The sequence below is a fragment of the Pseudomonas farsensis genome, assembly GCF_014268805.2.
GTDB classification, from domain to species: Bacteria; Pseudomonadota; Gammaproteobacteria; order Pseudomonadales; family Pseudomonadaceae; genus Aquipseudomonas; species Aquipseudomonas farsensis.
In genome coordinates this window covers 1869672-1927342 of sequence record NZ_JABWRF020000001.1, presented here as the reverse complement: position 1 = coordinate 1927342, position 57671 = coordinate 1869672, and the positions used below count along the sequence as shown (strand labels likewise).

Below are 57671 nucleotides of genomic sequence, written 5' to 3'. Positions count from 1 at the left end.
GTTGGACTTGATCTTGCTCCAGGCGCGGGTCATCTGGCGCAGTATCCCGGGGCTAGGCATGGTCGAGATGTAGAGTTTGTCCAGCACCTCCTGTGGTGGGTAGATGGCCGGGTTGGCGACCAGCGCCGGGTCCATGTCAGCCTTGGCGTCGGGGTTGGCGTTGGCATAGCCGACGGTGGCACTGACCTTGGCGATTACCTTGGGGTCTAGCAGGTAGTTGATGAACGCCAGCGCCTGTTCGGGGTTCTTGGCGTCCTTGGGGATGGCCAGCAGGTCGAACCACAGGTTGCTGCCTTCCTTGGGGATGCTGTAGGCGACGTTGACGCCATTGCCGGCTTCCTTGGCGCGTTGCGCAGCCTGCAGCACATCGCCGGAATAGCCGAACGCTACGCACACGTCACCATTGGCCAGGTCCGAGACGTACTTGGAGGAATGGAAGTAGGTGATGTACGGGCGCAGCTCCAGCAGCCGGGCTTCGGCCTTGACGTAGTCGCCGGGCTTTTCGCTGCGAGGGTCCATGCCCAGGTAGTTGAGCACCGCCGGGAACAGCTCGTCGGGTGAGTCCATGAAGGCCACCCCGCACTGCTTGAGCTTTTTCAGGTTTTCAGGCTCCAGCAGCACCGCCCAGGAGTCGATCTTGTCGATGCCCAGCGTCGCCTTGACCTTGTCGACGTTGTAGCCGATGCCATTGGTGCCCCACAGGTACGGCACCGCGTACTGGTTGCCGGGGTCGTTCTTCTCCAGTTGCTTGAGCAACGCAGGGTCAAGGTGCTGCCAGTTAGGCAGTTTGCTGCGGTCCAGGGGCAGGAATGCGCCGGCCTTGGCCTGGCGCGCCAGGAAGTGGTTGGACGGCACTACCACGTCGTAGCCCGTGCGCCCGGCGAGCAACTTGCCTTCGAGGGTTTCGTTGGAATCGAACACGTCATAGACCACCTTGATGCCGCTGCTCGCCTGAAAGTCGGCAAGGGTGGTTTCACCGATATAGTCGGTCCAGTTGTACACGCTGACCGTAGGCTGGGCCTGGGCTGCGCCGGTAAACAGCAGGGCGAGGGTCGTGCTGATCAGGGTTTGTTTGTAACGCATGTCGACACCTTGTTGGTTGTTGTTGGAGTTCGGTGCGTGGGGCTGCTGTGCAGCCCAATCGCAGGCTTCGCCAGCTCCCACAAAGACCGCGCACAGCCACAATATCGAGGCCTGACCTGGAGTCCTGTGGGCGCTGGCGACAGCCTGCGATGGGGCCGGGCCTGTCAAACGCTCAACAGCAGGAACTCGCGCTCCCAGGAGCTGATCACCCGCTTGAAGTTCTCATGCTCGGCACGCTTGACCGCCACATAACCCTGTACGAACTGCTGCCCCAGGTACTGCTGCACCACCTCGCAGTCCTCCATGTGTTGCAGCGCATCTTCAATGGTGATGGGCAGGCGCAGGTTGCGCCGCTCGTAGGCGCGGCCTTGCACTGGCGCGCTCGGTTCGAGCCTCTCGACCATGCCGATGTATCCGCACAAAAGGCTTGCCGCGATCGCCAGGTAAGGGTTGGCGTCAGCGCCCGGCAGGCGGTTTTCGACGCGCATTGCCTCCGGGCTGGACGTCGGCACGCGCAAGCCGGCCGTGCGGTTTTCTTCACCCCATTCGACGTTTACCGGCGCCGAGGTATCGGGCAGGAAGCGGCGGAACGAATTGACGTTGGGTGCGAACATCGGCAGCAGTTTGGGGATGTACTTCTGCAAACCGCCAATGTGGTGCAGGAACAGCTCGCTCATGCTGCCGTCTTCATTGGCGAATATCGGCCTGCCGCTGGCGATGTCTACCACGCTCTGGTGCAGGTGCATGGCGCTGCCGGGCTCGTCGGTGATTGGCTTGGCCATGAACGTGGCCGTCACGTTGTGCTTGAGCGCAGCCTCGCGCAGGGTGCGTTTGAATACGGTGATCTGGTCGGCCAGGTCCAGCGCATCGCCGTGGCGGAAGTTGATCTCCATCTGCGCCGGGCCGTCTTCGTGGATCAGTGTGTCCAGGTCCAGCCCTTGCAGTTCACACCAGTCGTACACGTCCTCGAACAACGGGTCGAATTCGTTGGCGGCATCGATGGAAAACGACTGCCGCCCGCTTTCGGCACGCCCGCTGCGGCCCAGCGGCACCTGCAGGGGCAGGTCGGGGTCTTCGCAGCGTTTGGTCAGGTAGAACTCCATCTCAGGCGCCACGATGGGCTGCCAGCCTTTGTCGGCGTAAAGCTTGAGCACTTTTTTCAGGACATTGCGCGGTGACAGCGCGATGGGCTCGCCGTGCTTGTCGAATGTGTCGTGGATAACGATTGCAGTAGGCTCGATGGCCCACGGGATCTGGTACACAGCGCTGGGGTCGGGGCGGCAGATCATGTCGATATCGGCGGCATCGAGCAGGCTGTAGTAGATGTCGTCATCGACATAGTCACCGGTGACCGTCTGCAATAGCACGCTTTCTGGCAGGCGCATGCCGCGCTCATGGAGAAACTTGGCGGTCGGGGCGATCTTGCCGCGAGCGATGCCGGTCAGGTCGCTGATCACACATTCGACTTCGGTAATGCGGTGTTCTTTCAGCCAGGCGGACAGCTGATCGAAGGGGGCGTTCATACAGACCTCTTGGTTGGGTTGTTGTGGTGGGCGGCAAGCTGCGCTTTGCACGCAAGCACTTCCCACAGGTGACGCTGGCGACTATCTTGGCTGCAGCCCGCCGGGGCGATCTATCCACTTTCTTCGCCCATGAATGCACCAGAAGAGTGCACAAGGACAACGCGTGACAGCGCCAACCGCCTTGCAGGTTCAGCACTTTCATACCACCGATGTCGCTGAGCAGACCCGCGCCACGCCAAGCTGGCAGCAGCATTACCAGCAGATGTCGCCGGGCCATTTCAGTGGCCAGTTGCGCTGGTTGGGGCTGGAGGGCGTGCAGGTCTATGAAGAGCACCTCAATACCCGGGTCGAGCAATGCTTCCGCGCCCCCAGCGGCGCCTTGGCGTTCTGTTTCGACCGCAGCGAGAACAGCCTGTACCTGCTCAACGAAGACAGTCGCAATATCTGGATAACCCCGGAGAACTACCAGGAAGTGGCGGTGGTGTTCGAGCAGCCGTTTCTGGCCAGCCACCACCTGGACCTTGAGCGTTTGCGCGGGCTGTTCATGGTGGCGCTGAGCTGCCGGCAGAACGCCTTGTTCGGCAACTGGCTAAGCGCCACGCTGACCCAGCTAGGCCAGGCGGCTTGCCCGGTGCAGGGCAGGGCGCTGGGTGAGCAGTTGCTCGAGGACTGCCTGTTTATTCTCGACAATGCCGGGCACTGCTTGCACGGCGACGCCCGTGAGCGGCGTGATGAGGAGCGGGCGATCATGCACAGGGTCAGTGAGTGGGCTGCCGACTGCCCGGACGAAACCCTCAATTTGTTGCAGTTGGCCAAGGTGGCCGGGGTGTCGCTGCGCCAGTTGCAGCAGGCGTTCAAGGCCTTTACTGGCCTACCGCCAGCGCACTGGTTGCGCCTGCGCAGGCTCAACGGTGCACGCCGGGATTTATTGCGCGGCGCGCAGGCGACCGTGGCCGAGGTGGCCATGCGCTGGTCGTTCTGGCATTTGGGGCGGTTTTCAGAGAGCTATCGGCAGCTGTTTTGCGAGCTGCCGAGTGAGACCTTGAAGCGCGCACGCTAAAGGGGCTTGGCGCAGGCCACCTGATAGTTCTGCCAGTTGTCGCGTGCAGTAAACAAGGGTGTGATGGGTTCATTCGTGGGACCCTGGCCCCGTCGGTAAAACTGCGCGCTGTACTTGACCAGGTTCCTGTTGCTCCCGTGCACAAGGACCTCTCGTATGGCCACTCCTACCAAGCAAACCGCCGTCAGCACTGCAATCAGCGGCGAAGCCGTCGTTCCCTTCATTCTCACCACCCGTCCCGATGGCTATCTGCCGGACATGACCGGCTTTGATTACCAAAGTCTGGGTACCCTTGAGGGCGGCTGGCACAGCCTGTGCCCGATTCGGGCCAGCCGCGACCTGGCCCTTGGCGAGGTCATCCACGCGTTCAAGGTTCGCCCGGCTGATGGTGAAATGCTCACGTTCGAATACACCGCCGTCAAGGGCGCACTGACCGCAGACCTCTGGCCGGCCGCCTTTGCCACGTTCTTGCAGCAGAACGCTCAAGCTCAAGGGTTGAGCGCGGGTGGCTGGACAGCGGACGGGCAACTGGCCGCCAGTGGTTGCGCGGACCTTCGTCTGTGGTGCCGTAATGGCTCCCGTGCGTTCAGCAGAGCGCCATTTACTGGCAACCTCGTCCAAGCCTTGGCGTGCAACGACCAGTACACCGCCATTGAAGGGCAAACGCTCTGCTTGCAAGTCAGAGACCTGAAAACCCAGCACCTGTACGAGAACCACTTTTTTACCGCGCCGGCGAAAGAGTGGGCGCTTGCCTTGTGCAAGCAGATCAACCTCGACAGCAAACTGTTGCGGGCCGGGGAATTGGACGAAAAGACTTGCCAGGTAGCACCTGCAGCGCAGGGGAATGCGTTCTGGGTGGCGCAAGGTTCCGAGCTGTGCGTGACCCTCAACGAAGCCCAATGGTGGACGGGCCAGGACGTGGATGGGGGGCTGGCACTTGATGCCGACAAGGCGGTGCAGGTGTGGGCGTATGATGCCTTTTCCCATCGTTTGCTCGACAGTTTCAGCTGGACGCCAAGCAAGACGCAGTGCGCAGCAGGCAAGTGGCTGACCGCGTTCGGCGCAGCGCTCAATAAATCCGGCTTGGGCGGTTGGCTTCAGGTAGGCAATAAAGAGAAACCGGCAAGCAGCACTGCGGCCAGCCTGTGGCAGCGTGGCGAAGCGATTCGAGTATTCAGTTCGCTGCCGGGGCGCGACAACTGGGTGGAAGGGCCGGCGTTGGCCAGTGCCTGGAAGGCCGAAACGGATGTAGCGCTGGTGACAGTGCGTCACCCGTACAGCCGGGTATTGCTGGAGCAGGCCGTGTTCAAACCTGATCAGCTAAAGGACCAGTCTGCGTGGGAAACAGCCCTGGCCGAGTTCATCGAGAAGCAAGGTTGGCCGCAGTTGCGCGCCTGGCGCCAGGCGGCGGACGGTACTGCGGATAGCGCTGCTGAAGGGACGGGAGATTGGCGGTTGTGGTCGCCGCGCTTTGCTGGGTTGTTGGTGGAACTGGACAACCTGGGGGATGTTGCAAGTTACCAGGATTCTATGTTGGACAGTCGGCGGTTGCCTATTGACACACCGGCAAAGGCAGCCGGTAGCAGTGCGTCCAGTCTCGATAGTCGTACTAAATTCGATTTTACCCATTACGGCTCGCACGGTGCCTTGATTGTTGAGCGGTGCAAAGGTGAAACCGTCTTTGTGTTGAGCGACGCTGCGCGTGCTCGGGGTTATCGAGTACTGAACGTCCGGCGCTGCAATGATAAAAACGTTATTAGTCAATACGCTCCAGCCCATATGGGTATTCAATCCATTATTGCAAACGCGTTTGCGCTTGGGAGCGGTGGTAAATCTGCTTTTTATGTCGATTTTGATTATCCAGACCATGAGGCAGGCGGTGCCAATTTTGAGGTGGGCTACTTAGGCTACCTCGACGATAACTTCCTCTGGCCAAGGGGTACCGCTATTTCCTTCAAGGCACCGGCTGCTCCCCCTGCGTACACGCCAAACAATCACTTGTGTGAGGACTACGGCAACACCTGTGGGTCGGAAGTATTCGACACCGGGGGCGAGAGCGAGACTGGGGTTGACCCGCGCACCGGGTTGTTCCATGCCCACTACCCAATTGCCACACTGCAAGGCTTGCGCGGAAGAGGCCCGGTGTGCGATCTCACTTTGCACTATTCACCTTTGCGGGGTAATGAAGCAGGGCTGGGCGATGGTTGGGCGTGGCGTTTTGCGAGCCTGGAAATACGCGACCGTCGGCTGACGCTGGCAGACGGGGTGACCCTTACCTTTACTGATGAAGAGTGGACCCAGTTGGGTGAAGGGAAGAGCTTGCAAAAGCCCGCCTGCTTCATCAGTTGCACGCAAGATTACACCACCTTCACGCTGGACCTTCCCAGTGGACGGCGCGAGCTATTGAGCGTGCCGCAAGCGGCGGGTGGCGATACCGATGAGCCGAATGATGAGTTCCGCATGGAAATCATCCGTTTGTTAAAGGCTATAAAGAAAAAATCAACACCCGAGTTTCCAGCCAAGCCTTCGACAGCGACCCAGTGGGCGTTAGCCGTACTCTGTGCGGGGGCGTATTACGGCGCGGCGGCGATTGATTACGCCGAGGCCATGAGAAAGTGGCGTGAGAAAACGAAAGAGATTGATCAGCAAATCGCTTATTACCAGCGTCCATTCGTGCAACTACTGCCTTCTGAAATCATGTCACCGTACGGTGAAAAGCTGGAGCTGACATGGAAAAGACAGAAAGGTCAGTTTTTGTTGGAGCAAGTATGCAGTGGTAGTGAGCAACTATTCAAGGCTGTCTATGACCATGCACGGGTCAAGATGAGTATTTGGCCGGGCAGCAGCAGCGAGTGTTTTGATGTGCAGCTGTCGCTTGAGAACTATTTGCTGATGAAGCTGCAGCGGCTTGAGAAAAAACAGGTGTGCCAGCAAGTTAACTGCTCTTACGCCGTCGACCCAACGCTCGATCGTGTGCTGTATCGTTTAGAAGAGCTGGATGGGTCGGTTGAGAGGGTGGAATACCAAGCGGAAAGCGCGCCCTTTGAAGATAAGCGTCCCGCTTTGCCGCGCGTAGGCAAATATATATTGGTTGCTGCAGGTGGCGCGGAAAATCATGAGGTGTCCTATGGCTATGTTGGAAGCTATTCGGAGCCTCAAGGCGGCTATACTGTAAAAATTAGCGCCCTGAACAACAGCCGGCATACACATTATAGTGCGCGAGGAGAGGCGGTCGCCTCTGCAAGTGATAATGAGCGCTTTGTCGACCTTTATGTGAGGGACCCTAATGGTGTATCCAGGTCCGTCAAGAGTGTTAGGATTCTAAAGTCGCACCTGCTTGGTGCGCTAAGGTGGTGTGGATATTATTCGGTGGGTATGTATTTTGACAAACTAAGATTTGTTTGCATCCCCTGGCCCTCTGCTTCTTTGTATTCTCTTGCCGAGGCTGAAGAAAGTTTGGAGGGTCATCTAAGTCGCGTGTATTCTGAAGTAGGGCGGGACGCACGAACTTCCCTGGGCTCAATACATTACACCTCAGCATCGGCGTTGCTGTCTGTATATGTTGACAGGTTTAAGGGTTTTGAAAATGCTAACGGTGAGTATTCGAAATCGTCCCGCTCCAGTTCCAGTTCCAGTTTGGATTCATTTGAAGAGGCGGATTGCTTGTATATTGAGAATTTAATTTCGCTTATTGGTGAGATTTTTTATCCGCCGTTGGAAACAAAGTTTACTGATGTGTTTCGCTGGTTAAACGCGGTTGAGTATCTGCGCGACCTGAAGAACTTTACGAGCGCTTTGGAAGATGAACTCACGAATGAATACATTTCGGATCCTGTCTTGTCCGTCAGTTCTATGGTTTTTAATGCGGGCGCCCAAGTTGAGAAAATAACAGCGACCGAAGGCTCGTTTACGTATCGCTACTATTATCAGGACAAGGGCCAGAACAGCATTGCTCCAGCCTTGGGCTTGCCTGATCTCCCAGCGCTTGCCTGTGGCGAGATTCCCCCCGAGACCACGCCCCCCGTGATGGCCGAGTACCAATGCGACGCCCACGGCAATCCCTTGGGCCTTATCCTGTACGGCTACCGCACCGTCCTGCGCAACGCCCGCCAGGTGATCGAAACCGACACCATCGTCACCCTCGAAGGGGTCAAAGCCACGCTCGCCGCCGACAAGCTGGACGCCACTGCACAGTGGGCGTTCACCACCACTGCCGACGATGTGATCATGCGCATCCACCAGACCTCGACCACCGAACTCAAGGCAAAGACCCGCAACGACGATTGTGCGGTGCAGGTGTGGTCTGCCACGGATATCCAGACCACCCGGGTGGGCGGTCAGTCCATGGCACTCACCACGGTGCAGCATTTCGAGGACAACCCTACACAACCTGGCGTGCAAGTCCGTACCACATGCACCAACGAACTTGGCGAACAGGAGGTCAAGCGCGAACTGCGTTCACGCTACAGCCGTCGTTGCCTCGAAAAGGTCGTCAACAACACCAAAGAGTGCTGGACGCGCGACAGCATGAACCGCGTCCTCGAGCATGCAACCTACAAGGCCGGTTCCGAGGCAGCCTTGGCGTCGACCCAAACGGTGTACAGCGTCAAGCAGGGCTACCTGACCGCCCTTAGCACCGAGCAGGACGGCAGCCAGACCCGGCGTTGGCTCGATGGCGTGCAGCGCGTGTGGCGCTCCGAGTGGCGGCGCCGCACCGGCGACGCCTTCGTTCCGCTGGGCCTGCGCGCCTTCAAGGGCCTGGGTGAAGACGATGAGGTGCTCAGCTTGAACTGGGACTACCTGCCCGGCGGCCTGGCGCTTGCCGAGCCAGGGCAGGCGGTCGAGCTGCCAGGGCAACGCCCCTGGAGCCGCGAGCTGCAGGATGCCGAGGGCACGGTCGAGATGGGCATGGGTGCCGATACGCTGCTGCGCACCACCCAAACCGTGAAACCTCAAGCCGACGGCAGTTTCGTCCGCGAAGAGCAAGTGACGGCTACAAGTGGCGTGGCCCGGGCCGGAGTACGTCGCGAATACGACGCCAGCGGCCGCATTGTCGGGTTTACCCGCACCCTCGATGGCCAATCAAGCACCTGCCGCATGACCCGCGATGCGTTAGGTAGGGTCGTGGAAATGACCCGCCCCGACGGTTCGGTCATCAAGCGTGCTTATGAAGGGTTTAGTAGCCATGTCACCCAACTCAAGGTCGGTGACCAGGTGCTGGCGACCCAGACCCTGGGCAAGGACTCAAGCCTGAAGACGCGCAAGGTCGGCAACCGGAATTATCAGTACGACGGCGACAAGGTGACCTTGCCAGACAACAAAACAGTGATCGATACCGGCACTGAGGGCCAGTACACGGTGGCAGGGCAGTTGCTTTCCGGTCTGAGCCAGCAGGGGTCGGTCAGCACCTTGGCCTGTGAGCCCACTGACCCTGCCGAGCCAGGTTTCAAGACCGGCCGCTGGCAGCACAGCCTTAGCGCAACCCCGCTGCCGGGGCGCCAAAGCCGTGAAGAGAGTACGCCCCGGCGCACGGTCAGCACATTCGAATGGCAGTCGCTGCGCGGGGTTGCCGTGGCGGCGCAACGTGCAGACGGGCATTGCCAGCGGTTGTTCTTCGACCACCTGGGCCGGCCGCTGCGTAGCTGGCAAGACCATGAAGACCTGCTTTACCGCTACGACGACCACGGGCGCCTGACCGAGCGGCGGGTGCAGGCCAGCAAGGCCGGTGCGCAGTGGCAGATCCTCAGCGAGCACGACGTGTTCGATCAAGAGACCCGCCGCACCTTCCGCCACAGCGGGCGAACGGTGTTCGCCCAGTCGCTGGAGTGGCGCGGTGATGGAAAACTGTTGGCCAAACACAGTGAGCGCGAGGGCAAGCGCCTGCGCAGCGAGCGTTACAGCTACGACACCCTGGAGCGCCTGGCCAGTTACAAATGTGAAGCCGAGCAAGCGCTTGATTGCCCAACCGATGAGGGGGGCAAGGCCGTCAAAGAGCAGACCTACACGTGGGACGCGCTAAGCAACCTGACGCAGTGCGTGACCCAGTATCACGACGGCACCCAACGCCAGCAGGGCTTTGAACACGATGCTGCCAACCCGACGCGGCTGACCCGCGTGACCTGCAACAAGGTAGGCGTCGACCTGGCATCGGACGTCAACGGCCAATTGCTCAGCGATCACCGCAAGCAAGCGTTCAAATATCACCCCGGCGGCCGGCTGCGCGCGGTCTGCGACGAGAAGGGCAAAACGCTCGCCCGGTATGCCTATGACGGGCATCAGCGCCTGGCTGCGCAGTACGTTGCAAGCGATCAGAGCACCTGCGAGTTGCGCTATGACGGCGATGCCCTGATCGGGGAGAGCTGGTTCGACAACAGCGGCGCGATGGTGCGCCAGCGCAGTATCAGCACCGGCATCGCCGAATACGAAGGGGCGGCGGTGAACTGGTTGATCGAGGACCCGCAGGCTGGCACGGCAGGGTTGTGCGGTGAGCATGGTGTGGTGCTCACACCTTTACTGCCGTTTGGCGAGGGCACGGCCTGCGACGCCATCAGCAGCGGCTACGATGGCATGCGCCGGGACCCGGTCACTGGCAGCTATCACGCCGGCAACGGCTACCGGTGTTATGTGCCGGGGCTGCACCGCTACAGCCAACCCGACTGGCTTAGCCCGTTTGGCGAGGGGGGCTTGAATGATTACATTCATTGCCCGGACCCGATCAACCTGCATGACCCCAGCGGGGCGATGATGGTCAGCCGCTGGGGCCGGGAGCAGATGCTGGGGCAGTTGGACCAAGCGTTGCGCGATACCCAGCCAATGCCGGTGGGGGGGCGCTGGCGTGGCATGGCGCTCTCGGCGGTGCTTGCAATTGCGGGCGTGGGGATATCGATCCTGACCCTGGGAACGGGATCAGCGCTGGTATTTGCCGCCCTGACGGCGCTGAGTGCGGCATCGCTGGCCCTGGAGGTTTCCTCGGTGCTGCTGGAAGAAAGCCATCCGAAGTTATCGAAAGCGCTCGGGATCGCCTCGGCTGTTACCGGTGTGCTATCGATCGGTAGTGTCGCTGGGGTGTTCAAGCAGGGCGCGGCGATGTTGCGAATGGCGGGCAAGGCGGCGATGCGCGTCATCAACGCCGCCAAGAAAGTGATCAGCGCTGGCTGGAAACTCGCAAAAGTTGCATGGCGTAGTGGCTTCACTGCAGCGCGCAATGCCTTTACTGCCGCCTGGAAAGCCAGAAACGCAGCGCGTCAGGGAGCCAAGGCGGTGTTGAAGGCCGCTCGCGAAACTGCAGGTGCTGGGCTTGGCAGTTTGAGTACGCCTCAGGTGGGCTTTGCGGTGGAAGGGCAGAAGGTGGTGACGGTTCGCGGCTGGCAGGCACGGCTTTATGCACGTACCAGTCAATTCTCGGGTAACGTCGAATTCTGCACCCATATGTTCTCGGTGGGGGTTGCGGGTAAGATTTACCGGGACACTCTGGCGGCGTATGCGTTCGCAGGTGAAGAAGAAGCCAGTGAGCCAGAGGAGGCCAATACGCTACCTGATCTGCTTTGGTTCGAGCGAAGAATGCGCAGCGCGGCAATTGCATGAGCTAGCAGAGTTAGCAATTTGCCATGATGCACACCTTCAGGCCGGTTTTCGGAGCGAAGCTCCGGAGGCCGGCCCCGGAGCTTGGCGAAGGCATCGATCAGTTGCGATCCAGCCACACCGTCTGCGCATTGGTAAACTCACGCACGCCAAAGTGCGAGAGCTCCCGCCCAAAGCCGCTCTTCTTCACCCCGCCAAAGGCCACACGGGGGTCGGAGGCGCAGTAACCATTGATAAATACACCACCGGTATCCAGCGCTTCGGTCATGCGCTCGGCCAGCGCGTAGTCGGCGGTGTAAATGGTCGCCGCCAGGCCAAAATCGCTGTCGTTGGCCAGCTCCACGGCATGCTCGGCATCACGGGCGCTGATAATTGCCGCCACCGGGCCAAACAGCTCCTGCTTGAACGCCGTCATCTCGGGCGTGACGTTGGCAAACACGGTTGGCGCATAGAAATTGGCCACGCCATCGACCTTGTGCCCGCCCAGCAGCAGGGTAGCGCCTTCGGCCAAGGTGGCCTGGACCTGCCCATCAAGCTCGTCGCGCAGGTCGTAGCGGGCCATCGGGCCAATATAGGTGGCGTCGGCCAGCGGGTTGCCGACGGTTAGCGCACGGGTCGCCTCGACGAACTTGGCGGTAAACGCCTCGGCAATGCTTTCTTCGACGATCAGCCGCTTGGCAGCAGCGCAAACCTGGCCGGTGTTCTGGTAGCGGCCAATGACAGCGGCTTTGACGGCAGCGTCCAGGTCGGCGTCGGCCAGTACGATGAACGGGTCGGAACCACCCAGTTCGAGCACGCATTTTTTCAGCGCGGCGCCGGCTTGAGCGCCGATGGCCATGCCGGCGCGCACGCTGCCGGTCAGCGTCACTGCGGCGATGCGTGGGTCGTTGATGGCGCGGGTCACGCCTTCGGGGGTGACGTTGAGTACCTCGAACACCCCTTCAGGCAACGCGGCGCGCTTGAACAGGTCGGCCAGCAGGTAGGCGCTGCCCATCACGTTTGGTGCGTGCTTGAGCACGTAGGTATTACCGGCCAACAGGGCAGGGACGGCGCCACGCAGCACCTGCCAGAGCGGGAAGTTCCACGGCATTACCGCCAGAATCGGGCCCAGCGGGCGGTATTCGATGCGGGCTTTTTCGACCTGGGTCGGCTCGGCAGCCAGCATTGCCGGGCCGTGCTCGGCATACCACTGGCACAAACCGACGCACTTGCTGACTTCACCGCGCGCCTGGCTGATCGGCTTGCCGATTTCGCGGGCGATCATTTGCGCGAACGCTTCTGCGTCGGCCTGCAGGGCATCGGCCAGGGCATTGAGGTATTCGCTGCGCTGACCCAGCGACACCTTGCGCCACTGGCTGTAGCCAACCTTGGCGCGTTGCAGCGCCGCTTCCAGTGCGGCGTCGGTGTCGAAGGCGTAGTGGCCGATCTGCTCGCCGGTATACGGGTCGACGGAGATGGCGTGGGTCAGGCTGCTGATCTCGCTCATGGCGGGTGCTCTGTTGTTATGAATGAGTGAGCTCAGACTAGTGGTGGCGCGGCTTAATGAAAACTGAATAATAATGAGCGAAACATTCACGTTTGGAGAATGATTGTGGACCTGGTGCAACTGGAAATCTTCAAGGCGGTGGCCGAACACGGAAGCATCAGCGCGGCCGCGCAGCATATTCACCGGGTACCGTCGAACCTCACCACGCGCATCAAGCAACTGGAGGAGGACCTGGGCGTCGAGCTGTTCATCCGCGAAAAAAGCCGGCTGCGCCTGTCGCCGGCGGGGTGGAACTTTCTTGAATACACCCGGCGCATTCTTGACCTGGTGCATGAGGCGCGGCTGACCGTGGCGGGCGAAGACCCGCAGGGCACCTTTGCCCTGGGTTCGCTGGAGAGCACAGCCGCTGTGCGTATACCGGCGCTGCTGGCCGCGTATAACCAGCGCTACCCCAAGGTAGACCTGGACCTGTCCACCGGCCCGTCAGGGACCATGCTCGAAGGAGTATTGTCCGGGCGCCTGGTGGCCGCCTTCGTCGATGGCCCGGTGCTGCACCCGACCCTTGAAGGCATGCCTGTGTTCGAGGAAGAAATGACCGTGATCGCGCCGCTGCACCACCCACCGGTGACCCGCGCACGGGATGTGAATGGCGCGAATATCTACGCTTTTCGGGCCAACTGCTCTTACCGCCACCACTTTGAAAGCTGGTTTGTCCACGACCAGGCGGTACCCGGCAAAATACACGAAATGGAGTCTTACCACGGCATGCTGGCCTGCGTCAGCGCAGGCGCCGGACTTGCGATGATGCCGCGCAGCATGCTCGACAACATGCCCGGCTGCAGCACCGTCAGCGCCTGGCCGATGGCAGAAGACTTCCGCTACCTGAAAACCTGGCTGGTGTGGCGCCGCGGCACGGTATCGCGCAGTTTGAGCATGTTCATCAAGCTGCTGGAAGAACGCACGCTTCAGTCGAAATAGCCGTGCAGGGTGTAGCGGTAGCCCAGGTCTATGCTGCCCGTAGTACCGCGCCCCCAGGCCTTTGTCAGCACGAATTCGAATGCAGGTTCGTACAGGCCATCACGGACCAGCGCGCCGGCCAGCACTTCGACCTCATACCAGCCGTTATCCAGCTCGATGATTGGCCGGCCCGGCTCCTGGTAGCGCGCCATCAGGTCGCCGAGGGTCTTGTTGGTGAAATGCTGCAGGATGCGCCAGGTGAACAGCAGGAGGGCGCGGTTCTCGACCTTGAGCCGGTAGCCGTTGCGCCTGTGCTTGAGACGGCTGCCGGGCTCAAGCAGCGCCGGGGTGCGGCCGTCGAGGGTGAACAGGATGTGGTAGGGCAGGTTGTCGACACCGGCCAAGGGCAGGATTACCCCCTCAGCGACGGCCAGGTCGCCGCTGTCGCCGGTGGTGAAGGCGCGGGCCAGGTCATCGGGCAGTTCATGCTGCTGTTTGAAGCTTTCGAGTAGCTGGATATCACCGAGCAGAAAATAGTCGACCAGGTCGTTGAGCACTTCGCTGAATTCATAGCGCATGGGTTTTCCTTGTTGTGGCTGCGCTGATGGAAGCGGGCAATGTAGCCCAACGGCCGTGGCCTGTCTGCATGCGCTCAGTGGCGCTGGGCGATCTGGATAAGGTTGCCGCAGGTGTCATCGAACACCGCGATGATCTGCGTGCCGACCGTTTCCGGGCTTTGGGTGAAGTGCACCCCGGCGGCGCGCAGGCGGGTGTACTCGGCGTACACATCACGCACGCTGAACGAGGTGGCGGGGATGCCGTCTTGCTTGAGGGCGGCCTTGTAGGTTTTGGCCGCAGGGTGTACGTCAGGTTCGAGCAGTAGCTCAACGCCATGGGGGTCGTTGGGGGAGGTGAGGCTGATCCTGCGGTGCTTGCCCATGGCAATGTCATCTTTGGGTTGGAAACCCAGCACATGGTGGTAGAAGGCCTGGGCCTTGGCCTGGTCATCGACGAGAATGCGGGTTGCGACGATCTTCATCGGCTGTGCTCCATTGCGGGCTTGTTATAAGCAAAGCACATCCTCAGGGCAGCTGCGAAGCTTCCATCATTTTCTCCAGCCCGGCGTATTGCTTGTGGCCCACCGCTACCAACCCGGTGGCGTTCTGCGAGGCGACAAAACTGGCCAGTGCAGCGGGGTCTTCCAGCATTGCCTTGCGCAGCTTGGTTTTCAGCGCCGGGCACAGGCTCGCACTGAACACATAGGGGTCATAGTAGATCGGCGCCGAGCGCCACAGTACCTGCAACTGCGTGGGGGCCAGGGCGTTGCTGGCAAGGTACGCATCGGCGCGTTCGCTTGCGACGAACGCGGCGTCGACGCGGCCTTCAAGCACTGCTTGCAGCGCCTTGTCGTGGCTGCCGGCGTATACCAGCGCGGCAAAGTAGCCTTTGAGCGGTGCGCCAACCTTGCCGGCAAACTCGACACTGGGCACAAGGCTCCCCGAGGTGCTTGCCGGGTCGCTAAGCGCCACCCGCGTGCCGCGCAGGGCGCTGAGGGTGGCCGGCCCGCCTGCGCGGGTTACCAGCAGCGCCTGATAGTGGCTGCCCGCGGCGGTATAGGGGCCGGCGTTGAGGGTCAGGGTTGCGAATGGCTCGATACGCTGATCGCGGCGGTGCGCCAGAATGTACGACGCCGGGCCCAGCCGGGCGATGTCGGCGCCGCCTGAAACAATCGCATCGACCACGCTTTCGTAGGAGCTGCTCACCACCAGTTCCACCGGCACCCCGGCAGCCTTGGCCAGGCGCTCTATCAGCGGCTGGTGCTCGCGGGTCATGTCCTCGACGCTTTTGATAGGAATCACCGCAAGCCTCAGGCTGTGCGGTGTGCACTTGGCCTGCACGGCACCGACCAGCAGTTGCAGCACGGCAACGGCACACAGGGTTTTGACTACGCGCATGCGTTCACCTCGGCGCCGGTAAACGGTGGGTACTCATACAACTGCGCTTGCGACAGCGGCCGGCTGAAGTGATAACCCTGGGCGATATCGCAACCGGCCAGTTTCAGGCACACCAGTTGCTCGCGGGTTTCGACCCCCTCGGCCACCACCTCCAGGCCCAGGCGCTTGGCCAGAATGATGGTCGAGGACACGATGGGGCTATCGTCGTAGCTGTTGGACAGCGGCGCGATCAGTGCGCGGTCGATCTTCAGCCGGGACAACGGCAGTGACTGCAAGTGGGCGAAGCCTGCGTAGCCGCGGCCAAAGTCATCCAGGCTGATACCCATGCCGGCCGCCCGCAGGCGGTACAGGTGCTCGACAGCCGTCCCCTCGGGGTCGAGCACCGTGGTTTCGGTGATTTCCAGCTCCAGGCGGCTTGGCTCAAGACCGTAGCTGTCGAGTTCGGCCAGCAGGCGCTCGCTGAAGTCGGCCTGACGCAGTTGCAAGGCTGAGACATTTACCGCCAGGTGCGCCGCTTGCTTGCGGGCAGCCCAACGGGCCAGCTCTTCGCAACCCAGGCGCAACACCTCCCAGCCCAGATCGACGATAAACCCGCTGCGCTCGGCAACACCGATGAAACGGTCAGGGTAGAGCAAACCGAATTCGGGGTGTTGCCAGCGCACCAACGCCTCGTAGCCGATTACCTGCAGGGTATCGAGGCGGATCTGCGGCTGAAAATGCAACACGAACTGGCGCTCGGCCAAGGCGTTGCCGAAGGCTTGTTCCAAGGTGAACGCCTGAATGTCCGACAGGTTCAGCGAGGGGTCGAAGAACCGGTACTGGGCGCGTCCAGCCTGTTTGGCCGAATACATGGCGGCGTCGGCGCAGCGGATCAGTGTGTCGATATCCTGGCCGTCACGTGGGCAGATGCTGACGCCCACGCTTGGGCTGGTGTTGACCTCCTGGCCGTCCAGGGCATAGGTGGCCGACAGTTTCTCGACCAGCACGCGCACCCAGGCGTTGATCTGCTCTTCGCTGCGCTCGCCGGCCAGCAGCACCACGAATTCGTCGCCGCCAAAGCGCGAGGCTTCGTCACCGGGGTCGAGCATGCGCTGAATGCGCCCGGCGACCGCTTGCAGCAACAGGTCACCCACCTTGTGCCCCAACGAATCGTTGATCGATTTGAAGCGGTCCATGTCGATGAACAGAATCGCCAGCAAACGGCGCTTGCCGCGCTGCTGGGCAAGCGCCTGGGTGGCTACTTCGACGAACTGGCGGCGGTTGTGCAGCCCGCTCAAGTGGTCGGTGGCCGCGGCGTGGCTGCTACGCCGGTGCTCGTCTTCAAGGCGGCCGATCAATTGCTGGTTGACCTGCTGGGCGCGCTCAAGCTCGGCGAACGCCTCCTGGCGCTTGCGCAGCAGGCGCAGCCCCCAGGCCAGGCTGGCCAGAATCATCAAGGTCATGGCCAGGTTCTGCCACAACTGGCGGCTGGCGGCGAGCGCCCAAGGGGCAAGGATTTCTTCGTTGCGCTGGCTGACCACCACGCTGAAACCTCGCTCCGGCACCCGCCGGTAGAGGCTCTGGTAGGCGCCGGTCAGGCTGTACTGGGTAAGCTGGCCGGTGTCTTCGGCCTTGTCAGGCAGGCTTGGCACCAGGCTGTCGCCGGCAACCACCACGCCGCTGGTGTCGATGCGCAGGCGCTCGCGACCATCGTCCTGGAGCAGGCGCATCAGGCCAGTGCGGCCCAGGTCGATGTGCTGGAACAGCACCGCCAGGTAGCCGATGTCCAGTTGTACCACCAGGATGGTGTCGACCTCGCGGCCGCTGATGTCAGTCAGTGGCAGCACGAACGGCAGGCGCCAGTCGGGCAGCGCTGAGGCTGTAGTCGGCGCCGGGGTGGCAGGCATGAACGCCTTGAAACCATGCCGGGCGACGTGGGCCTGGAGCTGTTCAAGCCACGCCTGGGGCAATTGCCCGGGTTCGTCGGCATGGCTTGAGGAGAGCAGCCGGCCATTGTGGTCGTACAGGCTCATGCGCTTGAACACCGGGTCTTCAGCGAGGACCCGCGCAAGGCTCAGGTTGCCCTGGCGCAGGCGCAGCATGTCGTCCTGGGTCACGCGGCCTACTGCCTGCGCACGGTCCACCAACTGGCGCAGGTTTTCCCCGACGATGCTGGCAAGGTTCAAGTGTTCGGCGGCTTTTGCCGAGAGCGCATCCTGGCGCGAGGCGGCTTTTTGGCTGAAGTGCAGGCCCCACAGGAAGGCGAGGGTAACGACACACAGCATGAGCAGCAGCAGCGGCAACAGCCCTGCAGAAGAAAGATAACGGCGGATCACAGCTGGCTTCCCCGACCCTGGGTGAGCTTTTGAAAATACGACAGGAAGATGACAACACAATGACTACTGGCACATTGCCGGTATTTATTTGCCGATTATCCAGAACCTGTTCAGGCCAGTTGCGCGACAAAGTGTCCGCTTGACTAAGACGAATGTAACAAGCGGTGTATGTTGACTTGGGGGTCAGATTTTGTGATCGTGCGCGCCCTCAGGCTGCGGTTGCAGCCACCTGCATCAGAAAAACAAGGGCAGCGCCTGAACTGCCCACAAGGATCAACCCATGTCCAACCGTGATTTCTCCCGGCGCTCGTTCCTGCAAGGCGGGCTGGTTGCCGGTGTCGGTGTGACCTTGGCGCCACTCGGCAGCCAGGCCTTCGCCGCCCTGATGGAAAGCCGCGTTACCACGTCGGCGCAAAAGTGGATGAACAACGACGGCAAGGCGCGTTTTCGCAATGACGCCTTGTCCAAAGTCTGCGGCAGCAAGGTCTTTGCCCGTGATATTCGTGCCAAGGACATGCCCGGCTGGCCGCAGCAGCAAGGCCACGCGATGCTGCTCAAGGCTACCAAGGCCGACCGCATCTATGCCGGCTTTGACCTGGCATTGCTCGGCGACAGCCTGCAGCCGGACCGCATCGTTACCGCCGAGGACCTGAAAAAGGACGGCATCGCCTGGCCTGAGGCACACTCCCCAGACCCGCTGCTGCCGCCAGGGCAGGTGCCGATGTTCATCGGCCACCCGGTGGCGATCCTGATCTGGCACGACTTCGAGCGCTACCGTAAAGCCAAGCTCAAGCTGCAATTCAACGACCAGGCTATCCGCTACGGTGCCCAGGCGCCGCTGTACCAGCGCGACCCATACGGCAGCTTCCGCTTTGTGCGGGTTGGTGGCGCTACGCCGTTCGATGAGGATGCGTTCTCCAGCCTGAAGAACACCATGCTGTTCCCGACCATTCTGGCGCGCAAGCCGGTATGGACTGCCGAACCGAAGCAGCACGGCACCTTGACCGAGCAAGGCCTGTTCTATGCCGGGCGCATCAATGAGCAACTCAGCCAGCCGCCGGAAAACTGGCTGCTGTTCGACGAACGCTACAAGACGCCGTCCATCGAGCCCGCAGCGCTGGAGCCAGACAATGGCAACGGCTGGTTCGATGCGGCCAGCGGAACCTTGCATTTTGTCGTCGCGACCCAGTGCCCGTTCGAGGTGGCGCACGAGTGCGTGCACATGATCAAGCCGTCGCGCTTCGGCCTCAAGCACCTGAACATGCACCCCGGCTACACCGTCGGCTATGGCTCCAAGGACAACAATATCTTTGTGTTCTACGCCGCCGTAGCTGCGCTGTATGGTGCCGGCGTGCCGATTCGCCTGGCCAATGACCGCTACGAGCAGTTCCAGAGCGGCATCAAGCGCCACCCGTTCGATATCCGCTACCAACTGGCGGTGGACAAGAACGACCTGAGCTTCCAGATTTTCCGCGCCGAGATGACTGTCGATGGCGGCGGGCGCATCAACTACAGCCCTTCGGTTGCCGCTGTCGGCGCCACCGCGGCGCAGTCGATCTACTACATGCCGCAGAATGACCTGTCGGTCACCGCCTACCATTCGCGCGGTGTCGAGGCCGGCTCCATGCGGGGTTACGGCACCCTGCAGAGCATGGCGGCCACCGAAATGATGGTTGATGAAATTGCCGACCGCCTGGGTGTCGATGCCATCGAGCTGCGCCGCAAGAACGCACTCAAGTCGGGCATGAAGAACACCCAGGGCGCAGTGCCTGCCGGTGCCTTGCGCCTGCACGAAATCCTCGACAAGGCTGGCGAGCATGAATGGTGGAAAACCCGCCATGCGCGCAAGCAGGCAATGGACGCCAAAGACCCGGATAACTGGTACGGCGTCGGCTTTGCCATCACCCAGAAAGACTTCGGTACCGGCGCTGAAGCGCCCATGGCAGCGGTGGAATTCGCTGCCGACGGGCAAATCACCCTGCGCCATATCGGCACCGAGCTGGGCACGGGCATGTCCACTTCCCAAGCCTTGGTGGTCAGCGACTTCCTGGGCCGCGTCGCCGACCACGTCCAGACCGCGCAAACCGAATGGCCAGAGCTGCAACTGAGCACCAGCGCCAACCCCTACCTGATCAGCCAGGCCGAGCAGGACGCTGCGCTGCGTGACCCGCGTTGGGTTGGCAAGCTGGCGTCGCCGTCGTCCGCGACCAATTCGGCGTTCTATTTCAGCCACGCCACCCGCGAAGCCGCACGCGTGCTGTTCAATCATGGCCTGTGGCCGGCAGCCTTGGCGTTGTGGCGCCAAGGCCCGTTCGGCGGCCAGGCCAACCCATTGGTGGTGCGTCGCGAAAACGCGGTGTGGGTCAATGGCGCGCTGACCGGTAACGGCCTGGCGCCCATCCCATTTGCCGAACTTGCCCGCAAAGCCCATGAAATGGGCCTGGTGACCGGTGCCAGCGTGCACGGGTTCAACCGCTGGAGCTGGGCTGAAGCAGACTTTGTGATCGATGGTGTGCGTGACCGCCTGCCGCTCGATGCACTGGCGGTGAAGTACGGCGATGGCGCGCCAAATGCCAAGAAGGCGCAGATGAACAGCAACGGTTTCCATCTGCTGGACCGGCAGAATGCGCTGTATCCGGCGACCCAGCTCAACAATGCCATGGTGACCTACTACAGCCCAGTGGCGACCATTGTCGAAATCAAGGTCAACAAGGGCAGTGGCGAGGTGCACGTGCTCAACCACCACAGCTGGGTCGAATGCGGCCGGGTATTGGTGCCGGAGTTGGTCAAGGGCCAGCTTGAAGGCGGTATCGCCATGGGCATCGGCCATGCCTTGCTCGAAGAAATGCCGCTATACGAAGGCGGGCCGGGGGTGGGGGACTGGAACTTCAACCGCTATCGCCTGCCGATGGCCAGGCACGTGGCGGTGTGGCAACAGACGTCGGAGATCCTGCCGCCGCTGTCGCCAACCGACCCGTCCAAAGGCATCGCCGAAGTGGTGATGATCCCTGTGGTGGGCGCTATCGGCAACGCCGTAGCCCACGCCATCGGCAAGCGTGTACGCGACCTGCCGATCACTCCTGCCCGCATCAAGGAGGCCCTCAATGGCTGACCGTAAGTTGCAACTGACCCTCAACGGTCAACCCGTCGTCACCGAGGTGGTTCCTGATGACCTGGCGATGCTCGATTACCTGCACGAATACCAGAACCTTACCGGCTCGCGCCTTGGCTGCGGCCAGGGCATCTGCCATGCCTGCGTGGTGATCGTCGACAACCCCGATGGCACTTGCGAGGAAGTGCGCACCTGTATCACCGGCGCCCACTATTTCGAGGGCAAGAAGGTGCGCACCATCGAAGGCCATGCCCAGTTGGACGACGCCGGAAACCCGGTTGCGCTGAGCCCCATCCAGCAAAAGTTCGTCGAGCGCTTTGCTTTCCAGTGCAGCTACTGCGCCCCAGGCTTCGTCAATGCGGCCACGGTGCTGGTGGAAAACGCCCAGCGCAAGCCGCTGAAAAAGAGCGAGCTCGAAGGTGCCATCGAGGCCAGCCTTGGCCACCATGTGTGCCGCTGCACCGGTTACGTGCGCTATTACGAGGCCACCCGCGATGTGCTGGGCGACCTCGGTCTGGTCAAGGAGGGTTGAGCATGACGCGTGTGTTCAGCAACCTGGCCCTGGCCATTGGTGCGGTATTCGCTTTTGCGGCGCAGGCAGCGGACCAACAGGTGATCAAACGCGGTGAATACCTCGCCCGTGCCGCCGACTGCATGGCTTGCCACACCGCAGAAGGCGGCGCGCCGTATGCCGGTGGCCTGCCGATTCATTCGCCGTTCGGCACCATTTATGGCACCAACATCACCCCCGACAAGCAGCACGGCATTGGTAATTACAGCGATGATGAGTTCTTCGCGGCCCTGACCGAGGGTAAGCGCAAGGACGGCGCCAACCTGTACCCGGCCATGCCGTACACCTCGTACCACCTGATCAAGCGCGAAGACGCCGACGCGATCCACGCCTACCTGCAGAGCATCGCGCCGATCAACCGCGCAGCACCCACCACCGACCTGAGCTTCCCGTTCAACGTGCGCACCGGCCTGATGGGCTGGAACCTGCTGTACGGCAAGAGCGTGCAGGTGCAGCCGGCCGCTGGCAACAGCGAAGCCTGGCAACGCGGCCAGTACATGGTCGAGGTGCTTGGGCACTGCGGCGAGTGCCACACCCCGCGTAACCTTATCGGCGCGCTGGAGCAAGACAAGCGCCTGAGCGGCGGGGTACTCAATGGCTACCTGGCGCCAAGCCTGCTGGCCAAGGACCTCGCCGAGCGCGGCTGGACCCAGCCAGACCTTGCGACCTTCCTCAAGCACGGCATGAGCGCCCAGGGCAGCATGTTCAACGAGATGTACCCGGTGGTGCACCACAGCACCCAGCATCTAGAAGACGGCGACCTGTCGGCCATGGCCACCTACCTGCTGGGCGACCAGCCGCCGGCGGCCCGTGTGGTGCAAGCAGTGGCCCACGAAACCATGACCGCCAGTAGCCAGCGTGGACGCCAGCAGTACCTCAACGTCTGCGCCGGCTGCCATGGTGCCGACGGTGAGGGCAAGCCGCATATCGCGGTGGCCATGAAGGGCAATACTATTTTGCGCCAGGCCGACTCGCGCAACCTGGTCAAAGTGGTGCTCGACGGCATTCGCGAACAGCAGTTCACAGGCTTTGAACGTATGCAGCCGATGCCCGGTTTTGCCGGCAAGCTCGACGACCAGCAGCTGACCGACATGGTCAACTACCTGCGTGAAGCATGGGGTGGGCTGCCGGGCGACCTGAGCACTGAACAGCTGGCCCAGCTGAAGGTGGATTAACCCGTGCAGCATCTTGACCTGCAGGTGGTGCAGCGGGCGGGCCAGTGGTCGCGTGACGGCCTGCGTGTTTGGCTTTGCACCGTACTTTGCACCTATGGCTCGGCCCCCAGGGCGCCGGGTTCGTTGCTGGCGGTCAGCGAGGGTGGGCATTGGGTCGGCTCGCTTTCCGGGGGCTGCGTCGAGGAGGATTTCCTCGCTCGCGTGGCCCTCGGCGAGTTCGCAACGCCCGTTGCCGTGGTGCGATATGGCGATGGCAGCGACAGCCGCGCCAACATCCGCCTGCCCTGCGGCGGTGTTCTCGATGTGCTGGTGGAAAACCTGCCCGGTGACTGTGCCACACAGGCACACCTGGCCGAACTTGAGGCCGCGCTGCTGGGCCGGCGCCGCTTGTTGCGCGAGGTGAACCTGGTGACGGGGGCGTGGCAGTTGCGCGATGACCAAAGCCAAGGGCCACGTGTAGAGCAAGGTGCTGACAGCGTTCGACTGCGCATTGGCGCTGCCCAGCGCCTGCTGCTGGCCGGTTATTCGAGCGTGGCGCATTTCTGTGCAGAGTTCGGTAAAGGGCTGGGGTTCGAGGTAGTGCTGTGCGACCCTCGGGACGAGGTGATGGACAATGTGGTGCTGGACGGGATAGAAATCCGTCGTGAACTGCCCTCGCTGTTCATCGCCAATGGCGGCTGCCACCGCGATACCGCAGTGGTGGCACTGACCCACGACCCGAAGATCGATGACCTGGCCATGCTCGAAGCGGTAAGAACCGAAGCGTTCTATATAGGTGTAATGGGCTCGCAAGCCACCTCTGCCAAACGCCGCGAGCGGCTGCGCCGCATTGGCCGGTTGGGCGAGGCCGAGATGGCGCGTATTCATGCGCCCATCGGCCTGAACCTGGGCAGCAAGACCCCGGCGGAGATCGCCTTGGCAGTGCTTGCCGATATTCTGCGCACCCGCAGCGGCATCGCCCGCGAGGCGCTGTGACGGTCGTCGCGCTGGTACTTGCTGCCGGCCAGGGTTCGCGGTTTGGCAGTGACAAGCGCAAAGCCGTGTTGGCCGATGGCCGCAGCTTGTTGCAGCACAGTGTCGAGCGGGCGCTGGGTGTGTTCGACGAGGTGCGTGTGGTATTGCGCGCCGGGGAGTCCGCTGCCGGGCACGGCTTGCCGGCCTGTTGCCGAGTGGTGCATAGCAATGATGCCGGCTTGGGCATGGGCCATAGCCTTGCGGCGGGTGTTGCTTCGCTTGCCGACAGTGATGCGCGGGCGGTTGCCATCGTGCTGGGCGATATGCCGTGGATACTGCCGGCTACCTTGCGCGGGCTGACTGGCTTGGCCGGTGAGGCGGTTATCGTGGTTGCGCGACATCAGGGGCAGAACGGGCACCCGGTTGTGTTCGGGCGTGGGTTCTGGCCTGAGCTTGCCACGCTTGCTGGCGATGAAGGTGCGCGCTCGGTGCTGCAACGGCACCGGGCGCAGGTGGTGGTGTACGGAACTCAGGACGCCGGGGTGTTGCGGGATGTCGATACGCCTGCTGCGTTGATATAGGACTTGCCGGGGAGCCGGAGCGGTCCGAAAAGATCGCGCAGCGGCCCCAAGATCCCTGCCGCATCCAACCCCCCGTGGGCCGTATGAAATCCGTTGAATTCATAACCTGTAGCCCTCACAATGCCCGCCTATACATGGTACATACCACGGTACAAAACAAACGGAGTACACCATGGCACGTGCGGGCATCGACAGACACGCAGTCCAGCAAGCACGTGATGCATTGCTAGCCCGTGGCGATAACCCCAGCATCGACGCAGTACGTATCGAACTGGGAAATACCGGTTCGAAGTCCACGATCCATCGCTATCTGAAAGAGCTGGAACAACCGCCTGTTACCCTTGAGAACAGCACGTGCCTTAGTGCGCCTATAAGCCAGCTGGTTGCCCAGCTCGCCACCCAACTGCAGCAGGAAGGCCAGGCTCGCATCGATGTTGCAGAGGCCACTTTCAATCGCCAATGTGAACAATTGCGCAGCCAACTGGACCTCGCGCAACGCGCCTTGGCGGCTGCACATCAACAGCACCACGCCGAGGTCAGCGCATTGCAGGCCCGTCTCAGTGACAAAGACCAGCACATAAACTCGCTGGAAACACGCCGAGAGCAGGAGCAACGCCGCCAGGAAACCCAGGTCCGCCAGCTCCAGGGCCAACTGCACACCCTGCAGCAGGGCGCACTGGCTCGCCAGGAAGAGGTGACCCGCCTGCACCGTGACAATGAACGTTTGTTGGCTGAGCAGCGGCAGGCACTGGAAGCGCGAAAAGCGCTGGAGGCCCAGCTGGAACAGCGCGACGCCCAGGTGCAAGGGCTGCGAGCAATCCTGGGGCAGGCCCAAGGGGCAGGGGAGGAGTTGCGTCGGCAATGCGCCGAACGCGATGCACAAATTGCCGAGCTTCGGCGCGGCGGCAGCGTCTAGTAATCAGGCCCTGCTGCTGCAGGGCCTGATTCACCTGATTTCAACGGCTGTCTTGATCTTCGGCATTGCCGCCTGTAGCGCCTGCACCGGAGCCGGTAGCCTCACCCGTGCTATTAGAGCCGCCCGCAGCCCCGTCCGCGGCATCGGAATTGGTGCCGGTGTCGCTGCTGTCGTTGTCTTTGCCACCCGGCGTATTGACGCTGCTGCCTTCGCCTGCGGTCTTGCCTTTGGGGTGGTCACCTTTGGAATGGTCGGCCTGGGGCTGGCTGCCGGTGGTGTTCATATCGCTGGCAGCAAAGCTGCCTGCCGAGCCAAGGCCCATGGCAACGGCGAGAAACAATGCAAGGGGGCGAGTGCGAACCATGGTGAGTCTCCTGTCGGATTAACTGTCATGGTTTGGGCAGCGCTGCGGTGTGGCAGGTGCCGTCGTAGCGACGGACGGTCGCGCGGGGCCGCAGTACGGCCCCGGCGTCGGTCAGTGAGTGTCGTTGCGCGGTGTGGCGCTTGCTGCAGGTGTTTCCATCTCATCCAGCGTGGGGTGTTCCTGAGCCGCATGCATCAAGTCTTCGGTCACGCGCAGTTCGGCGCCGGTTGGCGAGAACGTTGCGCTGGCGGTAAACGCGGCGGGGTGAGCAGGGGCAGGGCGTTTGCCCCGTCGCCACATGAAGAACCCGACCATGACCAGGTTGATCGCCGCAAACGCCCAGAACAGGCCGACCTCGCCGTAGCGGGTCATCATCGGCGAAATGCCCAGCGGCGCCAGGGCAGAGCCCAATGAGTTGATCAACAGCAGGCCTTGGATCATCGGCACCAGAGCATCCGCCGGCGCACGGTCGGCGGCGCTGCTGACCGACACTGGGTACAGCGCGAACACACCACCGCCCAGCAGGAACAGCAGCACCGGCAGCGCCACGGTGTCCACCGGCAGCGCCACGATCAGCAGCGACAGCACGGTGCAGATGATGGCCAAGGTAATCAGCACGTCCTGGCGGTCCTTGCGGTCGGACCAGCGGCCTACCGGGTACTGCAGCAGCATGGCGCCGAGGATTACCCACGCCATCATGGTGCCGACTTCGCCCACGTCCAGGCCGATACGTTGCAGGTACAGCGGCAGCAGCGCGTAGATGCCGGCAATGATGATACCCGAGCCAAAGCAACCGACCAGCCCGGTCGGGGCGATGCCCAGCAACTGGCGCGGCTTGAGCGGCTCGACGTGTTCGAGCAGCGGCGATACCCGAGGCAGGATCACGATCGGCAGCACTGAAAGGGTGGCCAGCATGCCGGCCAGCATGAACGGCGCGGTGTCACCCATGGCGGTGATTTCGCCAAGCGCTGCCTGGGCGATTACCCCGGCGCCATAGAAGGCGATCATGTACAGCGCCAGCAGGCGGCCACGAATCTTGGCGTCACCGGCCAGCAGCAGCCAGCTTTCGATGACCAGGAACACGCCCACCGTGGCCCAGCCATTGATCAAGCGCAGCACCGACCACCAAGTGGTGTGGTAGAACAGGCCCTGCAGCAGGATGGTCGCGCCGATCAGGGCGGCGAAGCTGCTGTAGGCGCGGATATGGCCAATGCGCAGGATCAACCGGTCATTGAACAGCGCCCCAAGGGTCAGGCCGATAAAGTACGCCGACGAGACCACGCCGATGGTGGTGGCCGATTCACCGGCAGCCCCCAGGCGCAGCGTAGTGAGCGAAGACAGAAAGCCATTACCCAAGGCAATGATGAACAGGCCGAGCAGGGGTGCCAGCGCCATCGCCAGCAAACGCGGAGACATACGTACCTCAAGGTTGGAAAAGCACAATTGCGCCTTTTCGGGGTGCACAGGCTGTGCGATGTTGCCGGGGCAGGGTGCAACCTTGGCAAGGGTCAACCGCTGGGCCTGTTGCGAAAGAGGCCGGGCGGGGGCGGTTGAGCCTGCAGCACATGCGCGATGTGGCGAGAGGCACGGACGCTGTCTTTGCGAAAAGGTGGCCACCGCAGAGGGCGACGGGCGAAAAGGATCCGCGATTCTACGGGGTATGGAAGTTTTGCCAAGGGGCAGTTGAGTGCGGCGAGATGCCGCAGGCATGGGGGATTAACTCGCTAATCTCGAAACACTATTACTTCATTTACATAACCTATTGATATTGAAGGCATACGCCCTCTGTTCCCCTGTAGGAGCGGCCTTGTGCCGCGAAAGGGCTGCGCAGCAGCCCCGGCGATTTTGCACAAGGCCGAGATCCTGGGGCCGCTGCGCAGCCCGTTCGCGACACAAGGCCGCTCCTACACTGCGGCGACAGCCTGCGCTCACAACACCTGCCCATGCAGCCCGCGCAAATAATCGCCAAACCCTTCACGGGCGCGGCTATCTTCGCGGCTGCTGGTGGCGACACTGTGTTGCGCCGTCCAGACGATCTGCGCGCCACTCGCCTCCAGCGCCAGAACCAGTTGCACATCCTCGTGCGCCGCCAGCGGCTGGAAGCCGCCCACCTTGGTATAGGCCTGCGCGCACACCCCAAGGTTGGCCCCATGGATATGCCGATGCCCCTCATCCGCCTGGTAACGGCTGCGGTACAACTTGCGCAGTGCGGCAGTCTGCCAGGGTTGCCAGCGTTCAATGTGGACCGTGCCGCACACCGCATCCGCCTGCCATTGCAGCTGCGAGATCAGCCAATGCGCCGGTACCCGGCTGTCAGCATCGGTAAACGCCAGCCACTGTGCGCCACGCTCAAGCATCAAGGCGGCCCCTGCCCGGCGGGCGATGCCGACGTTGCCGGCGTCCAGCTCCAGCGTTTGTACACCGTGCCGGTTCGCTATTGCCGCACTGGCATCGCTGCAACGGTCGAGCACCACCAGAACCTGCACCAGGTGCCCGGCAGCTCCGGCCAACGCAGCGGCAGCCTTGACCGCTTTCAAGCAGTACCCCAGGCGCCGCGCCTCGTTATGCGCCGGGATCACCACGGCGATCATGGGCAGGTCTCGTCGAGGTCGACCACACTGGGCTGGCACGACCAGTACTCCAGCACAAAGTCCGCCTCTTCGTGGCGCAACTGGCGGTACAGCGGCAGCCGTTCGGCCAGCAGCGCATGTACCTCGTTGCCGTCTTGCGGGCAGCCGGCGATAGGGTGGCGCCAATGGCAGGCGAGCAGGCCGCCGTCGTAGCTCAGGCTGGCCACTGCACGCTCGATCACCTGCAACCAATCGGTAGGGTCCAGGTAGTAGCCGATCTCGCTGAGCACGATCAGGTCGAACTGCCCACCCGGCCAGTCAGCCGGCAGGTGCGCCTGCTCGACGCTGGCATGGGGTACATCGGCCAGGCGCTGGCGGGCGAGGGCGACGGCCGTGGCGTCGATGTCCTGGCACACCAGGCTTGCGCAACGCTCGGCCAGCAGTGCGCTTAACTCACCATTGGCGCAAGCCGGCTCGAATACCCGCGCATAACACTGGCGCGGCAGGCTGGCGTAGACCAGGTCGCGCTTGCGCCGCTCGTACCAGCGAGTGCGGAAGGCCCAGGGGTCATCGTTGCCGGCGTACAGCTCGGCGAAATACTGCGCATCAAGGCTCATCGTGGGCTCCATTCACAAGAACAACAGTTCGAAGGGTTGCAGCAGGCACTCCTGAAAGCGTTCAGGCAGGACTGGCGGGCGGTCGTCGTCGGCTTGCAGCTGGCTGACGTGCGCAGCCAGCGCCCGGCGCTTGCGTGCAAGGCGGGTATCGTCCAATTGCACGCGGTGCGCGCGCGCCCACGGCAGGCGCGTATCGTCCGGCGTGGCCCAGTGCCAGGCCCAGACCGGCGCTTCGGCCAACTGCGCCTTGCGCGCCAAAGCGGCCTGCGCACAGGCGCGGCCAACGGCTTCGTGGTCGCAATGGCCATCCTCGCGCCAGGTACACAGCAGCAAATCGTCGGGCTGCAGCAGCTGGTTGAGGTGGTTAAGCAAAAAGGCTTCGTCCCGGGGCAGGCCGCCATCCTTGAGGTTCAGCCGGCGCCAGTCCAGGCGCGCCAGGTTGAGGTCCAGCTGGTGCAGGGCGTGGCGGCTTTCCAGTGGGCGTTGCCGGCGCAGCCGGTGTTCGCTCCAGTTCTGCGAGCCGGGGTGGCTGCCCTCGCCGTCGGTGGCTGAGATCAGCACCAAGTCTTGCTCGCGGCCGCTGAAGCCAGCCAGAAGGCCGCCCGCCATCAGAATTTCGTCGTCCGGGTGTGGGGCAACCACCACCAGGCGCCGCCCCGGTGGGCACAGTTGGTCGGGGTCAAGCCAGGTGGCGCGGGCCAAATGCGCGGAGTGTTGCCAGTCATGCCAAGGGGTACCGCTGCTGGCCTGGATCAGGTTTTCGCTCATAGTTGCCAGGCTCCTGCCGGCAAGCCGGCCACTTGTTGGCCCAGTTCGGCCAGATCGCGCTCGGCGTGGCTCTGGCGCAGATACACCGGCAGGTCGGCGCTCAGCCGGGCGAAATGGCTGTTGCGACAGAAAGGCGTGGCGCCCAGCGCCCGGCCGACGTGATGGAGCACTTGGTCAACCGCGTGCTCCACCTGCGCACGGGTGCGCCGTACGTGAAGATTGGCGTCGGCGCCAGGCTCGCGGTCTATAAAGGCTGCGCATTCGCGCAAGGCAGCGCGGGCGCCGTACAGGGCCGCATCCACCGCCCCCAGATGAGCACAGGCGTGCGGGTCGCGGCGGGGTTTGTGGCAGTGCTCGCGCAAGTAGGTGGCCAGCGCCTGCGCTGCGCCATACCAGCAAGCGGCGATGCCGGCGCCGCCGTGCCAGAACCCCGGGCGCGCCAGATACTGGCCCGGGCTGCCGATGGCGATACCGCTGGCATTGTCGAACTCGATGTCGACACTGGCGGTGGTGGCCATGCCCTGTGCCTGCCAGTTGCCTGCATTGATACGCTGGGTGGGCTGGTCAAGTGCAATGGCTACCAGTTGCGGCTGGTCGTCATGCCAAGCGGTGATCAGCGCGCGGTCGATCTGCAACGCCCCGGAACACCAACCCTTGCGGCCCTGCAGGCGCACCTCTTCACCCTCGCGGGCGATGATCTGCACCCGTGCATCCGGTGGTTCGGCAGCCCACACACCCCATATGCCCGTTTGGGCGTGGTGGCCTGCCGCGCATTCAGCCAGGATCGCCAAGGCGTCGGTATGGCCCTCATAGAGCTTGGCCAGCCCCAGGTCACACGCTGCCACTTGGGCAAGTACCTGCCAGCGCTGCAATGTGCTGCCATGGCCGGGCAGCGGCAGCCGGTCGAGTTGTTCGGCTTGCAGTGCACGCAGCACGTCCAGCAGCAAGTCATCCACCCTCAACGCCTGGGGACGATCGCCAAACTCGCGCAACAAGCGCTCAAGCGCGCTTGAGTGATCATTGTGGCTGATGCTCATCGGGTTAATTCCATTTGGGTGGTTAGCGTGCAGCCGCGCCATCAGCTCAGGCCCAGCTGCTTGCGCATGCGCGCGGTAATCGATTGGCGTACCTTGCCCATGCCCGCCCACGGGTCTTCGACCTCGCCCAGTCGCTCATAGACATTGGCGATGGTCCACTGGTTGGCGCCCTTGAGTTGGGCCAGCTCCTCGCGCCAGATAGGCACCGAGACCGGCAGCCCTTCACGGGCGCGAAGCGAGTAGGGGGCGACGGTAGTGGCGCCTTTGCCATTGCGCAGGTAGTCGATAAAGATGCGCCCAACCCGGTTCTTCGGGCCCGACACGGCGCTCAAGCGCTCGGGGAACAGATTGGCCAGGTGATCGACGATGGCGTGGGTGAAGTCCTTGACCTCATCCCAGCCTGCGCGGCGCGTCAGCGGCACCACCAGGTGCATCCCTTTGCCGCCGCTGGTCTTGAGGAACACCTTCAGGCCCAGCTCGTCGAGCAAGGTGAGGGTCAACTGCGTGGCTTCAAGCATGGCTTTCCAGGGCAGCGCCGGGTCTGGGTCGAGGTCGAGGATGAAGCGGTCGGGCCGCTCGAAGTCTTTGTCGGTGGCGTTCCAGGTGTGCAACTCAAGCGTGTTCATCTGTACGGCGCCGAGAAGGCTCTGGGCATTGTTCAACACCATCGCCGCCTGGCCGGCCTGGGCCTTGGTATAGCTGACGACCTTGGGGATATGCAGTTGGCCGGCGTTTTTCTGGAAGAACAGTTCGCCGCCCAAACCGTCCGGCGCCCGCACCAAGGCAACCGGGCGATGGGCGAGCTGGGGCAGAATCAAGTCGGCGACTTGCGCGTAGTACTCAGCTACCTGGCGCTTGGTGGTCGCGCTGCTGGCATCAATTACCCGGTCGGGGTGGGTCAAGTGCAAATCGGTGGCTTTCGCAGGCGGCATGGCACGCTCCAGGTCGATAGCGGTGGCAGGCTTGTCATCACGCAGGCCGTGGAACACCGAATGACGCACGATGCCGTCGCGGGTCATCTGCGCGTAGGCGACTTCCGCCAGCAGTAGCGGCTTGAGCCAATGCACACCGCGCGCCTCGGCGCCGCTGGGTGGGTTGGCCAGCAGCGGCTTTTTGCACTCCAGTGGCTTTAGCCGGGCATGGATGCTGGCCAGTGTGGTTGCGCTGAAACCGGTGCCGACCTTGCCGGCATAACGCAATTGGCCGCTGTCGGCGTCATGCAATGCCAGCAGCAGTGCGCCGAAGCCAGTGCGGCTGCCTTTCGGGTCGGTGTAGCCAACAATCACGAATTCCTGGCGCTGTTTGCACTTGAGCTTGATCCAGTCGGCACTGCGCCGGCCGCTGTAGGTGCTGCCCAGACGTTTGCCGATCAACCCTTCGAGTTCTAGCCGGCAGGCGCTGTCGAGCAGCGAATCGACGGGCTGCTCGAACGCTTCGGAAAACCTCAGTTGCGGGTCGTCATTGTGTTCGAGCAGCTTTTCCAGCGCCCTGCGCCGGTCTTCGAGCGGTAGATCACACAGGTCTTTGCCGCCAAGGTAGGGCAGGTCGAACAGGTAATAGGTGATGCGCTCGTCCTGCTCGGTATCGAAGGCGTTCTGCAATGCCTGAAAGTCAGCCACACCGTTGTCGCCAACCACGACCATTTCGCCATCGAGCCACGCCGAGTCCACACCCAGCGCTTTGAGCGCCGCCACCTGGCGCGGCATTTTCGCGCTCCAGTCATGGCCATTGCGGGTGAACAGGCGCACGTCTGCGCCGTCGATACGGGCCAGGATGCGGTAGCCGTCGAACTTGACCTCGTAGCACCAGTCGCCGGCAGGGGGCGAATCGACCAAGGTGGCCAACTGCGGCCGCACAAGGTCCGGCATCTTGACCTTACTGGCGCTGCGGCGCCGAGTGGCGGGTTTGGCAGCCTTGCGCGGCAGCAGGGTACGGTCACTGATGACGCTGTCGGGCTGGGCCTCGACGATGCTGTACTCCGCTTCGCTGCGCGCCTCACTATCGTGGGACTTGACCAGCATCCATTGCTCTTTCTTGCCCGCCATGTGAGTACGGAACAGGTTCCACACCCCGGAGAGCTTCTCGCCTTGCAAACGAAAGCGCAGTTTGCCCTTGGCATAGGCGGCCTGAGCGTCGCCCTCCGGCTCCCACACACCGCGATCCCAGACAATCACATCGCCCGCGCCATAGTGGCCCTCGGGAATGTTGCCTTCAAAGTCGGCGTAATCCAGCGGGTGGTCCTCCACATGCACTGCCAGGCGGCGCACCTTGGGGTCAAGCGAAGGGCCTTTGGGGATGGCCCAGCTTTTCAGCGTGCCGTCGAGTTCCAGGCGAAAGTCGTAATGCAGGTGGCTGGCATCATGCTTCTGGATGCAGAACTGCAGCGCATGGGCCTTGGCTGCACGGGTGCGCTTGCCGGCGGGCTCTGGCGTGGCATTGAAGTCGCGCTTGCGCTGGTATTCCTGCAGGGGCTTGGCCATGACGGGCTCCTTGTGCTCTCTGACTTGGGAGGGAGCGGGCGCAGGCAGAGTTCAAAAAACTCTGAATCATTGGCGCTAGCGTGCAGTCGACCAGATGAACCCCCTTGATGGAGAAGCGCCATGGCCCTGCCAGACGACCCAGAATTCACTCCCGAGATCGACACCACCGAGGACCGCATGGGCAGCGTCCACGAACTGGACTTCAGCGAGCGGCGCGATGAACGTCGTGGGCGCATTGGTGACGAGCGCCCGGCGGGAGAAGTGGCCGAGCAGTTCCCCGATGAGCGTGTGGCGCAAAGCGGCATGACCGGCGGCGAAGCGCTCAGCGAGAGCCTGCACGAAGACAACGTCACCCTCGATGACATGAGCCCGGACACTTTGTTCGACGAAACCGGCGCTCGCGACCCGAACGAGCCCGGTAGCGGCGGCCCGGCTGACCAGGAACTGCGTGAAGTGGACATGAACGAGATCGGTGGCGGTTTTGGTCTTGATGAAGCGGAGCTGGGCCGCTCGGCACCGCTTGATGGCGAACCTTGGACGGACCAAGTCGTGGGTGACGACGAGGAGAGCACCCGATGAACGAGCAACGCTGTGCCTGTAACCACTGCTCCTGCACTGTGGGCGATGACGCCCTGATGCGTGAAGGCAAGGCCTATTGCTGTGAGGCCTGTGCCAATGGCCACCAGGACGGTGAGCCATGCTGCATGGGCGACTGCAAATGCGCCGAAGCTACCCGGCCGGGTGAGGCCAACGTGGACAATGCGCTGGATGAAACCTTCCCGGCCAGTGATCCAATATCGCCGTGAATCACTTGGGGCCGCTTTGCGGCCCTTCGCGGCACAAGGCCACTCCTACAGATGGGACACCGGCCAAGCCGGTGCCATCTTTCACCGCCGCAACTGCCGGGCGCGCTGCTCCAGCACCAGGTAGGTGATCACGGCTACCGCCAGCGGAATCAGGTAATACAGCGTGCGATAGCCCAACAGCGCCGCCACCAGGCTGCCTTGCCCGAGCTGGCCGTGCAGCAAGGCAAGGAAAACTGCTTCCAGCACCCCCAACCCCGCTGGAATATGCGCGACCACCCCAGCCACGCAACTGATCAGCAGCACCCCTAGCACCGACGGATAAAACAAATCCCCTGGCAGCAGCCAATAGATCAACGCTGCCATAAGCGCCCAGTTGCTGGCGCCCAGTGCCACCTGACACAAGGCCAAGCGGATGGACGGCAGCGTCAGTTCATGCCCGCGTAGGTGCCAGGTGCGGCGCTTGGCAAACGCACAGGCCAGCAGGTACCCCACGGCAACCGCAACCATCAACACGCCGATCAGGCGCAGCCCGGTCGCGCCCACGGCCCAGGTGTCTGGCAGCTTGACGGACCCCGAGGCAAACACGCAGCCCGCCAACACCAGGTAGCCCATCCAGTTGGTCAGCAAACCCAGGGTAAGGATGCGGGTGATGGTCGGCGTATCCAACCCCAGGCGGCCATACAACCGGTAGCGCAGCGCCACGCCACCCACCCAGGTGGTGAAGTTGAGGTTGAAGGCGTAACACACGAATGCCACTGGCAAAACCTGCCGCGCCGGCAATTGGTGGCCGGTGTAGGCCCGGGCCAGCAGGTCGTAGCTGGCAAACACCAGGTAACTGGCCAATGCCAGCAACAAGCCGATGGCCAGCGTGCCGGGTTTGTAGGCAAACAGCGACTGGCGCACTTCGGCCCAGTCGAGGTTGCGCGCCAAGGAGAACAACAGCACCGGAATCAGTATCACGAACAGCAGGGTCAACAGCCGTTTGCCCCATTTTTGCCAGCTCGCTTTGGCCATCAGGTCTTGCCCTCGTGGTAATTACCTTGCAGCTCGACCTCTGGCTGCAGCGACTTGAGTCGCTGGCGGTGCGCAGGAAACCAGCCGGCGATACGCGGAAAGTAGCGGGTGATGTGAAACCCCATGAAGATCAGCGGCGCACGCCACCAGTAGCCCCGGATCATCCGCTCCAGGGTCACCACTTTGCAGTGCTGGGCCGCAAGGCCCGTCAGGTGTTCGTGGAGCAGGGCATTGAACGCCCGGTCACGGATCAGCAGGTTGGCTTCAAGGTTCAGCGACAGGCTCAGGGGGTCCAGGTTGCTCGACCCCACCGTCGCCCAGGTGTCATCCACCAGTGCGACCTTGCCGTGCAACGGGCGCTGGCAATACTCGTAAATCTGCACCTTGTCGCGCAGCAGGTAGTTGTAGAGCAGCCGCGACAGCGTGCGCACCCAGCGCATGTCGGGCTGGCCCTGCAGGATCAGCGTCACTTCAACGCCGCGTCGGGCGGCATTGCGCAGTTCGCGCAACAGGCGGTAGCCGGGGAAGAAATAAGCATTGGCCACAACGATGCGTTGTCGGGCCTGGCGAAAGGCCTGCAGATACTGCTCTTCGATATCGTCCCGGTGCTTAAGGTTGTCGCGTTCCACCAGCGCCGCCTCGACACTGCCTGCCGGCGCTTGCGCCACCTCGACCTTGCTCGGGCTCTCAAGTACCGGGGCCAGCAAGCGGCGGCTGGAAGCATGGATTTGCGAAACTACCGGGCCGCGTACCTCAACGGCATAGTCCTGCTTGGCTTGCGGGCCGTAATCGCCGAGGTGGTCGGCGCTGTAGTTGATCCCGCCGATGAACGCGCGCTTGCCATCGATCACTACGATCTTGCGGTGCAAGCGGCGAAACAGGTTGGTACGCATGCCCGCGACCATCGGCTTGGGGTCGAAGGCATGGAAGCGCACCCCGGCATCGGTCATCGACGCCACGAATGCATCGCTCAGCTCGGCCGTGCCATAGCCGTCCGCCACCACCTCCACCCGCACGCCGCGCCGAGCGGCATCTATCAGTGCCTCGCGCAGCGGTTGCCCGACCTTGTCGTCATAGATGATGAAGGTTTCCAGCAGGATCTCATCCTGTGCCTCGGCCATGGCCTGGAACACGCGGGGGTAGTACTGCTCGCCGTTGATCAGCAACTCGACCTGGTTGCCGCTTTGCCATGCAGGTTTCATAGGGCCACCTCAGCCACCAGAGGAACATGGTCGGACAAGTGCGACCACGGGTATTTGGCCAGCACCTTGGCACTGCTGGCGCGGGCGTTGCGCAGGTAAATGCGGTCCAGGCGCAGCAGCGGCAGGCGCGCCGGAAAGCTCCGCGCAGGGCTGCCGAAGGCCTCGGTCAGGTGCTCGCTGAGCACCGCGTCTGCCTTCAGACGCCAGTCATTGAAGTCCCCGGCGATGATTACAGGGGCATCGGGCGGCAGGCTGTCGAGCAGCTCCAGCAGCAGATGAATCTGGCGCTGACGATGCGCTTCGCGCAGGCCCAGGTGCACGCACACTGCGTGCACCTGGTCGTGGCCGGGCACTTGCAGCCGGCAGTGCAGCAGGCCGCGTTGCTCGTTGCCATGGATGGACACGTCGCGGTTGTCGTATTCACTGATGGGGAATTTCGACAGCAGCGCATTGCCATGGTCGCCATGGGGGTACACCGCATTACGCCCGTAGGCAAACTGCGGCCACATGCTGTCGGCGAGAAACTCATACTGCGGCGTCTGCGGCCAGGTGGGATGGCGCTCGGCGTGCTGTTCATGGCTGCCATGCACTTCCTGCAGAAACACCAGGTCCGCGCCGGTAGCCCGTACCGCTTCGCGCAATTCTGGCAGGATGAAACGGCGGTTGAAGAAGGTAAAACCCTTGTGCACGTTGAGGGTCAGCACCGTGAGCCGGTGTACGGCGGCGGCTTTGTCGAGCAGGTTACCCGGGAGGGGAGTGTTCATAGCGCCACCTGCGAGGGTTCGCCTGGCTCGGTGATCAGGTCGCCATCCAGGCCCATTTTGCTGAGCAGCCTGCGAGCGTCATAGGGCGCATGAACTTTCTGGTCATTGTCGAAATAACAGTAAACGTCGCGCGTGGCGCGCTTGGCCGGCGCGCGCTGGACGATCAGATGCGCGTGCGCCGGCTGCCCACCTTCGCTCCAGGCCTGGATGCGCTCACACCAGTGGCGCAGCGCCTTTGCGGTGTAGCCGCTGCTGTACAGCTCGACGTCACCATGCAGGCGCAGGTAGACGAAATCGGCAGTAACATCCTCGACATAGGGCCATTTTCCGGCGCTGTCAGCCACCACCAAGGCAACTTTGTGCTTGCGCAGCAGCTTGACGAAGGCTTCACACAGAAAGCTTTCGTGGCGCACTTCCACGGCATGGCGCAGCCGGGCATTGCCCTTGATCTGCGCGCCGCCGTTGCTTTGCAAGCGTTCATTGCAGTGGCTGGCCAACGCCTGGGCCGCCTTGCGGTCACGCGGCAATTGCTTGAGAAACGCGGCGAAACGCGCCTCGTCGAACTTGAAATTGGGCGCGAACTGCCAGAGAAACGGCCCAAGCTTGTCGCCTAGCTGCAGCGGCCCTGACGCAAAGAAATTGGCCATTGGCTCCTGGATATCCTTGAGCCTGCGAACATGGGTGATATAACGCGGCGCCTTGACCGAGAAGACGAAGTCATCGGGTGTTTCATCGTGCCACTGGCGGAAGCGTTCGGGCGTTTGCAGAGCATAGAAGGTGCCGTTGATCTCAATGCTGTTCACTGCCCGCGAGGCGAACGCCAGTTCGTCGTTCTGGCGCAGCCCTTGCGGGTAGAAGTCCTTGCGCCATGGGCCATAGCGCCAACCGGATATGCCAATACGGATTTCGCTCACGCATGTCTCCCCATGCCATGGATGCTTTCTGCTGCGACACAGGAAACTGCCGCGGGGTTCAGCGCGGCTGACCAAGCGCTGGGTCCGGCATTGCCATTGGAACTTTGTGCTGCCGGGCGGCCTCCACCGCAAGCAAGCCTTGCACAGGAGCTGCGCCATGAAATTCGACCGTTTTGCCCAAGGGCTGGCCAAATTGACCGGTCGCCCACTGACCTTCGGCGTGGCGCTGGTGCTGATTCTGGTGTGGGGTATCAGCGGCCCGCTGTTCGACTTCAATGACACCTGGCAATTGGTGATCAACACCTCGACGACGATCATCACTTTCCTGATGGTGTTTCTGATTCAGAACACCCAGAACCGCGACAACGACGAGCTGCACATCAAGATCGACGAACTGCTGCGCACCACCAAGCGCGCGCACAAGGCGCTGCTGGACCTGGAGGACATGGACCCAGCCGAGCTGCATGCGCTGCGCAAGCACTACCAGCAGATGGGCGAGCAGGATGGGCAGCAGGCGCACACCGACTGACCTGGAGGACCCCATGGCCAGACACATCATCCACTTCACCGGCCCGATCAATTCGTCTACCTGCGGCAACCTGATCAACACCTGCTCGCGGGCTCAGCAACAAGGTGCCGAACTGTTGCAACTGAACATCGCGACGATGGGTGGGGAGTGCAGTTACGGCTTTACCCTGTACAACTTTCTGCGGGCTCTGCCGGTACCGGTGCATACACACAATCTGGGCACGGTGGAGTCGATGGGTAACATTCTGTTCCTCGCTGGCAGCCACCGCACCGCCTGCGCGCTGAGCAAGTTCCTGTTTCACCCATTTCACTGGACATTGCACGGCTCGGTAGACCACTCGCGCATGGCGGAGTACGCCATGAGCCTGGATTACGATTTGCAGTTGTACGCACGGATCGTCGCCGAACGGACCGAGGGGGCAGGGGAGGTGCTGGATGTGGCCCGGTACTTGATGGCGTACCCGCGGATTCTAGGCCCTAAAGAGGCACTCGCCAGTGGGATGATTCATGCCATCGATGAATTGCCGATCGAGGCGGGGTGTACGCAGTGGAGCGTGCATGCCTGAGCGTCGGGGTCTGTAAGGGCCGGTGCGGGGTTTCCTGTAACGGCCTAATGGCAGGCTATCGCCAGCGCCCATCCCATATCGATGCCGTCTACGCGGTCAGTGTAGGAGCGGCCTTGTGTCGCGAAAGGGCTGCGGAGCAGCCCCAGCGATTCTGGTAGGTGCACAGATCCTGGGGCTGCTTCGCAGCCCTTTCGCGACACAAGGCCGCTCCTACACAATCAAAAGCGGCTTGCCCGAAACCATAGAATCACCCACAAAGATTGCGTACCTCCACAATACCGAGACATGGCCGTAATGCTGTGGGAGGTCCCCCAGCCCTTCCAGGCTGCGCTGCCGCGCGCAGAGAACTGAGCAGCGTGGGAGCGGGCTTGCTCGGCGGTGGAAGTTGCCCTAGCGCACCGACGCCGCCATTCCCTTGTCGCAATGCAGCAGCGAATCGATCAAGCGCTTGATCTCACCATTAAGGGCGTCCACCCGGTCCAGCCTGGCAAAGCAGCAATCAGCGATCTCGTGGCTGGCGCTGGGCTTGGGCGCATCGGCGAAAACAGCCTCGAATACGTAGTGCGTACGCTGCGGCGATTCGTGCCGCATCAAAAATGTCAGCTCCTGTGCCAACAACCCGGTTTCTTCGAACAACTCGCGGGCAGCCGCTTGTAGCGGCGTCTCACCCGGCTCGATCTTGCCGCCCGGCAAGGTCCATGGCGCCTTGGGTTTGCGCACCCACAGCCACTTGCGCTGGTCGCCCGCCTGGCGGCAGATCACGCTAGCTCGGGGTTTGGCTGATTTCATGCAGGCTCCTTCTGGGCAAACGGGCAGTGTCCTGCCCATTGGTTGCTAAAAAACCTGCAAAAATTGCACCGAACTGATGAGCGGTCAGTAAGGCACCGAACCATTCAGCGCTTCGATGGCGTCGATCAGGTCGTCATAGCTCACTGGCTTGTTCAGGTGCCGGTCAAACCCCGACTGGCGCGACTTGTGTTGATCAGCGCTGGCGCCATAGCCGGTGAGGGCAATTGCCGGGGTGTAACGCAAATGCTCAAGGCCCCGCAGCGCCTTGATCAGGGCGTGGCCGTCCATGCCCGGCATACCGATGTCGGAAAGGATGATGTCATAGCGCCCCTCGCCAGCTGCCTCAAGCGCGGCTCGCGGGTCGCTGTAGGGCTCGACGTCGGCGCCTTCGATTTCCAGCAATTGCTGCATGACATCGAGGATTTCCACCGAATCGTCCACCAGCAGCACCCGCACGCCGCTCAAGCGGCCGTCGGCAACCTGTTCGCTGGCCTGGGCCTGGGCCTGCTGGCCTGGGTCGCACAGTGGCAGGCGCACGGTGAAGGTGCAGCCGCGGCCCAGGCCTTCCGAGTGAGCGGTGACCGTGCCGCCGTGGGCCTCGACCAGTTGGCGCACCAACGACAGGCCGATGCCCAACCCTTCACGGCTGTGGTTGGCCAGTTGCGGCGCGGCCTGGCTGAACAGGTCAAAGATGTGCTCCAGGCTATCCTCGGCAAGCCCCACCCCTTGGTCGATCACCTGCAGCGACGCCTGTTGCTGCTCGCAAGTGAGCAGCAAGCGGATCTCGCCACCAGGCGGGCTGAATTTCAGCGCATTGTTCAGCAGGTTCCAGATGATCTGCTCCAGGCGCGTGCTGTCGGCGTCGATGAATACTGGCGTCTCGCCAGGGGGTAGGTCCAGGTGCACGCTGCAACTGTGTTGCTCGCTCAACACCACGGCATGGATGCCGCGCAGTACCGCGCAGACGTCCACCGGCTGGGTCTTGAGCTTGAGTTTGCCGGTACGGATACGCGCTACATCGAGCAGGTCGTCGATGATCCGCGCCTGGCTTGCCACCGCCTCGCAGATCACCGCAACGGCCTTGCTGGCCACCCGGGTGCTGTTGACCACGCTCTGGCGCCGCAGAATCTCGGCATTGAGCTGGATCAGGTTGAGCGGGTGCTTGAGCTCATGGGACATGACGGCGAAGAACTCGTCCTTCATGTGGCTGGAGCTTTGCGACTCAGCCAGGCGTTTGCTTTGTTCGTCGTGCAGGCGTTGATGGCCGGTGAGGTCACGGGCGATCTTCACATAGCCGCGCAGGCTGCTGCCTTTGAGCCGTGAGACTTCGCCGGTGCAATAGAAGCGGCTGCCATCCTTGCGCACATGCCAGCGCTCGTCCTGCCCGCGGCCATGCAAGCGCGCCGCGCGCAGCTCACGCTCCGGAACGCCGCTGGCGCGGTCGGGGTCGGTGAAGATCAGTTGGTAATGCTGGCCCAGCACTTCGTCCTTGCCGTAGCCAAAAATCAGCGCAGCCCCGGTGTTCCAGTCGGTGATCAACCCCTCTTCGTCGAGCAGGATGATGGCGAAATCGTGGGTGCTTTCGGCCACCAGGCGCATACGTTCTTCGCCTTGGCGCAAGCGCTCTTCAGCGGCGCGGCTCTTGTTGATGTCGATGAACGTCAGCACCGTGCCATCGACGTTGCGCTCGCTGGCGCGGTAAGGGTGCAGGCGCGCCAGATACCAATGCTGGTTGTGCCCGAGCACTTCGCGCTCCAGCGTCGTCTCACGCTCGATCACTGCACGGGCGTCATCGGCAAGGCCCGGGTAGTCCAGGCGGTGGGTGATATCGAGCAGCGAGCGACCGGTGTCTACCGGCAGCATGCTGAAAATGTCGGTGGCGCGGGGAGTGAACCAGCGGATATGCAGGTTGCGGTCGACAAAAACGGTGGCGATGTCGGTGGAGGCGATCAGGTTGCTCAGGTAGTCGTTGACCTTGTCGGTTTCCTCGACCTTGGTCTTGAGTTCGTAATTGACTGTCAGCAGCTCTTCGTTGATCGACTGCAGCTCTTCCTTGCTGGTTTCGAGCTCCTCGCTGGCCGAGCGCAGCTCTTCGTTGATGGCCTGCATTTCTTCGTTGGAGGCCGTGAGTTCCTGGCTTGAGAGTTCCGATTGCTCGATGGTTTCTTGCAGTTGCAAGCGGGTGCGGTGCAGCTCGCGCTCAAGGTTGCTCAGCACGGTGCCTTCGGACTGCTGCGGCAAAGACTGATCGCGTGCATCGCGCACCAGGAACATCACCAGCAGGCATTCGCTGCCGCTGGGGTCGTCATGGTGCGGCTGGACCAGAATTTCGACGTCGCTGTGCTGCTCGTCGAGCAGCAGAGTGACCGACCGCGAGGTGACTGCCTGCCCGCTGCTGTGGGCCTGCATCATGCTGCTGCGCAGCGCCGGACGCAGGGGAGGCAGCACCAGGTTGAGCAGGCTGTGGCTCAGTTCGCCACCGGCGTGACGCAGGAACGGCCCGACGCCCTCGCTCATGTGCAAAATACTGCCGTCGCTGTCGACGATCAGGCTGGGCGGGGTACGCCGGGCCAGGGCACGGTGGTGAATCTCGGCATAGGACAGTTTTCGGCCGCCGCGCACCTTGACCTTGGGTTGGCTGCTTTCCGGCGCCTGCAGGCGAGCGGGTCGGCGGCTGCTTTGCACTTCACGGGCGCGGAAGATGCGGTTGCGTTTGTCCACGGCAACGAACAGGTCGGCGGCGATGTCGGCCGATTCGGAACTGCCCAGGAACAAATGGCCACCGGGGCGCAAGGCGAAGTGGAACAGGCGCAGGATGTCGCGCTGCACGTCGCGGTCCAGATAGATAAGCAGGTTGCGACAGACGATCAGGTCCAGTTGCGAGAACGGCGGGTCGGACAGCAGGTTGTGGCGGGCGAACAGGACTTTTTCGCGGACCTCTTTGCGCACCCGATAGTGCTGGTCTTCTGCGATGAAGAACTGGCGCAGGCGAGCGGCGCTGACATCGGTGCTGATGGCCTCGGGGTACTGCCCGGCGCGGCCGAGAGTGATGGCGCGCTCATCCAGGTCAGTGGCAAATACCTGCACCTTGGCACTGCGCCGTTCGACCGCCAATTGCTCGGTGACCAGCATCGCCAGGCTGTAAGCCTCCTCGCCGGTGGAACAGCCGGCCGACCAGATGCGGATCTCGTGCTCGCCTTCGTCGCCGTCGCAGATCAGGCCCGGCAGCACATGGCGTTGCAAGGCCTCGAAGGCTTCCTGGTCGCGGAAGAAATTGGTGACGCCAATCAGCATGTCGGCGAGCAACGCCCGGGACTCTTCGGCGTGCTGTTGCAGGAAGTCGCGGTAGCCAGCGAGCTCAGTCTGCCCCGTCACGTGCATCCGGCGCTCCAGGCGGCGCAGCAGCGTGGCGCGCTTGTAGTGCATGAAATCGTGGCCGGTAGTGCCATGCAGCAGGTGCAGGATTTCCTCAAGCAATGGGTCGCTGGCGGCCGGCGGGCCTTCACGCTCGCCCAATGCCGGCGGCAGGCTGTCATCCTCGATGCGCGGCAGTTTTACCTGGCTCGCGGTGTGCCACAGTTCGACCAGCTTGGCGGGGATCTGCGCCACCGGCAGTACCAGGTCGACCATGCCTGTGGCCAGCGCAGCCTGGGGCATATCGGGATACTGAGCATCTTCCGGGCTCTGCACCAAGGTCACGCCGCCTTGTTCTTTGATGCGCGAAAGGCCTACCGCGCCATCGCTGCCGGTGCCTGAGAGGACGACGCAGAACGCATGGTCCTTGTGCACATCGGCCAGGTCGCGGAAGAACAGGTCTATGGCCACATGATCGCCGCGGCTTCTTTGCGCAGGGCGCACCCGCAGGTAACCGTCGTTGGTCGACAGGCGATTGGCGGGGGAAATCACGTAGACATGGTTGCGCTCGATAGGCACCGCCTCGGTGACTTGACGCACCGGCATCTGGGTGACCGCTTGCAGAATGCGGTCGGCCCGGCTCTGGTGGTCTGGCGACAGATGCAGCACCACCACAAAGGCCATGCCGGTGTCGGACGGGGTGTGCTCGAACAAGGTACGCAGCGCCTCCAGGCCGCCCGCCGAGGCGCCAATACCCACCACCGGGAAGTCCAGGTGGCTGGGGCTCAGCGCCGGGTTATGCGGCGAGGCGAGGGTGGGTTTGCTGGTCGACTTCATGGGCACGAACCTTGTGCGATACGAAAAATGGCCCAGGGCGCAGGGCGCACCGGGCGGTGATTATAGGCACCGATTGCCCCTGGCTTCGAGCCTTTGCGCAGGCGCTGCCCAGGGCATGTCGAATAGTGCGCTTGAGACAACAGGCGAAGCGTAAAAGTGCTTGATGCACAGAAGCTTTTTGCTCCGTGTGGCCACAACGCAAGCCTCTTGCACGCCAACCACTGGCGCCACCGGTCCGATCAGGCGCAACGCTATTGAGCAGACCGCGCATTCATTGGCTCGGAACTAATGCACGGTGCTTTCCGTGACACGCCAAACCAATGCGTAAAGGAGAACCGACATGGCTCATGACCAGGAACAGACCAGCCGCCGTGGTGGCACCAAGGAGACCAACCCGGGCAATTTCGCCAACGACCGTGAGAAGGCCTCCCGCGCCGGGCATAAGGGCGGCCAGAACTCCGGGGGCAATTTTGCCAATGACCGTGCCCGCGCCTCCGAGGCCGGACGCAAAGGCGGGCAGAACAGCCACGGTGGTGGCCGCAACGCCTGATCGGCTTGGGTCGGGGCGCCAAAGCCCCGGCTTCCCATCTCTGCGCAGGAGACCGACAGCATGCGCGCACTCACCTACCACGGCTCTGGCGATGTCCGGGTCGACAATGTGCCAGAGCCTGAGCTGCAAGAAAGCGACGATATTCTGCTACGGGTGACCGCTACAGCGATCTGTGGCTCGGATTTGCACCTGTATCGCGGCAAGATCCCCATGGTCGACCAAGGCGATATTCTCGGTCACGAATTCATGGGGATCGTCGAGGAGGTGGGGCGTGACGTCACCGCCGTCTGCCCCGGTGATCGCGTGGTGATTCCATTCGTGATTGCCTGTGGCAGCTGTTTCTTCTGCCAGCACGAACTGTTCGCCGCCTGCGAGACTACCAATACGGGGCGCGGGGCGATCATCAACAAGAAGAGCATCCCGCCGGGCGCTGCGCTTTTCGGCTATAGCCACTTGTATGGCGGCATTCCCGGCGGTCAAGCCGATTACGTGCGGGTGCCCAAGGCCAATACCGGGCCTTTCAAAGTGCCTGGGCATCTGGCCGACGACAAAGTGCTTTTCCTCTCCGACATTCTGCCTACCGCCTGGCAGGCCGTGCGTAATGCCGAAATAGGGCAAGGTTCATCATTGGCGATTTTTGGGGCGGGCCCGGTCGGTTTGCTGACTGCTGCCTGCGCGCGGATGCTGGGCGCCGAGCAGATATTCATGGTCGATGAATGCGGTTATCGGCTCGACTACGCCCGCGATGCTTATGGTGTCATCCCCATCGATTTCAGCCACGACGATGACCCGGCCGATAGCATCATCCGGCAGACCGCTGGAATGCGCGGCGTGGACGCTGCGGTGGACGCTGTAGGGTTTGAAGCCAAAGGCAGCACGACGGAAACAGTGCTAACCGCTCTGAAGCTCGAAGGCAGCAGTGCCAAGGCTCTGCGCCAGTGCCTTGCAGCGGTGCGCCGTGGCGGAGTAGTGAGCGTCCCGGGCGTCTATGCCGGCTTCATTCATGGGTTCCTGTTTGGCGATGCCTTCGACAAAGGCCTGACGTTCCGCATGGGGCAAACCCATGTGCAGCGTTATTTGCCAGAGCTACTGGAACATATAGAAGCCGGGCGGCTGATCCCCGAGGCCATCGTGACCCACCGTATGGCGCTGGATGATGCGGTACGCGGGTACGAGATTTTTGACGAAATGCAAGAGCGTTGCCGCAAGGTAATCCTGATGCCGGGTGCTCCAGCACCGAGTTAAGGCCAATCGCCACTAGTGCGATCCTCTGCCTGTTTGCGGAAAAATTGAATCATCCAGGTCAGGGCTGATCAACCCTTGATTGAAACAGGCAGAAAGGAGGCCCGCCGCAATGCCCAGTCCCGAGCTTTACGTGATCGACTATCAGTTGCATGGCCAGCCACGCAGCTTCATCATCCGCCTTGAGCGCCTGGACAACGCTGAAGCGTGGCATTGGGCCAGCTGTGATGCCGGTGTAGGCATCATCCCCAAGTTTGGCCGTGAAAAGATCCGCAAGGTCAGCCGGCCGATGGCTGAGCGCTATGGCATTACCGACGTTCGCTGGCGCGTTTCGGGGGCCAAGGCCGGGCAGGTGGCAGGCTAGGTGCCAGGCGGGGCAGGGTCGCCCCGCACTGTGGTTCTTGATCAAGCGCCCGACTCGGGGTCAGTGGCGGGTACGCCGGGGCGGCTTTTATCGTCATCTGTCAGGTTTGGATCGGCATCCGGGTCATCGACCTGATCGTGCCGCGGCTCGGGCTCCAGGTCAGGCCAATCGCTTTGCGCGTCGCCGCCACCCATCTTCAGTGCAGTGCTCATTGTCAAACCCTCGCTCAGAACAGGCCTGCCACGCCGGCCGGCCTTGTACTAGTTGTGAGTCCCGGCAATCCGAGGCTGCGTCATCGGGTTCAAGCGCACACCGACAGACGGCAGGGGCTACTACTTAAGGCGACACTGCTGGAGGGACTGCAACGCGTTGCGCTACTATCGCGCCTCGCCAAACACTGCTGTCGCGCTGGACAAAGGACTGTATGCCTGTCACGTATTTCCACCGTTTGTGTGGCGCCCTGGTGTTGGCGCTGCTTACCGGCTGTGAGCCGCAACCGCCAATGCCGCTGGACCAGCAACTGTATGTCTGGCAACGCCAATGGCGCCCAGCCCACGAGCAGGCGCTGGCCGAGAGCCGTCGCGACTTTTCCACTTTGCGCGTTCTGGCGCTGCAGGCGCATCCGAAAGCCGGGTGGAGCAGGGCGCTGGTGAATCTTGCGCAACTCAAGGCCGATGGCCGGCCAGTCATCGCGGTGGTGCGCCTGGATGGGCAACTGCCGGCGCTGGATGTGCAACTGGCGCAACAGCAGATCGCGCAGTTAATCGCGCGCTGGCAACAGGCTGGTGTCACCCCAAGCGGCCTTGAGATCGACCATGACAGCGGCAGCGCGCGGTTGGCGGGTTACAGCCAGTTTCTGCAAGCGCTGCGCAAACAACTGCCCGCCGATATCAAACTGAGCATCACCGCTTTGCCAGCCTGGCTCGATAGCCCGAATTTACCGGAGCTTCTGGACGCGGTGGACAGCAGCGTATTGCAGGTGCACGCAGTGAGCGACCCGCGCCAAGGCCTGTTCGACCCGGTCAAAGCCAAAAGCTGGGCGCAGCGCTGGAGCCGGGCCAGCGATAAACCGTTTTACCTCGCCCTACCTGCTTACGGCGTTGCGCTGCTGCCCGATACTGGCGGCGCGCCGCTGGTGGAAAGCGAGGCGCCGCTGAACCACGCGGGCGAGCGGCGCGAATTGCTCGCCGACCCGCAACAGCTGGCCGACCTGGCCCTGCAAATGCGTGAGAAACCGCCCGCCCACCTGGCCGGGCTGATCTGGTTTCGCCTGCCACTGCCTGGCGACCGCCGCGCCTGGAGCCTGACCACACTGAAAGCTGTGGCCGCCGGCGATGCGCTGGCCAGCCAGTGGCAGGTCCAGTTTGTGAAGCGGGAAGGGCTGTACGACATCAGCCTGGTGAATGCCGGCAACCTCGATCAACCGCTGCCCAAGCGGGTGCAATTGGCTGCGCGTGGCTGCGACGGGGCTGATGGCATCAATGGCTACCGCGCCCAGCAAACACAACAACACCTCGAATTCACCCGCCAGGCCAGCGTTCGCGTTGCCGCCGGCGGCCGGCGTACCCTCGGTTGGGCGCGCTGTCTCGATATCAGTCAAGGAGCATGGAATGTCTATCCGTAACTGGCCGCATCGCTTGTTGTGCCTGTCCCTGAGCGTGCCGTTCGGTACGGCGCTGGCTTGCGGCCCGGACTTCCCGCTGCGCTTGCTGGACGACCGCGCACGCACGTTGGCAGAGCTGCCGGAAACCAACTTTGCTTTTGAAGTGAGCCGCCTCGGCCAGCAAATAGCCGGCCTGAAGCCGACAACCGAGCTCACCCTTACGCCTTACTGGTATGGCGAGGACAACGCCCGGCCGTATCGTGAACAGCGCGATCAGATCGAAGCCAATGAGTTGCCGGAAACCCTTCGCGACAAAGTCGCCCAACTGCGCAGCCTGAAGGATGCGCAGCAGGTCGAGGTGCAAGGCGCTGACCTTCCCGATGAGTTGCGCCTGTACACCGCAGGCGCAGTGGCGTTTGATACAGGTAATCACCCGCAGGCAGCGGCGTATTTCCGCAGCGTGCTGGCACTGCCGGCCGAGCAACGCAAACTGCGCAGCACTTGGGCGGCTTATTCGCTGGGCCGTGCATTGATGGCGCAGAGCACTGAGGCCGCCGATAGCGCCGAGCAGCTCCCGCAAACCCTGCGCGCGCAGGCTCAAAAAGCGTACGAGCAGGCCAGGGCGCTGAGCGCCGAGGGTTTCAGCGACCCACTGGAACTCGGCGTGGCAAGCCTTGGTGAGCAAGCCAGGCTGGCCCGGCTCGACGGCGATTGGGGCCACGCGGTGCAGTTGTACGCAAGCCAGACCCGCTTAGGTTCGCCCAGTGGCTACGGCTCGCTGCGCCAATTGGCCGGTGAGTTGGTGGCGATGCCCGATGCAGACCTGCAAACGCAACTCAAACAGCCGGCGGTGCAGAAGCTGATCACTGCGTATCTGCTCAGCCGTATGGCCTACTTCAACGACCCCCAGGAACAGGAACTGCGCCTGACCCGCATGCTGCAGGCAAGCGTCGGCGATAACCTGGAGAACGCCGATCGTCTGGCAGCCCTTAGCTACCAAGGCGGCGACTTCAAGGCCGCCAGAAGCTACCTGGAGCATGCAGGTGACACGGGTATGGCCTGGTGGGTACGAGCCAAGCTTGCCCTGCGCGATGGCGACAAGGCCCAGGCAGCCGCAGCATACGCAAAGGCGGCGGCAGCCTTCCCAAAAGACGAAGCCTGGGGCTGGCGGCAAACGCCAGACTGGGACTACGAAAGCGTTCGCCCAGGCTGCCGCGTTGATGGTGAGAGCGCGGTGCTGGCACTGGACCGCGGTGACTATGTGCAGGCCTTCGACCTGTTGTATCGCAGCCAGGACATCTACTGGCCAGACGCCGCAACGGTGGCCGAGCGTGTACTGACCCTCGACGAGCTCAAGGGCTATGTCGACGCCCAGGTGCCGGCACCGCCAGCGCCCAAGGAAGATGCCGACCCGTATGCACCACGCCCGGTCGCAGCCCAACTGCGCGACTTGCTGGGCCGCAGGTTGCTGCGCGAAGGCCGGTTCGCCGAAGCACCGGTCTATTTCAGTACGCCAGAGCTGCAAAGCGCTGCACGCCAATATGGCGAGCAGCGTGAGGAAGGCAAATCGCGCTGGACCGCAACCGGTCGTGCCGAAGCGCTGTACACCGCGGGTACCGTAGCGCGTAGGCAGGGCATGGAGATCCTGGGTTATGAAATGTCGCCAGACTACGGTTGGCTGGGCGGCAGCTTCAGCCTGGGTACGCCCGAGCTGAAGCCAGGCCCGTTCCTGGAGCCCGCCGAGTTGAAGCGCCAACAAGCTACTGAGGCAGCGCCCAACCTGCGTTACCACTACCGTTACATCGCCGCCGACCTGGCCAGTCAGGCAGCGGACCAACTGCCGCATACCAGCCAGGCCTTTGCCTCGGTGCTGTGCATCGGCGCAGGCTGGGTGGCCGGCAGCGAGCAGGAAGTCACGCTGTACAAGCGTTACGTTGAGCAAGGCCCCTACGTGCCATGGGCCGCCAACTTTGGCCAGCAGTGCGAGCAACCGAAGTTCGACGAGGTCAACAAGCGCTACATTGAACAAAAACTCAACGACGCCCGTGCAATGCTGCGGCCTTATAAAGTGCAACTGCTAGCGTTGGGTGTGCTGGTGCTCGGCGGCCTTGGCTGGCTGTGGGTGCGTCGGCGCAAGGCTCAAGGTTGATCCACTAAAAGTGAGGAGGGTGCTCGGATGATAGTGCGAGGGAAAGTTCTGACGCACGGCCGACTTGTTTTAGCGCTTTTCACCAGCCTGCTGGCCCCGCTTGCCAGCGCACAATATGTCGAAATGCCGCGTAGTGAGCAAATCAAGGCCTTCCGAGCGGCAGGCTTTACGCAGGAATCGACCGAGTGCGAGTTGGAAGAAGAGGGTGATTATGAACCGCCTTCGATGCAACCGCGCGATATCAACGGGGATGGGCGGCTGGATGGGCTCATTACCGAGTCGAGTGTTCACTGCTATGGCAATGCGCGGACTGGCTTTTATCTGGTCAGCCAGCAGGCTGATGGGAAATGGCGACAGCTTGCCAGCGGCGAGGGCGAGGTCAACTTTCTGAGCACTTCAGGCAAGGATGGGTGGCCGGATATCGAAATCGCCGGGCCGGGGTTTTGCAGGCCGGTGCTGCGGTATGACGGAGAGATTTATCGGCCTTATGCACGGGTTGGTAGTGGGTGCGAATAGCGGAATAGATGGCTGGCCAATATAACTAACCTAAATGTCTATTTAGAATAGTTATTTATAACGGTTATATATAAAGCCCGAGTTATGTATAGATTCGGTCATGCATGCGCTGGCTCTAGCTATTAATAGCGAGGACAGCTGAGGCTTTGCGTAGGCCGACATCTATATGCAACACGGCCACTAGCCTAGTGCTTGTCAGGTGAGACATTTGGGCTCGCTTCGCGAGGCAAGCCCGCTCTCACAAGAGCAGCTTTCATGCATGCTTTTGGTAGTGGTTTTGCCCCGCAAGGGGGCATCAGAGGACTTGGTCAGAGTTTCGATGTTGTTCCGGATCGGCGAATAGGCCTGAGGGTCGCAGTGAACTGGCCCGGGGCTGCGCGGTGTTTGCGTTGTACGACGCGACCCCATACTAGCTAGCCGTGCAAGCCCGGCCGATCCCGCAGAGTCATTTATCGAACGATGAACTGCCAGATAGCTATGCGCCGTGTGCGCAGTATGGGTACAGCACGCTGCGTTCATCTGATGCTTGTGTTCGAGAAACTCGCGGTGAGTTCAGGCGGCTGGCGTTTCATCGGCAGACGCCGAATGACCTGACTTTGCTTTTAGTGGGACAGCACTTTGGTTTTGTGTCAGACGGAGCGGAAGCTGGCTCCCGATCTAGCCAACCCACACCCCGGCAGCCTCATATTGATCTGCGCATAATGCATATTATGTTAAATAAGGTATTAAGCTCACAGTGGAATGCTAGTAACGGCGAGATCACTGCGCCTTGGGGGGTCACCTTGGTCGCAGCCACCCTGATCGCATTCAGAACGGTAACAACCGCCTGCTGTACGATCTTGCCCTCCAAACATGCAACACCTACCAGCGTTGCACGAAAAGCTCCTTTGTGAAGTCATCCGCGCAACTCGCTCACACGTTGGAGAAGACCTTCCTCATGGTCAGGCCGTACACGCCCACCGCAGCATCGCGGCGCAGTGCATAGAAGCTCTGCGCTCCCTGCGCCTGCTGAGCATGTGCTTATGACGCGATCGGCCTATACCTATGGGAACGCACCATAGACAAAGCCAGCATCAAAGATTTGACATTTTAGATTGCGATCGACATCATAAATGCGCGCAGGCCTAAGCTTGCCTACCGATCCATCCCCTACTAAAGCGACTAGGTTCGGACTCGACATGAACAGCAAAGTCTCGGGTGACCCTCTGCATGCGGATCTTGAGACCGGGGATTGCCTGTCGCGTCACTCAACCATGACCACTTCAGTATCTGTTGCCCCTTCGGCGATCAATAACTGCATCGTAGTGAATCAGGCCCGTCCAGCAGCCGAGGACAGTCACGGGTTAGCCGACCAGACCGGGGGGGCGCGCCAACTACTGGAGTCTCCAACTCTGCAGCACCCAACGAAGATCAAGTGGCGATCTTTGATGCTGGCCCCCTAGCTGAATCAATCCATCATCGCTTAAGTCCCAACAAAAACTGGAGAAAACATGGACTATCGTATTTTTGGGAAAACCGGCCTCAAAGTAGCCGAGCTCGCCTTAGGCACAGGTAATTTTGGTACTCGGTGGGGCCATGGCGCCGACGCAGACACCAGCAAAGCCATCTTCAATGCCTATGCAGAAGCGGGTGGTAACTTCATCGATACAGCAGACGCCTATCAGTTTGGGCAGTCCGAGGAATTGCTGGGCAGCCTGCTTGCAGGGCGACGCGACAATTTTGTCGTCGCCACGAAATTTACCAATGGCGCGGCGTCCGATAGCAATCGCTTAACCACGGGGAATAGCCGCCGTGCGTTGGTGACATCGGTAGAAGCGAGCCTCAAACGCCTCAACACAGACCGCATCGATCTGTACTGGGCGCATCGTCCGGATGGTGTAACCCCCCTTGAAGAACTCGTAAGAGGTTTTGAGGACCTGGCGCGAGCGGGCAAAATCCTTTATGCAGGCCTTTCAAACTTCCCCGCCTGGCAATTGAGCCGTGCCGCAACATTGGCCGAACTGACCAATGCCCTACCTATTGCAGCTGTCCAGTTCGAGCATAGCCTGGTTCATCGTCAGCCTGAGGCCGATCTATTTCAGGCCTCGGATGCACTTGGGCTCGGTGTCGTGACGTGGTCGCCTTTGGGCGGCGGCATGCTCACCGGTAAATATCGAAACGGTGAAAAAGGAAGAGCCGAAGGCTTCGGCGGCAAAGTCTTTCAAGCAGAAAACTCTGCCCAACGCACACGCATCTTGGATACCACCCTGGCTATAGCCAGAGAGCTGAATGTCAGTGCTGGCCAAGTCGCGATTAAATGGGCATGCACACATGGCGCTATACCTATCATCGGCCCCCGTTCCGAGCAGCAGTTGGTAGACAACTTAGGCGCGTTGTCGGTGGTGCTTTCCCCTGACCAACTTGACAGGCTGAATAGTGTCAGTCGCTTGGATGAGGATTGAGAATTTCCAGCATCGCTGCACTTCAGTCGCAAAAAGTGCCCGCCAAGACGGGCACTAGCTCCATCTCAAGCTGTTTGCGCAGCCCCCTGCTCCACCAGCGCGCGCCAGGCTTGCACGCTTGGGCGCTCTTGCATCCGCCTGTGCCACTCGCGTAAAGCCACGCAATCATCGGGCACCGGCAACTTCACCAGCGACGCGAAGATCATTCCTCCCAGCACCGTTATATCGGCCATCGAGAAACTGTCCCCAACAATGAACGGTTGGCCCCGCAGAACGCTATCGAAATAACGCATGCCCCTGATCGCCTTCTCCCCCATCTTGGTGCCCCATTCGGGGTTTTGGTACAGCTCGACCTTTGGCCCCAAGCCTGGTGTGGCGTGATGGAAGTAAACGCTTACAGCGTCCAGAAACTCTATCTCGGCACGCTTGGTCATCATGTGAATGAGGCCTTTCTCCAACGCGGTGGTGCCGCTGAGCGTCGGGTTTCCGTCCAGGCTGTCGAGATACTGGGTAATAGCCGTACATTCCGCGATGCGAGTTCCGTCATCGAGCTCCAGCACCGGAAGCGTGCCGGAGTAATTGATGGCCAGGAACTCCGGTTGCTTGTGCTCCCCGGTCCAAAGGTTCACCGAGACGAAATCGGTGTTTGCCATCAATCCTTTTTCAGCGAGCGCAATGCGCACACGGGCAGGATATGGCCCGTCGAACCAATCGTAAATTTTGAGCCGAGCGGCATTGGTTTCGATCTGGGGGGCGAGTGAAGAAGTCATGGTTGTCTACCTGCCTGTCAGTTGGCAGGCAAAGATTGAAGCTGTTTTTACTCCTTGTCAATACCTACCTATCAGTTGGCAGGTAGGCAGTTGTGAGCTAGACTGGGGCCCTATTAATTGGGCCCAGGAGATGGGACGTGAGCGAGAACGCGCGGGAAGCCATCTTGGCTGCTGCCAAATCAGCGGCGCAATTGCACGGCTACAACGGTATTAACTTCCGAAGCATTGGCGAGGAAGTGGGTATCAAGAATGCGAGCATCTATTACCACTTCCGCAGCAAGGCGGACCTGGGCGCAGCGGTAGCCGAGCGCTACTGGCAAGATACTCTCGCTGTTCTGGAGGGGATCCGAGCCTCGACCCCGGATCCGCAGGCCTGTCTGGCGCTTTACCCGTCGATCTTCAGAGTATCGTTAGAGCAAAACAACAGGCTCTGCCTGGCCAGCTTCATGGCGGCGGAAACCGGCGACTTACCTGAACCAGTGTTAAGCCAGGTCCAGAAATTCGCAGACGTTAACATACGGTGGCTCGCAGAAGTGTTGGCCGATGCTGGCTGTACTGATACCAAGACGTCTGATCGGAAGGCGCGCGCCATTTACACCGCTGTTGCGGGTGCGCAACTGATGGCCCGAAGCCGGTCTGACATGGATCTGTTTGACGATGTGCTGATGACTTACCAGCAGGCGGGGTTATTTCGTCCCTGACGAAGCAACAGCGCTGTTGGCGCTCGTCATTGCAACGCCACGCGCCCCCGACCTCCGGCACCGCTGCGAACAATACTTCACCTCCTCCCAACACCGCGCCCAGCGCTTGCGCCAGTTAAACGGCCGCCCACACACCACGCAAACCTTGCTCGGCAACAGCCCCTTCTTCACACCCCCTCCCCCGCATCCAGCCTGGCCAGCAGCGTCTGCCCACGGGCCCAAACCGCCTCGCGCCGCTCCGCGGGCATGCCATCGAGGTTTCGATAAACCAACGCCAACCGGGGATTGTCTGCAAACTGCTCGCGATGGCGAATGATGAAATGCCAATACAAGGCATTGAACGGGCATGCGGTTTCCTCAACCACCTGGTCCACCCGGTAACTGCAGGCCTTGCAGTGATCGGACATACGCTGAATGTAACGCCCACTGGCACAATACGGCTTGGACCCCAGATACCCGCCGTCCGCATGCATCACCATGCCCAGCGTGTTCGGCAGCTCGACCCAATCGAACGCATCCATATAAACCGCCAAGTACCACTCGCAAATGGCACTGGGCACGATGCCCGCCAGCAGCGCGAAGTTGCCGGTGATCATCAGCCGCTGGATATGATGGGCGTAGCCCAGTTGCAGGGTTTGGCCGATGGCCTGGGCCATGCAGCGCATTTGCGTATGGCCGGTCCAGTAAAACTCGGGCAATGCGCGCTGGTTGCCCAGATGGTTCAAGCCTGCGTACTCAGGCATGCGCAGCCAATAAATGCCACGTACGTACTCGCGCCAGCCAATCAACTGGCGGATGAACCCCTCGGCGGCGTTGAGCGGCACCCTGCCCTCGCGCCAGGCGGTGTCGACATCCAGGCACAGCCGGCGCACGTCGAGCAGCCCGATGTTCAGCGCCGCGCTGATACGCGCATGGAACAAATAAGGCTCGCCTTCGGCCATGGCGTCCTGGTAGTCACCGAACGCCGCAAGGCCAAAGTCTAGAAAGTGCTGCCACAGCTGTTCGGCCTCGGCGTGGGTTACCGGGTAGTCGAAACCTTCCACGGCGCCGTAGTGGTCGCTGAAATGCTCGCGCACCAGCTGGGTAACCGCCACGGTGATTGCGTCGGGCGCAAAGCGTGCAGGGAATGGGCCGCGCAGGCCGCGGGGCAGTGCCTTGCGGTTGTCACTGTCAAAATTCCAGGCGCCGCCGGCAGGGCTGCCGTCTGGCTGCATCAGATAGCCGCTGCGCTTGCGCATGCCGCGATAGAACTGCTCCATACGCAGTTGCGGGCGGCCTTGGGCCCAGCGGGCAAAGGCTGCGCGCGAGCACAGAAAGCGATCATCGCGGTGCCATACCAACGGCAGATGGGCGTCACGCAGCGCCTGTTCCAGGCGCCATTCGCCGCACTCGGTGAAGTGGATTTCGCTGGCACCCAAGGTTCGCTGCCAGCGCCGAAGTTCGCAAGCGATAGAGCCGGTGTTGCCTGCGGCGTCCAGCGTCACATAGTGCACCTGCCAACCCCGGGCGCGCAGCGCCTCGGCAAAATGGCGCATGGCGCTGAAAATCAGGATGATTTTCTGGGGGTGATGCGGCACATAGCGCGCTTCCACTGCGACCTCGGCCATCAGGATGGCGTCGTGTGCCGGTTCTAGCGCTCTCAGCCCGGCCAGGTCGAACGATAGCTGGTCGCCCAGTACCAACCCTAATCGCGGTGCGCGGGCTACCACGGGCTGGCGAGGCCCACCGGCACGCGTAACGGCGCGACGGGGCCGTCACGCTGGCCGCACATCTCGTCGTGCACCACATGTTGCACCAGCATGCAGGGCACCGTTGGCAAGCCCTCAAGCAGGTGGCGCAGCTCAGTGGTAGAGCGCAGCCGCATGGGTTGGCCGTGGCTGTCGCTCAAGGTTTGCGGGCCGGTAGCGGTCAGGGCGCGCAGGATATAAAAGCCGCCTTCGAGCGACAGCAGCTCCAACTCTTGCACCGCACCGTTATGGAGCAGCTCAGTGAGCCTGTTCAAGTTCATGCTATACCCTCCTCCACGCGCCATAACGACGGTTTGCGCTTGTTCTACCGGTTCGGTATCTTGCCAAATATTGTACATGATGGGTTTCTTGTACAGGTATTTCAGCGCTCCGCGCTTTTGAAAGGAATTGCTCTTGCTGTACGTCGTCATGCTCGGTGGGCGTCACCCACGGGCCAGCATCGAGGTTCACGATGTGTTGTTCGCGCAGGCGGACACACTCGCGCACACTTACCCGCAACTGCGCGAAGCCTGGTTTGGCAGCCGCGCGGGGCTGCATATCGACTCCTGGCTTGAGGTGGACGGTATCGATCAATACTGCGTGCAGTTCAGCCCCGTGGCGCCCGCGCCCGGCGAGCCGCGGCTGTTCTTCATCAACCTGGGCGGCTACGAGCGCCATGTATTCGGCGAGGCACACCGCTATCTGCTGCTGGTCGCCACGGACGCTGCCCAGGCCCGCAAGCTGGGCAAGCAGCGCATGCAAGCCGGCTGGCTCAAGCCCCATACCGATGCTGTACTGGACGTCGATGACTGCCTGCCAATCGATCAGGTCGGCGGGCGCTATGTGCATCTTGTCGAAGGGCCGCATGGGGGTATTCGCCAATGCAGCGATTACGTACTGATCTGAGGCCGCCGGCACTTCTCGGTGGGGCTAGCACAGTGCCACAATGCGCCACCGTATCTGGATACGCTGGCGGTGGCCATGACTGAGCTAGACCCTCGCGATGAGATAGCCAGGCACGTAAAAACGGATCGGCTGACGCAACTGTTCGTGCAGTCGGCACCGGCCGTGGTGGGCAGCTACCTGGCCGCCGCGATGCTGTGCTGGCTCGGCTGGGAGCGCTTCGACCGCCGCGAGGTTATCGCCTGGATGACGGTGCTCAGCCTCTGCACCTTGCTGCGCGCATCGATGTTCCTCGCCTACCGGCGCACGCCGGTAAACCTGCGAACACCCGCAACCTGGGAGCGCCGCTATTGGGCGACGCTGGTGCTGTCGGCAGGCGTCTGGGGCATTGGCGCGGTCGCGGTGATGCCGGCGGGCGACCTGATGGGCCAGGCATTGATCATGCTGTTCGCCGTTGGCATGTCGGTCAGTGCGGTGTCCTGTTACTCCTCCTACCGCAACATGACGCTGGTTTCTATCGCGCTGGTGTTGTTGCCCAGCACCGTGTGGCTGCTGTTGCAGCCCAGCGGCTTGCAGCAAGGCATCGCCGTGGCGGTGCTGGTATTCGCGTTCTTTGTGGCCAGCGCTACCCGCAGCTTGGCGCAAGCACTGGAAACAGCCTGGCGCCTGAAGCATGAAATGGAACTCGCGCATCGCCTGGCCACGGTCGCCTCGTGCACCGATGAGCTGACCACGCTCAACAACCGCCGCGCCTTCTTCGACCAAGCCCGTGCGCAGCATGCCCTGTGCCGTGGCCAGCGCCGCCTGGTGGCGGTGCTGATGCTGG

General features: G+C 62.1%; 47 protein-coding genes and 1 pseudogene (2 of these 48 cut by a window edge). 23 read left to right on the top strand and 25 right to left on the bottom strand.

Annotated elements, in window-relative coordinates:
• Both HU719_RS08770 and HU719_RS08765 read right to left on the bottom strand, forming a co-directional pair.
• Window positions 1-1083: the 5' portion of a polyamine ABC transporter substrate-binding protein gene (locus HU719_RS08770; RefSeq protein ID WP_186537296.1), read on the bottom strand. It extends 6 nt beyond the left edge of the window; the window shows 1083 of its 1089 coding nt (coding positions 1-1083); it begins with the start codon at window positions 1081-1083; the stop codon falls past the left edge of the window.
• Between the two features lie 164 nt (window positions 1084-1247).
• Window positions 1248-2606, bottom strand: a complete 1359-nt coding sequence (locus tag HU719_RS08765) for a glutamine synthetase family protein (RefSeq protein ID WP_186537297.1) — start codon at window positions 2604-2606, stop codon at window positions 1248-1250.
• Between the two features lie 163 nt (window positions 2607-2769).
• Between HU719_RS08765 and HU719_RS08760 the strand changes: the two genes are divergently transcribed.
• Both HU719_RS08760 and HU719_RS08755 read left to right on the top strand, forming a co-directional pair.
• Window positions 2770-3666, top strand: coding sequence for a helix-turn-helix domain-containing protein (locus HU719_RS08760; RefSeq protein ID WP_186537298.1), 897 nt, complete (start codon window positions 2770-2772; stop codon window positions 3664-3666).
• A 156-nt stretch (window positions 3667-3822) separates the two neighbouring features.
• A complete protein-coding gene (locus HU719_RS08755) occupies window positions 3823-11250 on the top strand; it encodes an RHS repeat-associated core domain-containing protein (protein ID WP_217843700.1) in 7428 nt (2475 codons plus the stop codon).
• Between the two features lie 97 nt (window positions 11251-11347).
• Here the strand turns inward: HU719_RS08755 and HU719_RS08750 are convergent, their stop codons facing one another.
• Entirely contained in the window at window positions 11348-12733 is a 1386-nt protein-coding gene (locus HU719_RS08750) for an aldehyde dehydrogenase family protein (RefSeq protein ID WP_186520968.1), read from the bottom strand.
• 105 nt (window positions 12734-12838) lie between these two features.
• Here HU719_RS08750 and ptrR point away from each other — a divergent pair, with 105 nt between their 5' ends.
• Window positions 12839-13711 carry a putrescine utilization regulator PtrR gene (ptrR, locus tag HU719_RS08745; RefSeq protein ID WP_217843714.1) on the top strand — a complete coding sequence of 291 codons (873 nt, stop codon included), beginning with the start codon at window positions 12839-12841 and terminating at the stop codon, window positions 13709-13711.
• On the opposite strand, the gene HU719_RS08740 is transcribed toward ptrR, so the two are convergent.
• The 4 genes from HU719_RS08740 to HU719_RS08725 form a co-directional block, all read right to left on the bottom strand.
• Entirely contained in the window at window positions 13699-14268 is a 570-nt protein-coding gene (locus HU719_RS08740; RefSeq protein ID WP_186520966.1) for a hypothetical protein, read from the bottom strand. The genes ptrR and HU719_RS08740 overlap by 13 nt on opposite strands.
• A 74-nt stretch (window positions 14269-14342) precedes the next feature.
• Window positions 14343-14729: a VOC family protein gene (locus HU719_RS08735; protein ID WP_186536850.1), complete on the bottom strand. Its 387-nt coding sequence runs from the start codon at window positions 14727-14729 to the stop codon at window positions 14343-14345.
• 43 nt (window positions 14730-14772) lie between these two features.
• Window positions 14773-15645, bottom strand: a complete 873-nt coding sequence (locus tag HU719_RS08730; RefSeq protein ID WP_186520964.1) for a phosphate/phosphite/phosphonate ABC transporter substrate-binding protein — start codon at window positions 15643-15645, stop codon at window positions 14773-14775.
• On the bottom strand, window positions 15636-17960 hold the full coding sequence (locus HU719_RS08725; RefSeq protein WP_186536851.1) for a putative bifunctional diguanylate cyclase/phosphodiesterase: 2325 nt from the start codon (window positions 17958-17960) through the stop codon (window positions 15636-15638). Before HU719_RS08725 ends, HU719_RS08730 begins: the two co-directional genes overlap by 10 nt.
• Before the next feature lie 280 nt (window positions 17961-18240).
• Between HU719_RS08725 and HU719_RS08720 the strand changes: the two genes are divergently transcribed.
• From HU719_RS08720 to HU719_RS08695, 6 genes and pseudogenes are all read left to right on the top strand, one after another.
• Window positions 18241-21072: a xanthine dehydrogenase family protein molybdopterin-binding subunit gene (locus HU719_RS08720; RefSeq protein ID WP_186536852.1), complete on the top strand. Its 2832-nt coding sequence runs from the start codon at window positions 18241-18243 to the stop codon at window positions 21070-21072.
• Window positions 21065-21604, top strand: a complete 540-nt coding sequence (locus HU719_RS08715; protein ID WP_186520961.1) for a (2Fe-2S)-binding protein — start codon at window positions 21065-21067, stop codon at window positions 21602-21604. The genes HU719_RS08720 and HU719_RS08715 overlap by 8 nt, the downstream gene beginning before the upstream one ends.
• A gap of 2 nt (window positions 21605-21606) precedes the next feature.
• Window positions 21607-22818, top strand: a complete 1212-nt coding sequence (locus tag HU719_RS08710; RefSeq protein WP_186536853.1) for a cytochrome c — start codon at window positions 21607-21609, stop codon at window positions 22816-22818.
• Window positions 22819-22821: 3 nt separating this feature from the next.
• The gene (locus HU719_RS08705; RefSeq protein ID WP_186536854.1) at window positions 22822-23793 is read left to right on the top strand and encodes an XdhC family protein; all 972 of its coding nucleotides are present in this window, start codon (window positions 22822-22824) and stop codon (window positions 23791-23793) included.
• On the top strand, window positions 23790-24353 hold the full coding sequence (locus HU719_RS08700; protein WP_186536855.1) for a nucleotidyltransferase family protein: 564 nt from the start codon (window positions 23790-23792) through the stop codon (window positions 24351-24353). Before HU719_RS08705 ends, HU719_RS08700 begins: the two co-directional genes overlap by 4 nt.
• Window positions 24354-24525: 172 nt before the next feature.
• Window positions 24526-25254 (top strand): annotated as a pseudogene (locus HU719_RS08695) (DNA-binding protein); the annotation flags it as partial.
• 55 nt (window positions 25255-25309) lie between these two features.
• Here HU719_RS08695 and HU719_RS08690 read toward each other — a convergent pair.
• The 7 genes from HU719_RS08690 to ligD form a co-directional block, all read right to left on the bottom strand.
• Window positions 25310-25633, bottom strand: coding sequence for a hypothetical protein (locus HU719_RS08690; protein ID WP_186536857.1), 324 nt, complete (start codon window positions 25631-25633; stop codon window positions 25310-25312).
• Between the two features lie 111 nt (window positions 25634-25744).
• Complete coding sequence (locus HU719_RS08685) at window positions 25745-27049, bottom strand: MFS transporter (protein ID WP_186536858.1); 1305 nt, start codon at window positions 27047-27049, stop codon at window positions 25745-25747.
• Between the two features lie 512 nt (window positions 27050-27561).
• Window positions 27562-28224, bottom strand: a complete 663-nt coding sequence (locus HU719_RS08680; protein ID WP_186520954.1) for a glycosyltransferase family 2 protein — start codon at window positions 28222-28224, stop codon at window positions 27562-27564.
• Window positions 28221-28820, bottom strand: a complete 600-nt coding sequence (locus HU719_RS08675; RefSeq protein WP_186536859.1) for a class I SAM-dependent methyltransferase — start codon at window positions 28818-28820, stop codon at window positions 28221-28223. Before HU719_RS08675 ends, HU719_RS08680 begins: the two co-directional genes overlap by 4 nt.
• A 12-nt stretch (window positions 28821-28832) precedes the next feature.
• The gene (locus HU719_RS08670) at window positions 28833-29588 is read right to left on the bottom strand and encodes a PIG-L deacetylase family protein (protein ID WP_186536860.1); all 756 of its coding nucleotides are present in this window, start codon (window positions 29586-29588) and stop codon (window positions 28833-28835) included.
• The gene (locus HU719_RS08665) at window positions 29585-30625 is read right to left on the bottom strand and encodes an acyl-CoA dehydrogenase family protein (protein WP_186536861.1); all 1041 of its coding nucleotides are present in this window, start codon (window positions 30623-30625) and stop codon (window positions 29585-29587) included. Before HU719_RS08665 ends, HU719_RS08670 begins: the two co-directional genes overlap by 4 nt.
• Before the next feature lie 41 nt (window positions 30626-30666).
• Entirely contained in the window at window positions 30667-33105 is a 2439-nt protein-coding gene (gene ligD / locus HU719_RS08660; RefSeq protein WP_186536862.1) for a DNA ligase D, read from the bottom strand.
• Between the two features lie 120 nt (window positions 33106-33225).
• On the opposite strand from ligD, the gene HU719_RS08655 reads away from it, so the two are divergent.
• Window positions 33226-33684, top strand: coding sequence for a phosphotransferase system, HPr-related protein (locus HU719_RS08655; RefSeq protein WP_186536863.1), 459 nt, complete (start codon window positions 33226-33228; stop codon window positions 33682-33684).
• Window positions 33681-33911 carry a metallothionein gene (locus HU719_RS08650; protein ID WP_186520948.1) on the top strand — a complete coding sequence of 77 codons (231 nt, stop codon included), beginning with the start codon at window positions 33681-33683 and terminating at the stop codon, window positions 33909-33911. Before HU719_RS08655 ends, HU719_RS08650 begins: the two co-directional genes overlap by 4 nt.
• Window positions 33912-33992: 81 nt before the next feature.
• Here the strand turns inward: HU719_RS08650 and HU719_RS08645 are convergent, their stop codons facing one another.
• Genes HU719_RS08645 through HU719_RS08630 form a run of 4 tightly spaced genes read right to left on the bottom strand, consistent with a single transcriptional unit; the run spans window position 33993 to window position 37805 of the window.
• On the bottom strand, window positions 33993-34925 hold the full coding sequence (locus HU719_RS08645) for a lysylphosphatidylglycerol synthase domain-containing protein (protein ID WP_186520947.1): 933 nt from the start codon (window positions 34923-34925) through the stop codon (window positions 33993-33995).
• A complete protein-coding gene (clsB, locus tag HU719_RS08640) occupies window positions 34925-36127 on the bottom strand; it encodes a cardiolipin synthase ClsB (protein ID WP_186520946.1) in 1203 nt (400 codons plus the stop codon). The genes HU719_RS08645 and clsB overlap by 1 nt, the downstream gene beginning before the upstream one ends.
• Entirely contained in the window at window positions 36124-36891 is a 768-nt protein-coding gene (locus HU719_RS08635) for an endonuclease/exonuclease/phosphatase family protein (RefSeq protein ID WP_186520945.1), read from the bottom strand. The genes clsB and HU719_RS08635 overlap by 4 nt, the downstream gene beginning before the upstream one ends.
• Window positions 36888-37805, bottom strand: a complete 918-nt coding sequence (locus HU719_RS08630; protein ID WP_367616402.1) for a DUF72 domain-containing protein — start codon at window positions 37803-37805, stop codon at window positions 36888-36890. The genes HU719_RS08635 and HU719_RS08630 overlap by 4 nt, the downstream gene beginning before the upstream one ends.
• A gap of 157 nt (window positions 37806-37962) precedes the next feature.
• Between HU719_RS08630 and HU719_RS08625 the strand changes: the two genes are divergently transcribed.
• Both HU719_RS08625 and HU719_RS08620 read left to right on the top strand, forming a co-directional pair.
• Window positions 37963-38334, top strand: coding sequence for a low affinity iron permease family protein (locus tag HU719_RS08625; protein WP_186520943.1), 372 nt, complete (start codon window positions 37963-37965; stop codon window positions 38332-38334).
• A gap of 13 nt (window positions 38335-38347) precedes the next feature.
• The gene (locus tag HU719_RS08620; protein WP_186536865.1) at window positions 38348-38899 is read left to right on the top strand and encodes an ATP-dependent Clp protease proteolytic subunit; all 552 of its coding nucleotides are present in this window, start codon (window positions 38348-38350) and stop codon (window positions 38897-38899) included.
• Between the two features lie 390 nt (window positions 38900-39289).
• Here HU719_RS08620 and HU719_RS08615 read toward each other — a convergent pair whose 3' ends face one another.
• Window positions 39290-39688 carry an NUDIX hydrolase gene (locus tag HU719_RS08615; protein WP_186520472.1) on the bottom strand — a complete coding sequence of 133 codons (399 nt, stop codon included), beginning with the start codon at window positions 39686-39688 and terminating at the stop codon, window positions 39290-39292.
• An 84-nt stretch (window positions 39689-39772) separates the two neighbouring features.
• A complete protein-coding gene (locus tag HU719_RS08610; protein ID WP_186536950.1) occupies window positions 39773-43879 on the bottom strand; it encodes a CheR family methyltransferase in 4107 nt (1368 codons plus the stop codon).
• Between the two features lie 340 nt (window positions 43880-44219).
• Here HU719_RS08610 and HU719_RS08605 point away from each other — a divergent pair, with 340 nt between their 5' ends.
• The 3 genes from HU719_RS08605 to HU719_RS08595 all read left to right on the top strand — a co-directional run bounded on the left by HU719_RS08605 (window position 44220) and on the right by HU719_RS08595 (window position 46035).
• The gene (locus tag HU719_RS08605) at window positions 44220-44429 is read left to right on the top strand and encodes a con-10 family general stress protein (protein ID WP_186520474.1); all 210 of its coding nucleotides are present in this window, start codon (window positions 44220-44222) and stop codon (window positions 44427-44429) included.
• Between the two features lie 60 nt (window positions 44430-44489).
• Complete coding sequence (locus tag HU719_RS08600) at window positions 44490-45674, top strand: zinc-dependent alcohol dehydrogenase (protein WP_186536951.1); 1185 nt, start codon at window positions 44490-44492, stop codon at window positions 45672-45674.
• 109 nt (window positions 45675-45783) lie between these two features.
• Complete coding sequence (locus HU719_RS08595) at window positions 45784-46035, top strand: DUF6555 family protein (protein WP_186536952.1); 252 nt, start codon at window positions 45784-45786, stop codon at window positions 46033-46035.
• Between the two features lie 41 nt (window positions 46036-46076).
• On the opposite strand, the gene HU719_RS08590 is transcribed toward HU719_RS08595, so the two are convergent.
• The gene (locus HU719_RS08590; protein WP_186536953.1) at window positions 46077-46247 is read right to left on the bottom strand and encodes a hypothetical protein; all 171 of its coding nucleotides are present in this window, start codon (window positions 46245-46247) and stop codon (window positions 46077-46079) included.
• 212 nt (window positions 46248-46459) lie between these two features.
• Here HU719_RS08590 and HU719_RS08585 point away from each other — a divergent pair, with 212 nt between their 5' ends.
• The 4 genes from HU719_RS08585 (at window position 46460) to HU719_RS08570 (ending at window position 52744) form a co-directional block, all read left to right on the top strand.
• Window positions 46460-47659, top strand: coding sequence for a DUF3142 domain-containing protein (locus HU719_RS08585; protein WP_437179646.1), 1200 nt, complete (start codon window positions 46460-46462; stop codon window positions 47657-47659).
• Window positions 47646-49787 (top strand): hypothetical protein, encoded by a 2142-nt coding sequence (locus HU719_RS08580; RefSeq protein ID WP_186536954.1) that lies wholly within the window; start codon window positions 47646-47648, stop codon window positions 49785-49787. Before HU719_RS08585 ends, HU719_RS08580 begins: the two co-directional genes overlap by 14 nt.
• 27 nt (window positions 49788-49814) lie before the next feature.
• Window positions 49815-50303 carry a hypothetical protein gene (locus HU719_RS08575; RefSeq protein WP_225917130.1) on the top strand — a complete coding sequence of 163 codons (489 nt, stop codon included), beginning with the start codon at window positions 49815-49817 and terminating at the stop codon, window positions 50301-50303.
• 1490 nt (window positions 50304-51793) lie between these two features.
• Window positions 51794-52744 carry an aldo/keto reductase gene (locus HU719_RS08570; RefSeq protein WP_186536955.1) on the top strand — a complete coding sequence of 317 codons (951 nt, stop codon included), beginning with the start codon at window positions 51794-51796 and terminating at the stop codon, window positions 52742-52744.
• 65 nt (window positions 52745-52809) lie between these two features.
• Here HU719_RS08570 and HU719_RS08565 read toward each other — a convergent pair whose 3' ends face one another.
• The gene (locus HU719_RS08565; RefSeq protein WP_186536956.1) at window positions 52810-53514 is read right to left on the bottom strand and encodes a glutathione S-transferase; all 705 of its coding nucleotides are present in this window, start codon (window positions 53512-53514) and stop codon (window positions 52810-52812) included.
• Window positions 53515-53651: 137 nt separating this feature from the next.
• On the opposite strand from HU719_RS08565, the gene HU719_RS08560 reads away from it, so the two are divergent.
• Entirely contained in the window at window positions 53652-54215 is a 564-nt protein-coding gene (locus tag HU719_RS08560; RefSeq protein WP_186536957.1) for a TetR/AcrR family transcriptional regulator, read from the top strand.
• Here HU719_RS08560 and HU719_RS08555 read toward each other — a convergent pair.
• Genes HU719_RS08555 through HU719_RS08545 form a run of 3 tightly spaced genes read right to left on the bottom strand, consistent with a single transcriptional unit; the run spans window position 54201 to window position 56223 of the window.
• Complete coding sequence (locus HU719_RS08555; RefSeq protein ID WP_186536958.1) at window positions 54201-54386, bottom strand: DUF2256 domain-containing protein; 186 nt, start codon at window positions 54384-54386, stop codon at window positions 54201-54203. The two genes, HU719_RS08560 and HU719_RS08555, sit on opposite strands and share 15 nt — an antisense overlap.
• Window positions 54383-55924: a cryptochrome/photolyase family protein gene (locus HU719_RS08550; RefSeq protein WP_186536959.1), complete on the bottom strand. Its 1542-nt coding sequence runs from the start codon at window positions 55922-55924 to the stop codon at window positions 54383-54385. Before HU719_RS08550 ends, HU719_RS08555 begins: the two co-directional genes overlap by 4 nt.
• Entirely contained in the window at window positions 55918-56223 is a 306-nt protein-coding gene (locus HU719_RS08545) for a DUF6482 family protein (protein ID WP_186536960.1), read from the bottom strand. The genes HU719_RS08550 and HU719_RS08545 overlap by 7 nt, the downstream gene beginning before the upstream one ends.
• A gap of 133 nt (window positions 56224-56356) precedes the next feature.
• Here HU719_RS08545 and HU719_RS08540 point away from each other — a divergent pair, with 133 nt between their 5' ends.
• Entirely contained in the window at window positions 56357-56848 is a 492-nt protein-coding gene (locus tag HU719_RS08540; RefSeq protein WP_186520482.1) for a DUF1543 domain-containing protein, read from the top strand.
• A 162-nt stretch (window positions 56849-57010) separates the two neighbouring features.
• A protein-coding gene (locus tag HU719_RS08535) for a GGDEF domain-containing protein (protein WP_346656579.1) crosses the window boundary here: on the top strand, window positions 57011-57671 show its 5' portion. The gene runs 386 nt beyond the window's last position; only the first 661 of its 1047 coding nucleotides appear in the window; the start codon lies at window positions 57011-57013; its stop codon lies off the right edge, out of view.

Excerpts from the sequence above, each read along its gene's own strand:
- HU719_RS08600 (WP_186536951.1), top strand. The coding sequence starts at position 44,490 with ATGCGCGCACTCACCTACCACGGCTCTGGCGATGTCCGGGTCGACAAT.
- HU719_RS08615 (WP_186520472.1), bottom strand. The coding sequence starts at position 39,688 with ATGAAATCAGCCAAACCCCGAGCTAGCGTGATCTGCCGCCAGGCGGGC.
- HU719_RS08635 (WP_186520945.1), bottom strand. The coding sequence starts at position 36,891 with ATGAACACTCCCCTCCCGGGTAACCTGCTCGACAAAGCCGCCGCCGTA.
- HU719_RS08680 (WP_186520954.1), bottom strand. The coding sequence starts at position 28,224 with ATGATCGCCGTGGTGATCCCGGCGCATAACGAGGCGCGGCGCCTGGGG.
- HU719_RS08545 (WP_186536960.1), bottom strand. The coding sequence starts at position 56,223 with ATGAACTTGAACAGGCTCACTGAGCTGCTCCATAACGGTGCGGTGCAA.
- ligD (WP_186536862.1), bottom strand. The coding sequence starts at position 33,105 with ATGGCCAAGCCCCTGCAGGAATACCAGCGCAAGCGCGACTTCAATGCC.
- HU719_RS08565 (WP_186536956.1), bottom strand. The coding sequence starts at position 53,514 with ATGACTTCTTCACTCGCCCCCCAGATCGAAACCAATGCCGCTCGGCTC.
- HU719_RS08620 (WP_186536865.1), top strand. The coding sequence starts at position 38,348 with ATGGCCAGACACATCATCCACTTCACCGGCCCGATCAATTCGTCTACC.
- HU719_RS08755 (WP_217843700.1), top strand. The coding sequence starts at position 3,823 with ATGGCCACTCCTACCAAGCAAACCGCCGTCAGCACTGCAATCAGCGGC.
- HU719_RS08665 (WP_186536861.1), bottom strand. The coding sequence starts at position 30,625 with ATGAGCATCAGCCACAATGATCACTCAAGCGCGCTTGAGCGCTTGTTG.
- HU719_RS08670 (WP_186536860.1), bottom strand. The coding sequence starts at position 29,588 with ATGAGCGAAAACCTGATCCAGGCCAGCAGCGGTACCCCTTGGCATGAC.
- HU719_RS08715 (WP_186520961.1), top strand. The coding sequence starts at position 21,065 with ATGGCTGACCGTAAGTTGCAACTGACCCTCAACGGTCAACCCGTCGTC.
- HU719_RS08605 (WP_186520474.1), top strand. The coding sequence starts at position 44,220 with ATGGCTCATGACCAGGAACAGACCAGCCGCCGTGGTGGCACCAAGGAG.
- HU719_RS08570 (WP_186536955.1), top strand. The coding sequence starts at position 51,794 with ATGGACTATCGTATTTTTGGGAAAACCGGCCTCAAAGTAGCCGAGCTC.
- HU719_RS08650 (WP_186520948.1), top strand. The coding sequence starts at position 33,681 with ATGAACGAGCAACGCTGTGCCTGTAACCACTGCTCCTGCACTGTGGGC.
- HU719_RS08720 (WP_186536852.1), top strand. The coding sequence starts at position 18,241 with ATGTCCAACCGTGATTTCTCCCGGCGCTCGTTCCTGCAAGGCGGGCTG.
- HU719_RS08690 (WP_186536857.1), bottom strand. The coding sequence starts at position 25,633 with ATGGTTCGCACTCGCCCCCTTGCATTGTTTCTCGCCGTTGCCATGGGC.
- HU719_RS08625 (WP_186520943.1), top strand. The coding sequence starts at position 37,963 with ATGAAATTCGACCGTTTTGCCCAAGGGCTGGCCAAATTGACCGGTCGC.
- HU719_RS08675 (WP_186536859.1), bottom strand. The coding sequence starts at position 28,820 with ATGAGCCTTGATGCGCAGTATTTCGCCGAGCTGTACGCCGGCAACGAT.
- HU719_RS08685 (WP_186536858.1), bottom strand. The coding sequence starts at position 27,049 with ATGTCTCCGCGTTTGCTGGCGATGGCGCTGGCACCCCTGCTCGGCCTG.
- HU719_RS08750 (WP_186520968.1), bottom strand. The coding sequence starts at position 12,733 with ATGAGCGAGATCAGCAGCCTGACCCACGCCATCTCCGTCGACCCGTAT.
- HU719_RS08655 (WP_186536863.1), top strand. The coding sequence starts at position 33,226 with ATGGCCCTGCCAGACGACCCAGAATTCACTCCCGAGATCGACACCACC.
- HU719_RS08645 (WP_186520947.1), bottom strand. The coding sequence starts at position 34,925 with ATGGCCAAAGCGAGCTGGCAAAAATGGGGCAAACGGCTGTTGACCCTG.
- clsB (WP_186520946.1), bottom strand. The coding sequence starts at position 36,127 with ATGAAACCTGCATGGCAAAGCGGCAACCAGGTCGAGTTGCTGATCAAC.
- HU719_RS08765 (WP_186537297.1), bottom strand. The coding sequence starts at position 2,606 with ATGAACGCCCCCTTCGATCAGCTGTCCGCCTGGCTGAAAGAACACCGC.
- HU719_RS08730 (WP_186520964.1), bottom strand. The coding sequence starts at position 15,645 with ATGCGCGTAGTCAAAACCCTGTGTGCCGTTGCCGTGCTGCAACTGCTG.
- HU719_RS08575 (WP_225917130.1), top strand. The coding sequence starts at position 49,815 with ATGATAGTGCGAGGGAAAGTTCTGACGCACGGCCGACTTGTTTTAGCG.
- HU719_RS08580 (WP_186536954.1), top strand. The coding sequence starts at position 47,646 with ATGTCTATCCGTAACTGGCCGCATCGCTTGTTGTGCCTGTCCCTGAGC.
- HU719_RS08710 (WP_186536853.1), top strand. The coding sequence starts at position 21,607 with ATGACGCGTGTGTTCAGCAACCTGGCCCTGGCCATTGGTGCGGTATTC.
- HU719_RS08590 (WP_186536953.1), bottom strand. The coding sequence starts at position 46,247 with ATGAGCACTGCACTGAAGATGGGTGGCGGCGACGCGCAAAGCGATTGG.
- HU719_RS08610 (WP_186536950.1), bottom strand. The coding sequence starts at position 43,879 with ATGAAGTCGACCAGCAAACCCACCCTCGCCTCGCCGCATAACCCGGCG.
- HU719_RS08595 (WP_186536952.1), top strand. The coding sequence starts at position 45,784 with ATGCCCAGTCCCGAGCTTTACGTGATCGACTATCAGTTGCATGGCCAG.
- HU719_RS08735 (WP_186536850.1), bottom strand. The coding sequence starts at position 14,729 with ATGAAGATCGTCGCAACCCGCATTCTCGTCGATGACCAGGCCAAGGCC.
- HU719_RS08585 (WP_437179646.1), top strand. The coding sequence starts at position 46,460 with ATGCCTGTCACGTATTTCCACCGTTTGTGTGGCGCCCTGGTGTTGGCG.
- HU719_RS08740 (WP_186520966.1), bottom strand. The coding sequence starts at position 14,268 with ATGCGCTATGAATTCAGCGAAGTGCTCAACGACCTGGTCGACTATTTT.